The sequence below is a fragment of the Methyloversatilis sp. XJ19-49 genome, assembly GCF_024580145.1.
GTDB lineage: Bacteria > Pseudomonadota > Gammaproteobacteria > Burkholderiales > Rhodocyclaceae > Methyloversatilis.
The window spans coordinates 1-56,546 of the sequence record NZ_JANINI010000015.1 but is presented as its reverse complement, the minus strand read 5'-3'; the positions used below and the strand labels follow the sequence as shown (position 1 = coordinate 56,546).

Genomic DNA, 56,546 nt, shown 5'->3' with positions numbered 1-56,546 from the left:
TAGCGTGGCGGAATCGGCGATGCTGGCCGGACTGCCGAAGGCGCCTTCAAAATACAACCCGGTCGTCAATCCAAAGCGCGCCGCGCTGCGTCAGGCCTACGTGTTGCGCCGCATGAAGGACCTCGGCTACATCGACGACGCAACGCGGACGGCCGCGGTCGAACAGCAACTGCCGGTGCGCCGCGACGGTGCCCAGTCTGAACAGCGCGCGGACTTCGTGGCCGAGATGGCGCGCCAGATTGCGGTCGAAAAATTTGGCGAGAATGCCTACGGACTCGGACTGCGTGTCGTCACGACGATACGCCGCTCCGATCAGGCAGCGGCAATCGAGGCGGTGCGCAAGGGCGTGCTCGATTACGACCGCCGGCACGGCTATCGGGGCGCCGAGGCCTTCATCGACCTGAAGGACGTCGTCGCCGATGACGATGAAATGCTGGATGACCTGCTGCAGGACGTGCCGGACGCCGCCGGCCTGCACGCGGGCGTCGTTCTTGAAGCCAGCCCGACAGCGATCAAGGTCTACAAACGCGGCGGCGAGGTGCTCATGCTCGGCGCCGACGCCATCCGCTTCGCCCGCTCGATGCTCGACGACAAGGCCCCGCCGGCAAGACGGCTGCGTCGCGGTGCCCTGGTGCGCGTGATGCCGGATGTCAAGCTGGGCTGGGTGATCGCCCAGATGCCGGAGGTCGAGGCGGCGCTGCTGTCGATCGACAGCGCCGATGGTGCCGTGCGTGCGCTGGTCGGTGGCTTCGACTTCAATCGCAGCAAGTTCAACCACGTGACCCAGGGCTGGCGTCAGCCGGGGTCGAGCTTCAAGCCCTTCATCTATTCGGCCGCACTCGAAAAGGGCTACTCGCCTTCGACGGTCGAGGAAGACACGCCGCTCGTCGTCTCGGCGGGAGAAACGGGCAGCCAGAGCTGGCAGCCCAAGAACTATGATGGCAAGTACGACGGACCGATTTCGCTGAGAACCGCGCTGGCCAAGTCGAAGAACATGGTGTCGATCCGCGTGCTGCGTTCGATCGGGCCGCGCTATGCGCAGGACTACATCACGCGCTTCGGGTTCGATGCGGCGCGTCACCCGCCGTATCTGACGATGGCACTCGGTGCCGGGTCGGTGACGCCGTGGCAGATGGCGTCCGGCTACGCGGTATTCGCCAACGGCGGCTTCCGGGTCGAGCCGTACGTGGTGCGCGAGATACAGGACGGAAGCGGCAAAGTGCTCGCGCGTTTCACGCCGACCTCGCCGCATGACGAATCACAGCGCGTGATCGACGCGCGCAATGCTTACCTGATGGACAGCCTGATGCAGGACGTGGTGCGCCGTGGCACCGCAACGCGCGCATTGCAGCTCAAGCGCAGCGATCTTGCCGGCAAGACGGGCACAACGAACGAATACCTCGATGCGTGGTTCTGCGGTTATCAGCCGTCGCATGTCACGGTTGCATGGATAGGCTTCGACACACCGCGTTCGCTCGGCCGTGGCGAGACCGGTGGTTCTGCCGCGCTGCCGATGTGGGTGGACTACATGCGCCACGCACTGAAAGACATTCCGGAGGAGCGCCTGCCGTTGCCCGACGGCCTCATCAGCATCAATGCCGGCGAGGACGCGCAGGGCAATCCGCGCACCGATCTGATGTACGAGGAACACATGCCGCCCGCGCCGGAATCGATTCCGGACGAGCCCGAGGGCCCGGCGTCGGAAGGAGAAATCCTGCCTGAGGCACCACCTGTGCCTGTGTCGCCGTCCGGACCATCGCCCTCGGGTCACATCGTTCCCGGGTCTGCAGGGCTCGGCGGCGCAGTCGACTTCAGGGCATCAGGCGCACCGGTTCGCCGGCCTGCTGGCTGAGCAGGGTTTCCAGTGCCTGCATCAACTCGGCGCCGTCGCGCGTACCGATCCAGCGACCGTCTTGCGGCCGGAAATGAAAGCCGCCCGAGCGCGCCGCCACCCAGATTTCCTGGGCGACGCCATGCCTGTTGATCACCATTTTCGAGCCGTTGGCGAATTCGAGCTCAAGAACGCCGCCGGCCTGCAGTTCATAGTCGATGTCGGCGCCGCTGCGTTCCACGGCCTGCTCGATCCCGGCCAGCGTCGCATCGGCCAATTTGTTAAATTCGTTCTCATCCATTACCGGCTACCTGACATGTTTTCCAGCACGCTCGTGCGCATTGCCGCACTGACCCTGATACTCGCAGGTTGCGGCACCAAGGGACCCCTGACTCTGCCGCCCAAGGACACGATGCGGCCACCTGCGGCCGCAGTCCCTGATACACCGGCGCCCGCTTCGGTAGCGCCATCAAAGAATGATAGCAAGGTGCCTGCGCAATGAAGCACTTCGAAACCCGCGATGGCAGCCTGTTTGCCGAAGGTATTTCGCTCGAACGCATTGCCGCTGAGTTCGGCACCCCGACCTTCGTCTATTCCCGCGCAGCGCTGACCGACGCCCATGCAGCCTACGCCAAGGCGCTGACCGGGCGCGACGCCATGCTGTGCTACGCGGTAAAGTCGAATTCGAACCTCGCCATCCTGAATCTGTTCGCGCGCCTTGGCACCGGCTTCGACATCGTATCCGGCGGCGAACTGGCACGCGTCATCGCGGCAGGCGGCGATCCGGCGAAGGTCGTCTTTTCCGGTGTCGGCAAGACGCGCGATGAAATGCGCGCGGCGCTCGAACACGGCATCTACTGTTTCAACGTCGAATCCGAACCCGAGCTGCACCGCCTCGCCGAAGTCGCCGGCCGTCTCGGCAAGCGCGCCCCGATTGCGCTGCGCGTGAATCCGGATGTCGATCCGAAAACGCACCCTTACATTTCCACCGGCCTGAAGTGCAACAAGTTCGGCGTGCCGATCACCGACGCACACGCGCTCTATCTGGCCGCGGCGAAGCTGCCGCAGCTGGACATCCGCGGCATCGCCTGTCACATCGGCTCGCAGTTGCTCGATCCGGCGCCGGTCGCCGAAGCAGCCGCCAAGGTGGTCGCACTGGCCGAAGCACTGAACCGTGACGGCATCGAACTGCGCCATCTCGATCTGGGCGGCGGTCTCGGCATCCGCTATGACGACGAGGCGGTACCCGCTACCCGCGACTATCTCGCGCCCCTGCTGTCCGTGCTGGCCGGTCGCAAGGAAAGGCTGCTGCTCGAACCCGGTCGTTCGCTTGTCGGCAACGCCGGTGTGCTGCTGTCGAAAGTCGAGTACCTCAAGCGCGGAGAGGACCGCAACTTCGCCATCATCGACGCGGCGATGAATGACCTCGCCCGCCCGGCGCTGTACGACGCATTCCACCGCATCGCCGAAGTGCGCCCGCACGGCACGCCCGACACCTACGACGTGGTCGGCCCGGTGTGCGAAAGCGGCGACTTCCTCGGCCGCGCACGCCAACTGGCGGTCGAGCCGGAAGACCTGGTGGCGATCTTTTCCGCCGGCGCCTACGGCATGACCATGAGTTCGAACTACAACACGCGCGCCCGCGCGGCCGAAGTCATGGTGGATGGCGACACCTGTCACCTGATCCGCGCCCGCGAGCGCATCGAAGACCTGTACGCGGGCGAGCGCCTGCTGCCGTGATGCGATGAGCGGGCCGAACGATGACACGCGCGAGCGGCTGCGGCTGGACAAGTGGCTGTGGGCGGCCCGTTTCTTCAAGACACGCACGCTGGCGGCCGACGCGATCGACGCCGGCCGCATCCAGCTCAATGAGGCGCGCGCCAAACCGTCACGGGAAGTGCGCATCGGCGACCGTCTGGACATCCAGACCGGCGAGGTGCGCTACACGGTGATCGTGCAGGCACTGTCGGGCAAGCGCGGCCCGGCCGAGGTCGCACGCACGCTGTACGAAGAGACGCCCGAAAGCGTGGCGGCGCGCGAGGCAGCACGCGAGCAGCGCCGGTTGCAGCCGGAACCTTCGGTCGGCCTGCACGGCCGGCCGACCAAGACACAGCGCCGCGAAATCGACCGCCTGCGCGCTAGAATTCGCGGCGAATGAGCTGCAGCCCGACCGGGTTTTGCGGAGACCGGATTTTTGATCTGTTGAAAAGGAAACGAAATGTCCGAACGTATCGTGATGAAGATCGGTGAAGCCACCGTCTTCGCCAAGGAAGGTCAGTTCACTGACGCCATGCCGGAAATCGTCATCGGTTCGATCGACGGCCCGGTCGGCCAGGCCTTCGCCCAGATGATGGGTCAGACGGCCGGCCACACCCGCATGCTGGCCGTGCGCGACTGCAACCAGATGGCCAAGCCGGCGACGATGATGGTGCCCAAGGTGACGATCAAGAATTCGCGCACTGTGGAGCTGCTGGGCGGCGTGGTGCAGTCGGCCACCGCCGATGCAGTCGTCGACAGCGTCGCAGAAGGCGTCATTCCGAAGGAGCTGGTGGATGAACTTGTCATCATCGATCTGGTGTGGCTGGATCCGAACGCGGTCAAGGACCCCAACCTCGATATGAAGGACCTGTACCGCACCAACTACGAAGCGATGAAGCTGGCCATCCAGCGTGCGATGACCGGCAAGCCGACGATGGAAGAGCTGATCGCCAACCGCCACAAGATCAAGCACTGCATGTACGACCCGGACGCCTGAACGCGACGCGTCCATCAAGCGAGAGCCCCTGCAGCGTGCAGGGGCTTTTTTTTGCGGCCTGAACGCTTTCACGCCAACCTTGTTTTGAGCTCCACCGGCATCCAGAATGAATGAAGCCTGGCCGTTGGTCAGGCAGGGAGGACTGCCGATGGACATTCGGGCCGACACCACACCCGGGCGCGAGAATGCGGCAATGCCGCAAATGAGTGACGACGCATTCCGGCGCGTCGTCGAGTACGCCCCGAGCGCCATGGTACTGGTCGATGACCACGGCATGATGGTACTGGTCAATGAACAGACGGAAAGGCTGTTCGGCTATCCGCGCGCTGAACTGATCGGTCGCTCTGTTGACATGCTGGTGCCCTTCGCCACGCGTGCGCATCACGCCGACTTCCGCCACAGTTTCCTTTCGTCACCCAGCCCACGACCGATGGGTGGTGGCCGTGACCTGTTCGCCTGCCGCGCCGACGGCAGCGAATTCCCGGTCGAGATCGGCCTCAATCCGATGGACACCGGCAACGGTGTCATGGTGCTGGCCTCGATCGTCGACATCACCGAACGACGCCGCGCGCAGCAGGTGCTGGAACAAGCCCTGCTCGAGAAGACGGTGCTGCTCAACGAGGTTCATCACCGGGTCAAGAACAATCTCCAGGTCATCACCAGCCTGCTGAACCTGCAGGCCAACAATGCAGACGATCCGCGCGTGCGCGACATCCTGAACGAAAGCCAGAACCGCGTTCGCGCAATGGCGCTGACCCACCAGCTGCTGTACGAGCGCAAGGATTTCTCGCGCATGGATCTCGGCGACTACCTCGACCGCCTGGCCCAGCTGTTGCGCGGTACCTATCGCAGCGGCTCGAATGGTGTCGAACTGCAGCTCGAACGACCGGCACAGCCGGTGTACCTGGATCTGGAACGCGCGATCCCCTGCGGGCTGATGGTCAACGAACTGGTCACCAATGCCTTCAAGCACGCCTTTCCGGAGCAACGCCGCGGCGACATCACCATCACTTTGTCCGGCAACGACCAGCGGCTGACACTCGCCGTGCGCGACGACGGAATCGGCCTGCCGGCGGATTTCGATTTCGACGCGGTCAAGTCGCTTGGGCTTCAGCTGGTCCCCCTGCTGATAGACCAGTTGCACGGCGAACTGCAGATACTGCCCGGGAGCGGTGCCCATTACCGCATCACCTTCCCGGCAGCCCTGCCCAATCGAGGCACGCCATGAACGCTCCGCTCCCGATCAATCTGATGCTGGTCGAGGACGAACGGGTCATCGCCTTCGATCTGAAAAACCAGCTGCAGTCATTCGGATACCGGGTCGGCGCCGTGCTCGCCAGCGGCGAACAGGCCGTCGACCGGGTCGTCGACGTAGCCCCCGATCTGGTGCTGATGGACATCCATCTTGACGGTGCGCTCGACGGCATCGATGCCGCATTGCAGATGCAGGCTCGACTCAAGGTACCGGTGGTGTTCCTGACTGCCTACGCCGAGGACGACACGCTAAAGCGGGCGATGGACTGCCGGCCTTTCGGCTATCTGGTCAAGCCATGCGAGGCGCGTGAGCTGCACGCAACGATACAGATGGCGCTGGTGCGTCGTGAAGTCGAGGCGAACGTCGAACGCAGCGAACAGCTGTTCAAGCTTGCGCTGGACGCCGCCTCGCTTGGCGTGCTGGAGTGGCAGGGCGACTCGATGCGACTGCACGGCGATGGCCACCTGCGCGGCCTGTTCGGCGACCGGCCTGTGCCGCTGGACGAAAACTGGGACATCTTTCTGTCGCGGGTCGATCCGGACGACCGGACGCGCATTACTGAAACGCTGAACTCGGCACTGGAACGCGGCGACGCCGTGCGCATCGGGTTCCGCACCGCCGGCAATGGGGAATCTCGCAGCCTCGAGGCGCATGCCCGCGCGTACGGCGAGTCGCACAGCGAACGGCGCATCGTCGGCATCCTGCAGGATGTGACCCAGCGACGTCTCGACGAAGCAGCGCTGCGCCAGTCCAGCGTGGTGTTCCACAACTCCGCGGAGGCCATCGCCATCTGCGACCTGCAGCGGCGCATCGCTGCGGTGAATTCGGCCTTCACCCGCATTACCGGCCACGCGGAATGTGACGCGATCGCGCTCAACCTCGAGCGGGTACTGGGCACCGGCCATGACGACGCCTTCTACGGCGCACTGGTTGCCTCCGCCGGCAGCGGCTACTGGCAAGGCGAGGTGCAGTGCCGCCGCGCCTCCGGCGACAGCTTTCCAGCGTGGGAGAGCATCAGTGCGGTACGCAGTGAGAGCGGCGAAGTCACCCACTTCGTCACGGCGTTATCGGACTTCACGGCCATCCACCAGATCGAAGCCAAGCTGAACCATCTGGCACATCACGACGCGCTGACCAATCTGCCCAACCGGCTGCTGTTCGACGACCGTTTCGAACAGGCGATCGAACAGGCACGTCGGCTGCAGCAGCGCTGCATTCTGCTGTTTCTCGATCTGGACAGCTTCAAGGTGGTGAATGACACGCTGGGCCATGCCGTCGGTGATCAGCTTCTGCGCACCGTGGCACAGCGCCTGCGCACTGCATTGCGCCGCAGCGATACGCTGGCCCGTCTCGGCGGGGACGAGTTCGTCGTGCTGGCCGGAAGCGCCCTGCCGGACGAGGCATCCCGCCTCGCGCTCAAACTGCTCAACGCGCTGAGTGCTCCGTTCGACCTCGGAGAGGAGCAGATCCGCATTTCGGCCAGCATAGGCATCGCGATATTTCCTGACCACGGGAGTGACCGCAACGTACTGATGCGCGCAGCCGACATCGCGATGTATTCGGCCAAGTCACAGGGTCGCAATCGCTTCCAGTTCTTTTCCGAAGACATGTCGGAGCGCACGCACGAGCGCATGCAGATGGAGCAGGGCTTGCGACGCGCAATCGATGCCGATGCGCTGCAGGTGCACTACCAGCCGCAGCTGCGTCTGAGCGACCGTCACATCGTCGGAGTCGAAGCGCTGGTGCGCTGGCCGCATCCGGAATGGGGCATGGTGTCGCCGTCACGCTTCGTGCCGGTGGCGGAGGAAAGCGGCATCATCGAGGCGATGGGGCTGTGGGTGCTGCGCCGCGCCTGCCACGACATCGTCGGACTCGCGGACAGCGAGGGCCAGCAGATGCGGCTGGCGGTGAATGTGTCGGTACGCCAGTTCCTGCGCGACGACTTCGTCGGCCAGGTACTCAAAGTCCTGGTCGAAACCGGCTTCCCCGCCGCATCGCTGGAGCTGGAAATCACCGAATCCACGCTGCAGGTCATTGAACGCAGTGCCGGCATACTCGATGCTCTGAAGCGGCTTGGCGTATCCATCAGCATCGACGATTTCGGCACCGGCTATTCGTCGCTCAGCGTGCTGCGCGGCTTGCCGATCGACCGCATAAAGATAGACCGTTCCTTCATCATCGACCTCACCGAAAGCGACGATGCACGCGCCATGATCGATGCCATGCTCACGCTGGGCAGATCGCTGCGCATGATCACCATTGCCGAAGGAATAGAGCTGGATGCCCAGGCCGAACTGCTAGGCAGTCTCGGCTGCGCCGAAGGACAGGGCTTCCTGTTTGCGCGGCCGATGCCGCTCGACTCACTGCGCCGGTTGCTCGCCGGACGGCACTGAGCGCAGCTTCACCTTATGCCGGCTCGACTGCCTCGACCGGCAGCGTATCAAGGTGGCGTCGCAGGATTCGGTAGTGGTCGTAGTCGAAACGCGCGACGACACCTGCGGGCAAGGCATTCGCTTCTTCAGCTGCGCTGCCCAGGTAGCACCAGTGGGACAGCCAGTGGCGATCGCCACGCAGTGCGCTGGGCCGTCGTTCGCGTACCACCACCCGGCCCGGCCAGGGCCAGTCCGGCACCCGCAGCCCGTCCAGTGCACTCATCATCCGCAGATCGTGCTGCCGCACATCCTCGCGCCCGCAGCAGACGCCGCGGCAGCGCTTGATCTGCACGTTCACACAGGCGGCAGTGCGTCTTTCGTGCCCCTGCAGGCCGATGCGCTTCGGGCACAGCTGCCACGCTGTCGCCATTTCGCGCAACGCCGCCATGCAGTCGCGGCGCGAGCGGAACGGACCATACAGACCGCTCAGCTGCTGCGGCGCGACGCGGTCAAGATCGACCACGACCAGCGCCGCCTCTCCGGCGGCGACCGCGTTGCCCGGCCCCCCGCGCACGTGCAGCGCAACAGCCGGACCGGCCGCGCGCGGCGGCTTGTTGTAAGGTGGCTGCAACTGTTTCACGAGCTTCGCTTCGAGCAGCAATGCGCCCAGCTCGCCGGCTGTCTCGGTCCATTCGACGCGCTGCGTCTCGCGCGCAAGCCGTGCCGCCTGACCCGCCTTCTGCGGACCGCTGAAGTGGGACAGCACACGCGCACGCAGATTGCGGCTGCGCCCGACAAAAAGCGGGGTTTCAGCGGCTGCCGGCAACAGGTCTGCAGCATCGCCAGGCGCTGCAGGTGCGCCATAAAACAGATACACACCCGGCGCCTCCGGCGGGTCTCCCACGGCGCCTGGTGCGACGCCGGGCACCGGCGAGGCGGCGAGCCCGGCCTTGCGGATTGCCGTATCGATCTGCACGACCGGAAAGTCGCGCTTCACGATGTCGAGCACGTCACACACCACCCGGGCATCGCCCAGTGCGCGGTGACGCGCATCGCAGTGCAGCCCGAGTCGCTCCATCACGGCATCCAGCCCATGACGCGGATGCCCGGGGTACAGCGCGCGCGACAGCTTGACCGAACACAGCACGCGCGGCGCGAAGGACAGCGACAGACGGGCGAACTCGTTGCGCAGGAAGCCGTGGTCGAAGCGTGCGTTGTGGGCCACGAACAGACGGTCACGCAGCAGCGCTGACACCTGCTGCGCGATGTCGGCAAAGCTCGGGGCGCGGCGCACCATGTCGTCGGTGATGCCGGTGAAATTCTGGATGTTGCCTGGAATCGGGATGCCCGGATTGACCAGGCTGGACCATTCGACGCGACGGTCCCCGTCCACCAGCACGATGCCGACCTCGGTGATGCGATCAAGCGCCGGATCGCCGCCTGTCGTTTCCAGATCGACGACGGCCAGTGGCGTATCGAGCAGGCTCATCGTACGAACGCGACCTTGTGCTGCGACTGATCCGGCGCCGGATTCAGTGTGAATCGCCCGGCGTCAGGTCGGCCTGATACGGGTAGGCCTTCTGCGGCACCCCGGCTTCGTTGAAGCGGCGCTGGCTTTCGAGGTCCTGCGGCTTGTCCCACCACAGCGCGCGCCCCTTGCGCTGCTCTTCAACCTGCTCCGGATTCTTTTCCAGGTATTCACGCATGAAACGCGTGTGATCCGATTCGTAATCAGCCACTTCAGACTCCATACAGAAAATTCGATGACTACTGCTGCGCACCCCTGCGGCCTTCGTCAGCCTTTTCACTGCCGGCACGCACCCTGTTGATGCGCACCACTTCCGGTACGCGTCGCAAACCCTTCATGATGCGCGCCAGATGCACGCGATCGCTCACCTGCAGCGTGAAATGAATCTGCGTGTAAAGGCTGCCGTCTTCTTCCATTCCGACATTCTGGATGTTAGCGCCGCATTCCGCGATCTCGAACGCCACCTTGGCCAGCACGCCCGGACGATTCGCCGACACGACGCGGATGCCGACTTCGAACACCCGACTGGTGTCGCGCTCCCACTCCACATCGACCCACTGGTCGCCTTCCTTGCGGTTGCGCCGAAGCGTCGGGCAGTCGTGCGCATGGATCATCAGGCCGGATCCCTTGCGCATCTGGCCGACGATGGGGTCGCCCGGTATCGGCTGACAGCAGCGCGCAATCTGCACCGCCATGCCTTCCGAACCGCGGATCAGCAACGCGCTCTCGGGCACCTCGATCCCACTGCCGGCCTCGCGCGCCGTCTGCAACTCGAGCAGGCTGCGGGCGACGAAGGTGGCCGAGCTCTTGCCCTGGCCGATGTCGGCGAGTGCGTCCTTGCGGTTGCGGATGTCCGCCGTTTCAAGCCAGTGTGACCACGACACATCGCTGATTTCGTCCGGCGTGACGCCGAACTGGCGCAGCGCCTGGGTCAGCAGCCGCTCGCCGAGCTGGGCCGATTCCTCGACCTGCATGTTCTTCAGGAAGTGGCGGATCTGCGCACGTGCCTTGCCGGTCTTCACATACCCCAGCCAGGCCGGATTCGGATTGGGGTGTGTCGCCGTGATGATGTCCACCTGATCGCCACTGTTCAGTTCGCTCCGCAGCGGCATCAGCTCGTGATTGATGCGACAGGCCACGCAGCAGTGGCCGACATCGGTATGCACCGCGTAGGCGAAGTCGACCGCCGTCGCACCGCGCGGCAGCGACATGATCTTGCCCTTGGGTGTGAACACGTAGACCTCGCCCGGAAACAGGTCGATCTTGACGTGCTCGAGGAATTCGGCCGAATCCGGTGCCGAACTCTGCAGTTCGAGCAGTGACTGCAGCCAGCGGTGCGTATTGGCCTGCAGGTCATCCAGCGACTGTTCGCTGTCCTTGTACAGCCAGTGCGACGCGACGCCGTTCTGCGCGATCTGGTGCATTTCGGAGGTGCGGATCTGAACTTCGACCGGCGTGCCGAACGGGCCGATCAGCGTCGTGTGCAGCGACTGGTAGCCGTTGGCCTTCGGGATCGCGATGTAGTCCTTGAACTTGCCCGGCACCGGCTTGTACAGCGCGTGCAGCGCGCCCAGCGTCAGATAACAGGCAGCCACGTCCGGCACAACCACGCGAAAGCCGTAGATGTCGAGCACCTGCGAAAACGTCAGATGTTTGTCGCGCATCTTGCGGAAGATCGAATAAAGGCTCTTCTCGCGACCGAACACGTCGGCTTCCAGCCCGCGCTCGGGCAGGCGGGTACGGATCGCATCGGTGATCTTGCCGACCACTTCGCGTCGGTTGCCGCGCGCCGCCTTCATCGCTCGGTCCAGCACCCGGTAGCGCAGCGGGTACATGGCCCGGAAGGCCAGATCCTGCAGTTCGCGATACACCGCATGCAGGCCGAGGCGGTTGGCGATCGGGGCGTGAATTTCGAGCGTTTCGCGCGCGATGCGCCGCTGCTTGTCCTGCCGCACGCTGCCGAGCGTGCGCATGTTGTGCGTACGGTCCGCCAGCTTGATCAGGATGACGCGCACGTCGCGCGCCATCGCCATCAACATCTTGCGGAAGTTTTCCGCCTGCGCGTCTTCCTTCGACTGGAACTCGATCTTGTCGAGTTTCGACACGCCATCGACCAGTTCGGCGACCACCTTGCCGAAACGTTCGGCGATCTCTTCCTTCGTGATGTCGGTATCTTCCATCACGTCGTGCAGCAGCGCCGCACACAGCGCCTGGCTGTCGAGTTGCCAGCCGGCGAGGATTTCCGCCACTGCGACCGGATGCGACACGTAAGGCTCGCCGCTCATCCGGAACTGGCCTGCGTGAGCGCTTGCGGACAGCGCGTAGGCATCGCGCACGCGCTGCACGTCCTCGTCCCGCAGATAGGCGGAAACCGACACGATCAGGCGATCGAAGTCGCCGCCGTGGGGACCGGCGGGATTGCCCGCATGGGGATCGTTGTCAGCCAGACCGAGCGCGACAACGGGTGCTTCAGGCGAAGGCTGCTTGACCGGGGTGGGCATGAGTATGTCGTCCACCGGCCGCATGGTTCAGTTCAGTGCCTGAGGCCCGGTCGCATCAGACCTGACCCCGGTTCAGGATTTCGACGCCGTACTTGCCGGCGGCGATCTCGCGCAGCGCCACCACGGTGGGTTTGTCGTTCTCGGCTTCGACCTGCGGCGTGCTGCCGGCAGCGAGCTGACGCGCACGTACGGTCGCCGCCAGCGTCAGCTGGAATCGGTTGGGGATGCGCTTGAGACAGTCTTCAACAGTGATGCGTGCCATGTTCAGTCGATGCCCAGTGATTTGAATGTTTCAGGATGCCGCGCCATCTGGCTGGTCGTCAGCAGGCGCGCGGCCTGCACGACAGTCGCCAACTCAGCTTGAGCTTGACTCAGTATGTCATTGATTATAACGAAATCGAATTCGTGAAGATGACGTATCTCGTCGCGCGCCGCGGCCAGTCGCCGCTCGATGACGTCGGCGGCGTCCTGCCCGCGTCCGTTCAGCCGCGCGGACAGCGCGTCCAGCGACGGCGGCAGGATGAAGATGCCGACCGCGTCGGGAAACAGCGTGCGCACCTGCTGCGCGCCCTGCCAGTCGATTTCCAGCAGTACGTCACGGCCTGCCGACAGCTGTTCGTCGAGCCAGCGGCGCGACGTTCCATAGCAATTGCCGTGAACCTGGGCCCACTCGAGAAAGTCGCCCGCCGTGCGCATGGCGTCGAAAACAGCCGCGGACACGAAATGATAGGCCACGCCGTCGACCTCACCCGCGCGCGCAGCGCGCGTCGTGTGCGAGATCGACAGCTGTATCCGGGGGTCGCGTTCAAGCAGACCGCGCACCAGGGTGGTCTTGCCGGCGCCCGAAGGCGCACTGACGATGAAAAGCAGGCCGCGTGTTGCCATATTCAGTGATGTTTGGTGTACGGGGTCTTCGGGATGGTGCCGTGGGCGTGCTGATGAGACAAGAAGCGTCAATGGAATGTTACGGATTCTACTTGCGACCGCAGGCCTGACGTCCTGAAAGGGCCCCGGAACAGCGATCAGGCAGGATAGGCATGGCCCGCCGATGCGGAATGAAGCGTGGATGGCCGTCGCAGGCCGTGCGGAGTGGGGACTTTTTCAGCCGGCCGGCCGGGACCAGCCGCCGCCCAGCGCAAGGTAAAGCTGCACGACAGCCTGATGGGTCGCCCGCAGCGCCTGCGACAGCGCCAGTTCGCTGTCGAACGACTGACGTTCGGCGTCGAGCACCTCGAAGTAGCTGGTGATACCCGACAGATAGCGCACATTGGCCACCCGCAGTCGTTCGCGGTCAGCCAGCACGACGCGCTGCGTCGCCTCCTGCTGCAGTTTCCGCTGTTCGAAGGCGACCAGCGCGTCGCTGACTTCGCGGAAGGCCTGGCGCACGGTGGCCTTGTATTGCTCGACCAGAATGCGTTGCTGGGCCTCAGCCTGGTCTACACCGGCCTGCAGCCCGCCCGCCGTGAACAGCGGCAAGCCGACGGCGGGCTGAATCGACCACGCAAAGCGGCCGCTGTCGAACAACTGCCCGAGCTCGGGACTGGCAAAGCCGAGCATCGTGGTCAATGACAGGCTGGGCAGGAACGCCTTGCGCGCGGCGTCAACGCTGGCGCTGGCGCTGCGCAGGCTTTCTTCGGCCGCCAGGATGTCGGGGCGGCGCACGAGCAGTTCGGACGGCAGGCCCGCCGTGACATCGACGGGCAACATCAGGTGCTCGAGCCGCACGCTGCGCGCGACCGGCCCCGGATTGCGTCCGATCAGCACGGAAAGTGCATTCTCCGACTGGGCGCGGCGTCTGTGCTGATCGGCAATCGCCTCCTCGGACACCGCAAGCAGGGACTCGGCCTGACGCACGTCGATGATGGACGAAATGCCCTCGTCGAAACGTGCGCGGGTCAGGCGCAGCGCGTGGCGCCGCGTGTCCAGCGTGCGCCGACTGATTTCGAGCTGATTATCGAGATCCAGCAGGTCAAGGTAGAGCGCCGATACCTGTGCCACCAGGCTGATGCGCACGACCTGCGACGCCGCGTCAGTGGCCAGCAGCTGGCGCCGCGCAGCTTCGCTGCGGTCGGCAAGCTTGCCCCACAGGTCGATTTCCCACGCCGGCATCGTCAGTGACAAGGCCCCGTACTCACCGATCCGATTGTTGCGCGGATGCACGCCGGGCATCCGCTCGCGCACCGCTGACGCACCGATGCCGATCGACGGAAACTGCGCCGAACGCTGCAAGCCGAACTGGGCCCGCGCCAGATCGATGCGTTCGACCGCAATGCGCAGGTCGCTGCTGCCCGCGAGCGCTTCATCGACCAGCGCGCTCAATTCCGGCACCGGGAACACCTGCGCCCACGGCTGGGCGGCGAGGCTGACGGCGCCGCCTGATGAAGGTTGCGCAATGCCCGGGTGCTGCGGCCAGTGCGCGGGAACCACCGGCTCGGGCCGCACATGGGACGCCGGTTGGCAGGCCGCCAGCACCAGCGTCCACGCGACGAGCCCGAGAACCCGTGCGGCGCCCGCCCTCATGCTTCGTGCCCGCCTTCGTCGGCGTGTATGCCGAAGAACGCGGCGTACAGCAGCGGTACCACCACGAGGGTCAGCAGCGTCGCGAAGATCAGGCCGAACATGATGGTCACGGCCATGCTGCGGAAGAAGGGGTCGACCAGCAGTGGCGCCACGCCCAGCACGGTGGTCGCCGCACCGAGGAAGACCGGTCTGGCGCGGCTTGCGGACGCATCGAGCACGGCCTGATGGCGCGGCTTGCCGTCCCGGATTTCGGTATCGATCTGATCCACGAGCACGATGGCGTTCTTGATCAGCATCCCGGTGAGACTCAGGAAACCGAGGATGGCCATGAATTCGAACGGCGCCTGGAACAGCAGCAGCCCGACCGCCACGCCAAGCACAGCCAGCGGCACGGTGAGCCAGATGACCGCCGTCTGGCGGAACGCATTGAACATGACGATGACGGCCAGCACCATGGCGACGAAACCATAGGGCGCCGCCGTGGCAAGGCCCTCGTTCGCTTCGGTCGAAGCCTTGTGCTCGCCGTGCCACTCGAGCGCATAGCCAGGCGGCAGAGCAATCGCCTCGATCTGCGGCCGCAGGCGCTCGAACAGCGGCGCCGACAACTGCCCCGCCGGCGGATCGCACTGCGCCTTGATCATCGGGAAACGGTTCTCGCGCCGGATGATGGCGTTTTCCCAGCGCGTCTCCGTGCCTTCGATGAACTGTTCGACCGGTACGAAGCGCCCCGCCGTCGGGCTGAACACCTGCACGCTGCGCAGATCCTCCACGCCTTCGCGCTCCGCAGCCGGGGCGCGGGCGACGATCGGAATGAGTTTTTCGCGCTCGCGGTACACACCGATCTGCTGACCGACATAGTTGTGTTCCAGCGCGCCGGCGATGTCGGACGGCAGCACGCCAGCGCGTTGCGCGGCTTCGACCGAAAAGCGCGGCGCCACCACCGGCACCTGCTGACGCCAGTCGTCCTGGATCGCCAGCGCTTCCGGGTCTTTCGCCATGACGGCCTTCGCCTCGTCGGCCAGACCACGCAGCACTTGCGGATCCGGGCCGCGGAAGGCGGCTTCGATCTTCTTGCCGCCGCCGCGGCCCAGCATGAACTTCCACACCTTGACGTCGACGTGGGGGAACGCCTGCCCCAGTTCCGGCTGAAGCGCCGCGATCAGTCCTGCGATGTCCTCGAAGCGTTCGACGTCGACCAGCACCTGGCCGTAAGCCGGATTGGGGTCTTCCGGGCTGTAGGTGAGCATGAAGCGCAGCCCGCCCCGCCCGATGAAACTGGTCACCCGACTCACCCCCGGCCTTGCCTTCACCTTCCGCTCGACCTCGGCGACCACGCGTGCCGTGGCGTCGATATCGGTGCCCTGGGGCAGGTAGAGGTCAACGACGAACTGCGGCCGGGCGGAGTCCGGCATGAAGCCCGGCGGCACGAACCCGAAGGCGACGACACCAGCCGCCAGCAGTGCGACAAGCAGCGCACCGCTGGTGCGCCGGTACGCGAGCGCCGTGCGCAGCAGCCGCCGATAGGCCGTCATGACGCGACCGTCACGAACCGGGACGGGCTGATCGGTCACCTTGAGCAGGGCGACGCAGAACAGCGGAGTCAGCGTGATGGCGAACAACCACGACAGCATCATCGAGTACAGGATCACCCAGAACAGCGAACCGGCGTATTCGCCCATGTCGGTCGGCGACAGGCCGATGGCGCTGAAGGCGAGGATGCCGACCACGGTGCCGCCGAGCAGCGGCCAGACGGTCGCCTTCACGACGGCCGTCGCGGCCGGACGCGCAGCTTCGCCCCGCTGCATGCGCACCAGGATGCCGTCGGTGACCACGATGGCGTTGTCGACCAGCATGCCGAGCGCGATGATCAGCGCACCGAGCGAAATCCGCTGCATCGCGATCCCGTCCAGCAGCATGGCGATCAGCGTGCCAGCCACGGTCAGAACCAGTATCGCGCCGATGATCAGACCGCTGCGCACACCCATGAAGAACAGCAGTACGACAACGACGATGGCCACGGCAGCAACCAGATTCGCAACGAAGCCATCCACCGCGGCGCGCACCGAGTCCGACTGGATCGATATCGCGCTGAGCTCCATGCCGACCGGACGCTGATTTTCCAGCCCGGCCAGCCGACGTTTCACCGCGTCACCCATCTCGACCACGTTGCCGCCCAGGACGTTGGATACACCCAGCCCGATGGCTGGCTGACCTTCATGGCGCACGAGCGCCGCGGGGGGCGTGAGGTACTCGCGCCGTATGTCGGCGATGTCCAGCAGGCGCACGAGGCCGCTCGACGAATCACCGGCGACCACCAGATTCTTCAGCGCGTCCACCGACTCGACCGTCGCATCGGGATTGATCTGCAGCCGCAGATCGCCGGCGAGCACGTTGCCCGCCGGATTGATCACGTTCTGCGCCCGCAGCGTCGCGTGCACTTTTTCAAGCGGCACGCCGAGCTGTGCGGCGCGAGCGCGGGATATCTCGACGAAGATCGCCTCCGGGCGTTCGCCCAGCAGCGCGACTTTCGCAACGCCCGGCACCAGCACCAGTTCGCGACGCAGGAAGTCGGCGTAGTCATAAAGCTGGCGAGGCGTGTAGCCGTCCCCGGTCACGGCATAGAAGAGCGCGAAAACGTCACCGAAGTCGCCATTCACCACCGGTTGGGCTGCGCCCGGCGGCAGGGAACGGGACACCGAGGAAATCTTGCTGCGCAGCTTGTCCCACACCTGGTCGAGTTCGGCCTGCGAATGCGAAAAGGCCAGCTTCGCTTCGACCTTGACCAGCGATTCGCCGGCACGGGACACCGAAATGACCTCCTCCACCTCCTGCATCTGCTGCACGGCGCCCTCGATCAGATCAGTGACCTCTTCGGCCACCTGCGCCGGCGAGGCGCCCGGATAAGCGGTGACGACGACGGCCTGACGGATCACGAACTCCGGATCCTCGAAGCGGCCAAGGCGCTCATAGGACAGGTAGCCACCGATCAGCACCAGGACCGTCACGACCCATGCGATGACCGCATTGCGCAGCGTGTACTCGGCGGGATTCATCGCGCGCCCGACTCAGCGTTCATCGAGCGGGCGCACCTTCATGTCCTCGCGCAGCGCGCTCACGCCGGCGACCACGATGCGCTCGCCGGGTTCGAGACCGGACGTGATCACGATATCGCTGCCGCGAATGTCTGCGGTCCGCACGGCACGACGCGCGACCTGTCCGCCGGCGCCGACGATCCAGACGAACCGGTCGGCCGTCGCGTCGGTGGCGATGGCCGTGAGCGGCACGACCAGCGGTACGTCGGCCGACTTCACGTTACCGGCAAAGGGCACCACGGTCGCCGACATGCCCGGCAGCAGTTTCAGTCCGGCCGGCGGCGAACCGAGGGCGAGCACGATTTCGTAGGTCTGCGTCTGGGGGTCCGCCTCGGCCGCATAGGACTTCAGGCGGAGCGGCACCGAAAGTGCGCCCTGCCCCTCGAACACTGCCTGACCGACATCCTGGGCGTATTCGTTGCGCACGATGCGTTCCGGCACATTGATCACGATCTCCAGCGCGCGCAGGTCCTGCAGATCGGCGATCGGCTGATTGGCCTGCACATTGGCGAACGTTTCCAGCCGCCTGCGCGTGACCACACCGTCGAACGGTGCCCTGATCACCGCGTCGTCCAGATTCTGCTGCGCGGTGGCGAGCTGGGTACGCGCCACTTCGAGCCGGGCGCGCCGGTCGTCCACTTCCGAGCGGGCGACGGCGAGCTCGGATTCCCACAGCCGCTGGTAGCGTTCGAGATCGGTCTTCGCGCGCTCGAACTCGGACTGCGCGGCATTCAGCTGGGCCTTGAACACCCCGTCGTCCAGACGCGCGACGATCTGCCCCGCCTTGACCCGGCTACCCTCGTTCAATGCGAATTCGGTCACGAAGCCGGGCACGCTGAACGACAGCTCGGCACGTCGCTCCGCGCGCACCCGGCCGGGAAAGCGCAGCTTCGCGCCGTTGTCTGCCGTACCCACCTCGCGAATGAGCGCCGGACGCACGATGTCCGCCGCGACCGGCGACGTTTCAGGCTTTGCGCAACCGGTCAGCAACAGCACCGCAAATGACAATACGCCCGGCAACAGGCTGACTTCGACGCGCGCCGCAACAGCTTCCGGGCAACGGCGATCAGCCATGAAACATGACGCGCGCGTGCAGGAAGCGGTCGTTGTAGTAGATGCCGTCGATGCGCCGTGCGACCTTGGTCGCTTCCGCAACATCGACGTCCATGTTGACGATGAACCAGGGCTTGTCGGGATCACCGTCGCGGACGGCCTGAATATCGATCACCGGACCGAAATGCGACATGCGCTCGCGCAGCTTCTCCATGTCGGCGTCCTCGTGGAGGCCGGTCAATATGATCTTCATGAAAACCTCCGGTACACAGCCGTGACGTGTGTGGGGCAACCACCCGATCACCCGATCCTAGCGAATCGGCATCGCCGCACAATAGAAGTCGGCCCAAAATGGGCCGACTGCACCGGGGCCACGTGCCACCCGGTGAGCGCGCAACGTGAGCCGCCCGAAATGGGCCGGTCGCCGCGCCGCCGACTGTCTGCATGAGTATGCTGAAGGCGTTCTGGCAGCGGCTTCACGCGCTGCCGCAGTCGGGCCTGCAGCGGCTCATTCCGGAGTCTTCACATGAACACCTCCCTGCCAAAGCGAATGCGTTCGATAGTCCTGCCGCTGCTATCGGGCGTACTGATCTGCCTGTCCGGCACCGTCATTGCGACGGAAGATGGCTATTCGCCGCGCCGACTGGGTGCCTTTTCGGGCGCCATGAAGTACTGCGAAGAGAAGCATGACGAGAAGGGGTCGCGCTACCAGCGGGTTCGCATGCGGATCGCGCGCGAAGTCGACGGCATGTCGAGGCGCGAGAAGGAAAGAGCGCTGGATGCGCGGGACAAGGCCTACGAACGTGGCCGCTTCCTGGGCAAGCGGCTGGACCGGGACGAATGCCGTTCGCTGCTGCGGCAAAGTGAATGGCAGCGTTATCGTGATGATTGAGGAGTGGCGCATGAGCTGCACCAAAGCACTGTTGATGGCCTGCGCGCTGATGTGCTGCGCGCCTCTCGCCTCTGCCGATGACACTCGGGCGGAGCCCACGCTGGATGACGTCCGGCGTTCGTTCACCGAGGTCGACCGGAACCGCATCGACCACATCAGCCGGGAGCTGGCCCTGCCACTGCCGGTTGCACGCAAGTTCTGGCCTGCCTACAACACATACCTGAGGAACCGGGTTGCGCTGCGGGACAAACAGCTCGCAGCGCTCGTCGATTATGCCGATGCACTCAATGCGGACAGGCTTGACGACGCCACGGCAACCCGGTTGCTGAACGACGGCATGGCGGATGAAACGCTGCGGGTCGGTAACCGTCAGCAGTTCATCCGCAGCCTCGGTGAATTCCTCGCGCCGCAGCAGCAGATGCGTCTGTACCAGATCGAAGTGCTGCTCGATGCGCAGGTCAGAGCCGGTCTGCTGCAGCAGATTCCGCTCGCCGAGTGATGCCCGGCAAGGCCGGCGGTCGGCTCACTTGCCGTTGGACCCGACCTCGACCCGTTCCAGTATCCGCTGCAGACTTTCCGCCGTCTGCAGCAGCAGCAGGACGGTCTGTCGGGTGAACTCGCGTTCCGCTTCGCCGATGGCCGAACGCATGAAAATCCATTTCCCGTCCGGCGTCCGATCGACCTTTCCCGCGGTACGCAAGCGTTCGAGCTTGCGCCTGACCGTCTCTTTCGGCAGCCCGGTGATCATGGTCAGTTCGGCCAGCCGCAGCGGCACCAGATCCCCGTTGGATTTCATGCCGATCTCGTTGAGCACCTTCATCGGATCGGCATTCATCGGCAGATACGGAAGGTTGTTCATGTGCGCCAGAATCCCCCAGATCATGGCCGACTCCAGGTCGATGTCCAGCTCGATGCCGATCCGGCGCATGTGATTGAGCACGAACCTGTTGCAGACGAATGCGAGCAGTCCGAAACCGCGCTCGTAACGCTGGTCGAAATCCGCCGGGATCAGTGGTGATGGGGTGCGGTTCACGTCGTGACTCCTGTGCACGATGGGGCGACTTGAGGTCAGGATATCTCGCTCGCCCGCACGGCGGCGCCGAAGGACGTCATCACGGCGCGTCGTCGAGGATCCGGCGTCGGCACGAGACGCCCGCAAGACTAATCCGAATCGGCCGACACGCGTCGCGTGCGTTTCACCTGACATGGACATGCCGTCTTGCGTGGCCCGCTGCTTCAGCCCGCCTTTCCGGACAGTACCGCTGCCCCGGGTGAAGACGCATCCGGCGCAAGCGATGCGCCTTCGCAACGCACGACCACCCGCGCGTCGGCAAGCCGCCCTGCAAGTCGCCGCCAGTAGCGTTCCGGCCAGTGTGCATAGAGCCACAGCTCGGCCGGTTTCCACATGGCAACCCAGGCGAAGATGGTCAGGCTTTCGCGAATGCTCGACAGCACGCTGCCCGCGCCGTCCGGAATGGCCTGAGCACACCCGAGCATTATGACGACACACAGAAGCCCCATCAGGCTGCTGAACCGGGCGTACTGGAAATTGTTGGCAATGCGCCGGGTGTGCCCATCCGCCATGTTTCGGAAGTGACGCTTCATGGCGGACGCAGCGGCATCGACAACGGCGCGGAGATCACTATCGCAGACCGGCGATGGCAACGCATCGACGACCAGTTCGATGACGAACGCCTGTGATCGACTTGCCGTTCTCGCGAGTTCGACCAGCCGGTCGGACACCTCGGCCGTGATGCCCGGTTCGGCCAGGGCCGACGCCCGGTCGATGCAGGCATCGGGAGATTTCACGCGAAGCGACAGGACTGCTGCGTTCCCCTTCATTTCGGCCTTCCATTCGCAGACACGTTCGTGATGATCGGCGATCGGTCGGCACGCGGATTGCCACGATTGCCTCGGTTTCAGACAGCGCCGCCAAACCAGGCTGCCGCCTGCGTCCGATTGCTCGCGGAAATCTATCAACAAGCTCGCCCGGCTTCTGCCCGCGCCGCCCAAAATGGGCCGCAGGCGCTGTGAAACTGGCCCACCTTTTGTATAAGTGATGGTGGAAATGCACTGCGGGTGACGATGCGACCGCAGCGCACGGCAACGGCTGCTGCGTAACCGGCGACGCACCCGGCGCTCAGTCGTCAAACCCGGCTTCCGCCGTCGACCGCACCTTGAACCGGAGCGCGGAAACGGCGCCGGCCTGCATCCGCATCGCCTTTCCGAAGGGATACGCAGATGACTGAATTTGTGCAGCGAGCCGAACAGATCCGCGAGACCAGCCGGAAGATTTCTGCCTTGCTGGCCAGGCGTATCGACAGTGCAGGCGGGCGTTTCCGGCAATGCATGCATGACGCGCCCCCCCGTGAGGCGCCGGACTGGACCTCTCTGGCCGAAGGCTGGATGGCGTATGTGACCGACGTGATGCAGCGCTCGGTGCTGTTCTGGGACACCCTGCACCAGCGCGGCAACCAGTTCGTCGCGCATCAGAAAGCCGGCCTGCCTCCGGTATTGGGCTTCGAGTACGAAACGGTACTCGACGCGCGGACGTTCGGCCGGCCGGTGAATTACGCACTGCTCCGCATCGTGCCTCCGGCGGGGGTGACGGTACATCCGGAACGTCGCCCCTACGTGATCATCGATCCGCGCGCCGGTCATGGTCCCGGCATCGGCGGCTTCAAGGACGATTCGCAGGTGGGTGTCGCGCTGCGTGCGGGTCATCCGGTCTATTTCGTCACTTTCTTCCAGCAGCCGGAGCCGGGCCAGACCCTGCTCGATGTCACCGAGGCCGAAGCCGCCTTCGTCAGGAAGGTGCGCGAACTTCATCCGGCAAGCGGCAAACCCGTGATCGTCGGCAATTGCCAGGGTGGCTGGGCGGCGATGATGGTGGCGGCAACACACCCGGAAGAAATCGGTCCGGTGGTCATCAACGGCGCACCGATGTCCTACTGGGGCGGTGCATGGGAAGACGGCGACAACGACAATCCGATGCGCTATGGCGGCGGGCTGCTGGGCGGAACGTGGCTGTCGTCGATGATATCCGACCTTTCGGACGGGATTTTCGACGGCGCCTGGCTGGTCCAGAATTTCGAAAATCTGAATCCAGCCAATACGTACTGGAAGAAGTATCACCACCTGTTCGCCAACATCGATACCGAGCCCGCCCGCTTTCTGGAGTTCGAACGCTGGTGGGGCGGCTTCTATCTGATGAACCGCGAAGAGATCGAGTGGATCACGCAGAATCTTTTCGTCGGCAATTCGCTTTGGGACGGCGGCGTCAAGACCCGCTCGGGCAGCCAGATGGATCTGCGGGACATCAGTTCGCCCATCGTGCTTTTCGCATCGATGGGCGACAACATCACACCGCCCGGACAGGCCTTCAACTGGGTGGCCGACATCTACGGCTCGACCGAAGAGATCAAGGCGCGCGGTCAGGTGATCGTCGGTCTGCTGCACGCGGATGTCGGTCACCTGGGCATCTTCGTGTCGGGTGCGGTGGCGCGCAAGGAGCACACCCAGATCGTTTCGGTGATGAAATCCATCGAGTCGCTGCCGCCCGGGTTGTACGGGATGAACATCCTGACCGTCCGGTCCGACGGTGGCGAAGAACGATACGAGGTGGAATTCGTCGAGCAGCGACTCGAAGACGTGAGTCGTCGGCTCAACCGCTACGCCCGGCAGGACGAGAAGCCCTTCGAGACGGTGGCCGCAATTTCCGCTTTCAACCAACGCGCCTACGAACTGTTTGCCCGGCCGCTGGTGCAGGCGACGGCCAATGAAATGACGGCGAAACTGGCGCGCGATTTCCATCCCCTGCGATTCCAGCGCTGGGCGATCTCCGACATCAACCCCTGGCTCGGCTGGCTGGCCCCGGCGGCGCAGGCCGTCAGGGCACAACGCACGCCGCTGGGTGGCGATCACCCGTGGCGGGTCATCGAAGCCGCCGCCTCGGACATCATTTCGGGTTCGCTGGATTTCCAGCGTGACATCGGCAATGCGTTGAACGAATGGCTTTTCTTCCAAACCTACGGAAATCTCTTCGCGCTGACTGCGAACAACACAGGCGGCAGCGCGCCGGACGCCGCCATCGAGCCGAGGAATCTGCCCATGGTCAAGGCTGCGCTGGGCAGACTGAATGACGGCGGTTACGCCGAAGCGGCTGCGCGCGTCGGCTTCCTGCTGCACCGACACGGCGCGCCGATGCCGCTTTCACGACTGGAGCTGCGCTCCGATCTGGCCAGAGACTTTGCCCACCTGATGCCTTCCGGCACACCGGACGAACTGCGGCGTTTGCGCGGCGAACAGGAAATCATCGTCTGCTTCGAACCGGACAAGGCGATGGCCAGTCTGCCGATGCTTCTGCAGCAAGACGAGGACCGTGCGCGAATGCTGGAGTTGCTCGACGCGCTGACCCATGACCCGCGTGTGCAGGCCATGGGGCTGACGCAGGATCAGGAGCAGATGATCGGCAGGATTCGCGAAGTCGTCGCTACGCTGCCATCAGCGCGCAAGATACGCGTGCGAGCATCGACACGCAGATCGGGCCGTCGGGTCAAAACCGACCCGACATCGGCCACAGAATTCTCATCACGTATCGAGGGCTGAAGATGACCAACGGCAACAAGGGCGTGCTCAGCGGCAAACGGGCGCTGATCATCGGCGTCGCCAATGAGAATTCGATCGCATGGGGCTGCGCGCGCGCGCTGCACGCGGCAGGTGCTGAACTGGCGATCACCTATCTCAACGACAAGGCGAAACCCTTTGTCGAACCGCTGGCGCAGGAACTCGGCGCCGAACTGCTGCTGCCGCTCGACGTGTCGGTGGCGGGTCAGATGGAAGACGTGTTTGCGGCGATCCACGCCACCTGGCGTCGCCTGGACATTGCGCTGCACTCGATCGCGTTTGCGCCCAGGGAGGCGCTGGCAGGCGGTCTGATCGATTGCCCGGCCGATGCATTCGCCAAGGCCATGGACGTGTCGTGTCATTCCTTCATCCGCATGGCCCGCCTGGCGGCGCCGCTGATGACCGACGGCGGCTCGCTGTTCGCGATGAGCTACATGGGTGCCAACAAGGTGGTGCCCAACTACAACGTGATGGGCCCGTGCAAGGCGGCGCTCGAGGCATCCGTGCGCTATCTGGCGTTCGAACTTGGCGCGAAGGGCATCCGCGTGCATGCCATCTCGCCGGGGCCGCTGCGCACCCGGGCGGCGTCCGGACTCAAGGAATTCGATGAACTGCTGTACGAAGCAGTCCAGAAGTCGCCGATCGGCGAGCTGGTCGACATCGACGATGTGGGCGTCGCCCTGACCTATCTCGCCACCGATTACGCGCGCCGCCTGACCGGCTCGACTTTCTACGTGGACGGCGGTCACAACATCATGGCTTGATGCGGATGCAGAACCCGGCCCCGGCCAATCAGCCGTGCCACGTACTTTCCCGACATTACCGATACACCCCGAACGCGGACAGCTCATGAACCACGTCACCGATCCCGATTCGCTCTGGATAGAAAACCGCACGTACGACGAAATCGCCGTGGGCGACACGGCCACCCTGCTGCGCACGCTGCGCCACGAAGACATCCATATGTTCGCCATCATGTCCGGCGACATCAACCCGGCCCACGTCGATGCCGAGTACGCGCGTTCGTCCATCTTCACCGAAGTCATCGCCCATGGCATGTGGGGCGGCGCCCTGATCTCCACCCTGCTGGGCACCCAGTTCCCCGGTCCCGGCACGATCTACGTCGACCAGACCCTGCACTTCAGCCGCCCGGTTCGGGTCGGTGACACCGTCACCGTGACCGTGCGCTGCGATCGCAAGTTCGATCACAACCGGCACATGATCCTCGACTGCATCTGCATCAACCAGCATGGCGAGAAGGTGATTCACGGCACGGCGGAAGTACTTGCGCCGAGCGACAAGGTCCGGCTGGTCAAGACGGAGTTGCCGGAATTCCGGCTGTCCGACACGAGGAAGACGCGTTTCGAACGCCTGATGCAGATCACGCACGGCCTGACGCCGATTTCGATGGCGGTGGCGCATCCCTGCGACGCGGAATCGCTGCGCGGCGCCCTGCTGGCGCGTGACCGTGGCCTGATCGTTCCGACGCTGGTCGGCCCCGAGCCGAAGATCCGCCGGATCGCCGAGGAGTTCGGCATGGATCTCGGCGATTGCCGGATCGTCGACACCCTGCACAGCCATGCTTCGGCCGAGCGCGCAGTGGCACTGTGCCGTAACGGCGAGTGCGAAGCCCTGATGAAGGGCAGCCTGCACACCGATGAACTGGTCAGCGAGGTGATCCGCAAGGACACCGGCCTGCGGACGGCACGCCGCATGAGCCATGTGTTCGTGATGGACGTGCCGACCTATCCGCGACTGATGCTGATCACCGATGCAGCGATCAATGTGGCACCCACGCTGCTGGAAAAGGCCGACATCGTGCAGAACGCGATCGACCTTGCGCACATCCTGCACATCCCGGAGCCCAAGGTCGCCTTGCTTGCCGCGGTGGAAACGGTCAACCCGGCGATGCCGTCGACCCTCGATGCCGCCGCACTGTGCAAGATGGCGGATCGTGGTCAGATCAGGGGCGGACTGCTCGACGGCCCGCTGGCCTTCGACAATGCGATTTCGGCGGCGGCGGCGCTCACCAAGGGCATCCGGTCGGTGGTGGCGGGACAGGCCGACATCCTGGTGGTGCCCGATATCGAGTCGGGCAACATGCTCGCCAAACAGATGGAGTACCTTGCCGAGGCGCTCGCTGCAGGCATCGTGCTGGGCGCCCGCGTACCGTTCGTACTGACCAGCCGAGCCGACTCTGCCGAGACGCGGACGACCTCGACCGCCATCGCCGTCGTCATGGCACATGCAAAGCGCAACCCAGTGACGAGGGGCGATGCGTGAGCGATGCCGTGCTGACGCTCAATGCCGGCTCCAGTTCGGTGAAGTTCGCGCTGTTCGCGCTGCCGGCGAACCCGCGCGACGTGCCGCAGCAAGCCCGCATGACCGGCCGCATCGATGGCATCGGAGCGGCCGGACGGCCGCTCCGCCTGACGGCTGAGGATGCGGCGGGCAACCCGCTGGAAGATGTCGAGCTGCCCATCGAGGGGTCGGCGGAACTGCAGCACCGCGAGGCGCTGCGCCGTCTGGCGCACTGGTTTCATGACTGCGATGCCGGATTGCGCATCACGGCGGTCGGTCATCGCGTGGTGCACGGCGGGCGGCAATTCTCGGCACCTGTCCTGCTCGATCCGCAGGTGATCGCCGCCTTGCGCGATCTGGTTCCCCTGGCACCCCTGCACCAGCCGCACAACCTGGCCGGCATCGATGCGATGGCCGGTGCCTTGCCGGGTGTGCCGCAGGTCGCCTGCTTCGATACGGCGTTCCACCGCACGCAGCCGGACCTTGCCCAGATGTTCGCACTGCCGCGCCGGATCACCGACGAAGGCGTGCTGCGCTATGGCTTCCACGGCCTGTCGTACGAATTCATCGCCGAGGTGCTGCCGCAGCATCTGCCCACCGCGCAGGCCGACGGGCGGGTGATCGTCGCGCACCTCGGCAACGGTGCATCGATGTGCGGCATGGTCGCGCGCAGAAGCCAGGCCACCAGCATGGGATTCACGGCGGTCGACGGACTGATGATGGGCACCCGCACCGGCAGCCTCGACCCCGGCGTGCTGCTCTACCTGATGGAACAACACGGCATGGACGCGAAGGCGCTGACCCGCCTGCTGTACAGCGAATCCGGCCTGCTCGGCGTGTCGGGGCTGTCTTCGGACATGCGCACGTTGCTCGAATCGGATACCGCGGAGGCGGCGCAGGCGGTCGAGCTGTTCTGCTATCGGGCAGTACGGGAGATCGGCTCGCTGGCTGCCGCCCTCGAAGGCATCGACGCCCTGGTGTTCACCGGCGGCATCGGCGAGCACGCGGCTGCTGTACGCGAGCGGATCTGCCAGCCGCTCGGCTGGACCGGCCTCGAATTCGACCCAACCGCCAACTCCGCCACCACCGGCGCCGCCCCCTGCATCAGCACACCCGACAGCCGCGTGGCCGTCTGCGTCATTCCAACCAACGAAGAGTGGATGATCGCGCGGCATACCATTGCGTTGCTGTCTTGACCCACAGCGGAGACATTCGGTGCCACCTGGTGCCGCAGCGTCAGGCGGGCCGGCACATCCGCACCACCACCGTCGCGCCCAAGGCAAGCAGCATCAGAGTCAGCGTCCGCGGCTCCGGTACATCGCCGGCGCGCACCGCCACGGCATTGAGCGGAACACTCCGGGCGTCCCAGTCCTGACTGCCGATTCTGGTGTCGAAAAACCAAGCGGCGTCAAGGAACAGGCCAGGCAAATACACCGTACTGGACCAGTAGCCCTTGTTCAGCAGGTTTTTGAAGAGGGCCAGATTGGCTTTCTGCTCGTCCGAGTCGTCACTCGTGATCCGTGCGGTTCCGTCCCTGTTGAAGCCCAATTCAGTGACGAACAGGCCGCTCAATTCACCGCCGGTGCAGTTGGCACCACCGTACTGCCGCGGAGCGCCGTCAAAAGGAACATAGTTGACGCTGCAATTCGTGTCCTGCGGGTTGAGTGTGGGCAGCCGCCAGTCGCTGTAGCCGCCGAAGACCAGATTGTCCGCCCAAGCGTTGGCCGCGTCCCAGGTCATCTGGCCATTGGAGGCATTCACCCCGGGGCCGGTGTGCCTGCTGGTGCCGGCGTAGTTCATGTCCGCCAGCCAGGTGAGGTTGCGCGTCGAGTCAAAGACCAGGCCACCGCCGCGGTCAACAAGCGCGGCCTGCGCCGCGCCCGACAAGGCCAGCAGGGCCGCTGCGAGTGCGAATGTTGCTGCGGCCGCCCGGGTTCTTAGAGCATTCATTCGTTGCGTCCTCTGGTCAGGGTTCGAGTGCCACAACACGATCAGCACTTTTCGAGCCAGGCTCGAATCCGGAAAAAGAGCGAGCGCAAACAACTGTCAAGGACCGAGGCCGCGAGAACCGCCTGGCGAAGTGTCAAGAATTCCGACAAAACCGCACGGTGTTCCCGCACAACGGGTCCGGCCAGACAGTGCAAGGCATCGGCAGCAGGGACGGTCAACTGATCCGGGACCTTCGGCCAGTTGACTTTACCCGCCTGTTGTCAGGGCCAGCTGTCGGGCCGGGCTGAAGCCAGGGGTGGACATTCGTCGCGAGCGTGGTTTGCCGACCTGGTGCCATCGCCGGACGGCCCGGGACTTCGACCGGTTATTCGATGTTCTGCACCTGCTCGCGCATCTGTTCGATCAGCAGCTTGAGTTCCATCGCGACGTTGCCGACGTCCTGCGCGACCGATTTGGACGCCAGCGTATTGGCTTCGCGGTTCAGTTCCTGCATCAGGAAGTCGAGCCGCTTGCCGGCGGAGCCACCCTTCGAGAGGATGCGCTCCACTTCCTCGAGGTGCGCGCTCAGGCGGTTCAGTTCCTCGGCCACGTCGATGCGCACCGCGAACAGGCCGACTTCGGTGCGGATGCGCTCGTCGTCTGCGCTGCCGATGGCTTCCTGCAGCCGCAGGGTGAGCTTCGCCTGATATTCCTGCACCACTTCCGGTACGCGCGGCGTGACCTGGGCGACCAGTTCGCGCATGCGCGTGACGCGTTCCATCAGCATCGCGGCGAGGCGCACACCCTCTCGCTGGCGCGATGCGGTGAGTTCGCCCAGCGCCTGCCGCACGGCGCGACCGGCCGCCTCGAGCAGTGCCTCGGCAGACACCGCTTCGTCACCGAGCATGCCGGGCCAGCGCAGCACTTCGGCCACCGACAGCGGCGCAGCGTCAGGCAGGGCGTCGCGCACGCTGGCATCGAGCGCCACCAGCCGGGCCAGCAGCGGCGCGCTCAGCGCCAGTTCGCGCGCGCTGTCGCCGCCTGCCTGCAGGCCGCCACGGCAATCCACCTTGCCGCGCGACAGCGCACCGGTGATCTGCTCGCGCAGCAGCGGCTCGGCGACGCGCAACTCGTCGGGCAGGCGGAAGTGCAGGTCGAGGAAACGAGAATTCACCGTCCGCAGCTCAAGGTTCAGCGTTGTCTGGCCGACAGCCACTGCAGCTGTCGCAAAACCCGTCATGCTGTGAATGCTTCCCACGCGATGTTCCCTCAATGATTGTCAGGCATGATCCGCGTGGTAACCGATGGTCTGCACGATCGCCTGAGTGGCTGTCGGGCAGCTTTACAGCGTGTTACCAAACGCCCAGAATCGCGCCAAAACCAGGATCATAGCGGCCCGCAGAATGCCCCCACAAGTCAATTGCGCCCTGCCGCCGGGCTTTGAACTCGATCAGTACCGCATCCATAGCCAATTGAGCCTGGGCGGATTTTCGATCGTCTATCTGGCGCACGACCGCGACGAGACCCCGGTTGCCATCAAGGAATACCTGCCGAACGCGCTGGCGCTGCGCGAAGACGGCCAGATCACGCCGAACATTCCGGAAGAGTTCCTGCCCGCATTCCGCTACGGCATGAAGTGCTTTTTCGAGGAAGGCCGGGCGCTGGCCGGTCTGAATCATCCGAACGTGGTGCGCGTGCTCAATTTCTTTCGCGCCAACGAAACCGTATACATGGTGATGCGCTACGAGCGCGGCCGCACGCTGCAGGAGTACATCACGCGCCGACGCGGCGAAATTCGAGAAAGCTTCATCCGCTATGTGTTCACGCGGCTGCTGAACGGCCTGCGCGAAGTGCATGCGCACAAGTTGCTGCACCTCGATCTGAAGCCGTCGAACATCTATCTGCGCAACAACGGCTCGCCGGTGCTGCTCGACTTCGGCGCGGCGCGCACCACGCTGATGGCCGACACGCCGATGCTCAAACCGATGTACACGCCCGGCTTCGCAGCGCCCGAGCACTATCGCAACCGCGATCTGCTCGGTCCGTGGAGCGACATCTACAGCGTGGGTGCCAGCATGTACGCCTGCCTGTCGGGGGGGCCGCCGCAGGCCGCCGACCAGCGGCTGGACAGCGACAGCGTGATCCTCGCGTCGCAGCGCTGGATCGGTCAGTACTCGCCGCAACTGCTCGAAACCATAGACTGGTGCATGGATCTGAACCATCTGAAGCGGCCGCAAAGCGTGTTTGCGCTGCAGAAGGCGCTGGCGACCTGGGAGCGCGATCAGGTCGAGCCCGTGGCGCCGGTCGACAGCACCGAAGACAACTGGCTGGACCGCGTACGCGCCCGGCTGAGCGCGCTGGTGGGCAAATGAGATTCACGATCTTTCAGGAAAGCCGGGTCGGCAAGCGCAAGTCCAATCAGGATCGCATGGCCTATTCGTATTCGCGCGATGCGCTGTTGATGGTGATCGCCGACGGCATGGGCGGCCACCTGCAGGGTGAGGTCGCGGCGCAGATCGCCGTGCAGTACATGGTCGAATCCTTCCAGCGCGAAGCCAAGCCGCGCCTGGCCGATCCCTTCCTGTTCCTGTCGCGCGGCCTGACCAATGCGCACTGCGCCATTCTCGACTACGCCGACGAGCGCGACATCGAGGACGGCCCGCGCACCACGTGCGTCGCCTGCGTCATCCAGGATTCGGTCGCCTACTGGGCGCACGCCGGCGACTCACGGCTGTACGTGCTGCGTGCCGGCCATGTGATGACGCAGACGCGCGACCACTCGCGCGTGCAGCGCATGATCGATCGCGGCCTGCTGGACGAGGACGGCGCAATGACCCATCCGCACCGCAACCGCATCTACAGTTGCTTGGGTGGCCCGATCGCGCCACAGATCGAGTATTCGCGCAAGACGCCGCTGCTCGCCGGCGATACGGTGTTCCTGTGCAGCGACGGTGTGTGGGGGCCGCTGGGCAATGACCAGCTGCTCAGGTTGTTCACCGAAATCGACGTAATGCAGGCCGTGCCGCGCGTGATGGACAGCGCCGAGGCCGCCGGTGGCGAAACCTGCGACAACCTGACCATGGTCGCGCTGAACTGGCACGACAGCTATGCAGAGGAACCTCGCGGCTCGGTCACGACCAAAACATTACCGCTGGACCGCCACACCACGGTGCTCGAAGGCTTCGGTGACCGCGTGCCGATCCGCGAGGACTGGGACGAATCGGCCATCGAAGCGGCCATTTCCGAAATCAATTCCGCCATCAACAAGTACTCCTCCAAAGGACAGTGACAGTGACCCGACCCAGTGGCCGCCGGCCCGACGAAGCGCGCACGCTGCGCATCACCCGCAATTTCACGCAGCATGCGGAGGGTTCGGTCCTGATCGAAGTCGGTGACACGCGCGTGCTGTGCACCGCCAGCGTCGAGGAAAGCCTGCCGCCCTTCCTGCGCGGCAAGGGCCAGGGCTGGGTGACCGCCGAGTACGGCATGCTGCCGCGCTCGACGCACACGCGCAGCGCGCGTGAAGCCGCCAAGGGCAAGCAGAGCGGACGCACGCAGGAAATCCAGCGACTGATCGGCCGCAGCCTGCGCTCGGTCACCGATCTGGTCGCGCTGGGCGAGCGCCAGATCACGCTCGACTGCGACGTGCTGCAGGCCGATGGCGGCACGCGCTGCGCGTCCATCACCGGTGCCTGCGTGGCACTGCACGATGCGCTGAGTGGTCTGGTGAGCCAGGGCCTGATCGAACGCAACCCGCTGCGCGAACTGGTGGCGGCGGTGTCGGTCGGCATTCATGAAGGCACGCCGGTACTCGATCTGGACTATCCGGAAGATTCCGCCTGCGACACCGACATGAATGTCGTCATGACCGCCAGCGGCGGCCTGTGCGAAGTGCAGGGCACGGCGGAAGGCAAGACGTTCTCGCGCGCCGAGCTGGGCACGCTGATGGATCTCGCGCAAGCCGGCATCGAAGGGCTGATCGCCGCGCAACGGCGTGCGCTCGGACTGTCATGAAAATCGAAAAACTCGTGCTGGCCAGCAACAACGCCGGCAAGTTGCGCGAACTGTCGGCGATGCTGGCGCCGCTCGGCATCGAAGTGGTCACGCAGGCCTCGCTCGGTGTCGCCGAAGCGGACGAGCCTCACATCACCTTCGTCGAGAACGCGCTGGCCAAGGCCCGTCATGCCTCGCGCGAAACCGGTCTGCCCGCGCTGGCCGATGACTCGGGCCTGTGCGTGCGTGCGCTCGGCGGGCGGCCCGGCGTGCTGTCGGCGCGCTATGCCGGCGAGCCGAAGTCCGATATCGCCAACAACGCGAAGGTGGTGGCCGAACTGCATGGCATCGAGGATCGCCGGGCACATTTCTATTCGGTCATCGTGCTGGTATGCGACGCCGACGACCCGCGGCCGCTGATCGCCGACGGCGAGTGGCACGGCGAAATCATCGAGTCGCCGCGGGGCGATGCCGGCTTCGGCTACGACCCGCACTTCTGGGTGCCGTCGCTCGAACAGACCGCCGCCGAGCTGGCGCCCGAACTGAAGAACACGCTGTCGCATCGCGCCTCGGCCATGCGTCACCTGCTGACGCGGCTGCAGGCGCTCAACGGCGGATGAGCCGGGTCATTCCGCTGGTCCCGGCGCGCTCGCTCAGCTCGGGGCACGCGCCGGCCGATCAGCCGGCCGCACTTGAATTCACCGTACCGCCACCGCTCGCGCTGTACATCCACTTTCCGTGGTGTGTGCGCAAGTGCCCGTATTGCGATTTCAACTCGCACACCGTGCGCGACGGCATACCGGAAGACGCCTACCTCACGGCGCTGGTCGCAGACCTCGAAGCGTCGCTGCCCGACATCTGGGGCCGGCGCATTCAAAGCATCTTCTTCGGCGGCGGCACACCCAGCCTGATGTCGCCCGCCGGGCTGGACCGCCTGCTGACGGCGGTACGCGCCCGCGTGAATCTGTCGCCGGGTGCGGAAATCACGCTCGAAGCCAACCCGGGCACGGTGGAAGCCGAACGCTTCGCCGGCTTTCGCGATGCGGGCGTGAACCGGCTGTCGATCGGCGTGCAGAGCTTCAATGACCGTCACCTCGCCGCACTCGGCCGCATCCACGACGCCACGGAGGCACAGCGCGCGATCGAACTGGCGCAGCGCACCTTCGAGCGGGTGAACATTGACCTGATGTATGCCCTGCCGCAGCAGACGATGCGCGAAGCGCTGCGTGACGTCGATACCGCGCTGGCCACCGGGGTGACGCATCTGTCCTGCTACCACCTGACGCTGGAACCCAATACCCCGTTCGCGGCGCATCCGCCCGAGCTGCCGGATGACGACGTCTCGGCCGACATGCAGGAGGCCATCGAGGCGCGACTTGCGGGCGCCGGATTCGTGCACTACGAAACATCGGCCTTCGCGCAACCAGGCAGACAGTGCCTGCACAACCTGAACTACTGGCAGTTCGGCGACTATCTGGGCATCGGTGCCGGTGCGCACGGCAAGCTGAGCTTTCACGACCGGGTGCGGCGCGACATGCGGCACAAGCATCCGAACGCCTACCTTGAAGCTGCTGCGCGCGGCGAATTCGTGCAGGAATCACGCGAAGTCGGCGCGGCCGAGCTGCCGTTCGAATTCATGATGAATGCCGCTCGCCTGAACGACGGCTTCGCGCTCGACCTGTTCGAGCGCCACACCGCCCTGCCGCTCGACGTGCTCATGCCGCGGCTTCTCGCGGCGCGCGAAGACGGGCTGCTCGAACTGGAGGCCGGCCGCGTGACCCCCACGCTGCGCGGAAGGCGCTTCCTGAACGAACTGCTGCAGCGCTTTCTGGACTGAATCGTCGAGCCGACGGCGCGACGGTTGGCTCGGGTGTGGAGCGTTGGGCATCGCTGCGCTNTGCTCGAGAACACCGCCGATGGATTCGCACCGCGTCCGGATTACCGTCCGCTGACCAAGTTCGAAGCGCGCGGCCTGCGTCTCGGGCACGGCGTGTGGGACGTCATCTTCCGGCGCGTCGCCTGAGCTCGGGCCGGTGTTGGGCATCGCTGCGCTCACCCCAACCTACGAGTGAGGCGAGGTTGCGAATCCAGCCCGGCGTGTAGGTTGGGGTGAGCGCAGCGATGCCCAACACAGGCCCGAGCTCAGGCGACGCGCCGGAAGATGACGTCCCACACGCCGTGCCCGAGACGCAGGCCGCGCGCTTCGAACTTGGTCAGCGGACGGTAATCCGGACGCGGTGCGAATCCATCGGCGGTGTTCTCGAGCAAGGGTTCGGCGGACAGCACGTCCAGCATCTGCTGGCCGTAATCCTCGATGTCGGTCGCACAGTGCAGATAGCCGCCGGGCGCCAGTTTCGACGCCAGCTGGGACACCAGCAGCGGTTGGATCAGCCGTCGCTTCAGGTGGCGCTTCTTCGGCCACGGGTCGGGGAAATACACGTGGATGCCGGCCAGCGAGGCGGCGGGAATCATGTCGCGCAGCACCTCGACAGCATCGTGCTGGATCACCCGCACATTGCTCAGCCCCTGTTCGGCGATCAGCTTGAACATCGACCCCACGCCCGGGCCGTGCACTTCGATGCCGATGAAGTCGGTGTCCGGTCGCGCAGCTGCGATTTCGGCGGTAGTGAAGCCCATGCCGAAACCGATTTCCAGCACCACCGGCGCATTCCGCCCGAACACGGCCGCGCAGTCGATCGCCTGCGCGGCATACGGGATGCCCCAGCGCGGCATGCCTTCTTCGATGGATCGCGTCTGCGCCGACGACATGCGGCCCTGACGCAGTACATAGCTGCGGATGTGACGGTGTTCTGAGCTGTCCGGGGTATCGGTCATGAAAGGCAATCAGGCGGGCGGCCCGCTCGGGCCGCGGTGTCAGACGAAAGCAACAGGCAAGGGCGACTCAGCGGCCCGGTGTGATCAGGCCCGAGGTGGGCGAGCTGGGCGCAGCGCTGTACAACTTGCGCGGCATGCGGCCGGCGAGGAAAGCTTCGCGACCCGCTTCGACCGCTTTCCTCATCGCGCTGGCCATCAGCACCGGCTGCTGTGCCTTGGCGATCGCGGTATTCATCAGCACACCGTCACAACCCAGTTCCATCGCGATGGCAGCATCGGAAGCCGTACCGACGCCGGCGTCGACAATGACCGGTACGCGCGCATTGTCGATGATCAGCCGCAGGTTCCACGGATTCAGGATGCCCATGCCGGAGCCGATCAGGCTGGCCAGCGGCATCACCGCCACGCAGCCGATCTCTTCCAGCCGCTTGGCCTGTATCGGATCGTCCGAGCAATACACCATGACGTCAAAGCCGTCCTTCACCAGCGTTTCGGCGGCGGCCAGCGTCTGCGGCATATCGGGGAACAGCGTGTCGGCGTCGCCCAGCACTTCGAGCTTCACCAGATTGTGGCCGTCGAGCAGTTCGCGCGCCAGACGCAGGGTGCGTACCGCGTCGTCGGCGGTGTAACAGCCGGCGGTGTTGGGCAGCAGCGTGTAGCGATCCGGCGGCAGCACGTCGAGCAGGCTGGGCTGGCCGGGTTCCTGTCCGATATTGGTACGGCGGATCGCCACCGTGATGATCTCGGCGCCCGACGCTTCGATCGCGTCGCGTGTTTCGTCGAAATCACGGTATTTGCCCGTGCCCACCAGCAGCCGCGACGAAAACGTGCGGCGGCCGACCTGCCATGTATCGCTGCTCATCTGTCTATGTCCGGATCAGCCTCCACCCACCGCGACGACGATTTCGACCCGGTCGCCATCGACCAGGCGCGTATCGGCATGCAGCGCACGCGGCACGATGCAGCCATTGCGCTCGACCGCGACCCGCTTGCCGGCCAGTTCGAGTGCCGCAAGCAGCGCGCCGATCGTGGTATCCGGCGCCAGCGCCCGCGTTTCGCCATTCAGGGTGATGGAGGACATGTGGGAAGTCACACGCGAAGTCTACAGCGAATGGCTGACCTCGTCCGCCGCACCCGTCAAACAAAAAAAGGCCACTCAGGGGAGTGGCCCTCGCACCGTGAATGACGCGCTCAGAAGGCGTAACGGATGCCGGCGATCACCTGACGTTCGCGGCCGGCGAACTTGCCGTCGACACGGCTGACCAGATATTCGCGGTCGGTCAGGTTGTAGGCGCTCAGGAAATAACTGGTTTTCGAGCCTTGCGGGCGGAAATTCATCGTCGCGTTGAACACGGTGTAGGACGGGATGGTGCCTTCCTGACCGCTGTCCACTTCCACCGTCGTGTTTTCGCCGTCCGCGAACTGCTCGCTGACACGGTCGGCACCGAGGCGGGCATCAAAGCCGAGCGGATTCTGATAGCCGACCGCCACCGACAGCAGATGCTTCGGCGCATAGGGCAGTCGGTTGCCGCTGGAAATGTTCTCCGACGCGACGTCCTTCTTGAACTTGGCCGTGAACAGATTGGTCCAGGATGCGGTTACGTAGACGTTGTGCGTCGTGTTGTAGATCTGGCCGAAATCGATGCGGCCCGCCATTTCGAGACCGGTCTGCTGCGACTCGCCGCCGTTGAAGAAGCGGCCGTTGTCCTGGATGACGATTTCATCGAAATCGGTATGGAACAGCGTCGACTCCAGACCGACGCCCTTGAAGTACTTCGAGCGCACGCCCAGTTCCCAGTTGGTGCTTTCTTCCGGCCGAGTCCGGCTGACCACGGCGGTGTTGGCGCCGCCGGGCGCTTCGATGTCGCGGTCCGGGCGCGGCGGTGCGAAGCCCTTGTGCACGCCAGCGAAAACCGTGGTGTTGTCGATGCCGTTCCAGGCCACACCGAAACCCGGGATGACTTTGGATTGGTTGTTGGTCAGGTTGGATTCCGGATTGTCCTGCGGCTGACCCTCGGCGCGACGCACGTCCGTCCTGATCCGGATGTCTTCGTAACGCACGCCCGGCGTTATCGCAAAATCACCTGCGTAGAAGGTGTTCTGGAAGTAATAGGACTTGGCTTCGACCCGGATGTCGATCTGTTCGCGATGGCCGGTCCCGCCATTCACGCCGACGAATGATTCGGCGAAGCTCTGGCTCTGGAAGCGTGGGTCCGCGCCACGGAACTGGGCGCGGTTGATGTCTTCTTCGTGGTAGCGGAAGCCGACCACGGCATCGCTGGCAAGGCCGAAGGTGTTGTGCTTGAAATCGAGCCGCGGCTCGACACCCCAGTACTCGTAGCTGCGCGGACGCCAGCGGCCCCCGCACAGGCGCGAATTCGCTTCGGTCGCGACGACGCCGGAGCAACGGTCCATCTCCGAACGGCCATTCAAGCCGCCCGGATCATTGATCTGGCGGAACGAGGCACGGTCCGAGTCGACGTAATAGGCTTGAGTGCTCAGCTTGGCGGCGTCGTTGATCTGATAGATGTGCTGCAGCTGGAAGCTGTTGCGCTCGTGCTGGAAGCGGTCCTGCTTGCCGGTCGGCGCCTGGAACTTGTCTTCCGCGTATTCGACCGAGCCGAGACCGGTTTCGGTGATGTGCGAGTCTTCCTTGTAGTAGCCGATCTTGCCGATCAGCGTCTGGTTCTTCGTCAGGTTGAGCTGGCCCTTGATGGCGACTTCGAACACGTCGAAGTCGTGATTCTTGCGCACGCCGTCGCCCTTCTTTTCGGTGACGTCGAGCATGACGCCGCCGCGCTCACCCCCGACACCCACATTGGCCTGCAGGCCCTGGTAGTCGTTGTTGCCCCAGGTCGCGCTGACGCTGCCGGCCACGCCCTGCTTCGGAATCGGCCTGGTGACGAAATTGATCATGCCGCCGATGGTCTGCGGGCCGTACTGCACCTGGCCCGAGCCTTTCACCACCTCGATGCGCTCCACCCGGTCGATCGGCGTGGAATAGTGCGCCGACGGATCACCATAGGGCGCGAGGAACAGCGGCATCCCGTCTTCGAGCAACAGCGTACGTGAAGTCCGGCGCGGGTCGAGGCCGCGGATGCCGATGTTCAGGCCCAGACCGAAGGAGTCTTCATCGACCACATGCACGCCTGGCACGGTGCGCAGCGCTTCCTTGATCGAGAACGGACGCTGGGCTTCCAGCTGTTCGGTGTCGAGCACCGAGGTGGAACCCGGGATGTGTTCGAGTTTGTAGGGCAGGATGCTGCCACGAACGTTGATCGTATCGACCTCGACGGTTTTCGGTGCAGTCGACTGCGCGAAGGCCGCCGACGGAAGGATGAAACAGCCGGCGATGGCTGCGGCGAGCAGCGTGGGCTTGTGCATGGGAGCTCCTCGGTTGGACAATTAACTATTCGTGCTCTAATGAATTTGACGCCGGGCGCAATATAGAGAGACACGCCGCGTGGTCGTAGGGAGAGATTCCCGATCGGCGTGAAGTGCGGCTTTTACGCAACAAACCCCGTACGGCGCGGTCGCATGCGCCTGTACAGACACTCGGGAGACTTGTGGTGAACAGCATCCATCGCTTCATTCGCATTGCCTTGACGGCAGCCCTTGCCGCTTCGCTGCACGCACAGGCCGCCGACCTGACCAAACAGGAACCGGTCACCGTCACGCTCAAGCTGGGCACCGTCGACGGCCAGCATCGCTTCACGCCCGACTCGCTGACGCTGGAGGCCGGCAAGCTGTACAAGCTGCGGCTGGAGAACACGGGCAGCCAGCCCTACTACTTCGGTTCGGCGGGCCTGGCCGACATGGTTTACACGCGCAAGGTCGTGGCACTGGATGCCGCCGGCAAGGTGGTAGCCGAAATCTACGGTCCGATCCGCCGCCTCGAGATTTCCGCCGGGCACACGACCGAGTGGTGGTTCCTGCCGGTACGCACCGGCGTGTTCGACGACGTGATATCGACGAAAAAGCTCGCCGACGGCGGCATGCGCGCGACGATAGAAGTGAAGTAGCGCCCCCGGCTGCGCACCCCGGCGACGGGATACGCAGCCGTTTTGGTCGCTGCCGGTTCAGGCGTACAATCCGCCGCGTTGCGGGTGTAGTTCAATGGCAGAACGGCAGCTTCCCAAGCTGCATACGTGGGTTCGATTCCCATCACCCGCTCCAGGCAATTCGTTCCACGACCCGCACCCGCCTCCCGCCTTCGGTAAAGCCGCTCCCCGCGGTCGCCGTGACCCCGCACTTCCTCTTGTCCTACAGCCAGCGACGGTCAGTACCTCTAGACTGGAGGCCGTTTTTTCCTCCGTTTCACGGCAGTCCCGGGTGTCCTCAGCGTCCGGTCTGCACATCGGGTCCAGGACCCGCTCTCCAGGCCGACGAACCGTCGGTCCGCACGTCACACAATCCGGGAGATTTCCATGCGCCTGCGACGCCTGCCGCCATTGCTTGCCCTTTTTTTTCCTGCATTCATGCTGAGTGCGCCCGGTCATGCCGACGAGATCGAACTGACCAACGGTGATCGCATCACCGGGCGCATCGTGTCCAAGGCCGGCAACGAGCTGGTCGTGCGCACCGAATACGCGGGCGATCTGCGCTTGCGCTGGGACCTCGTGAAAAGCCTGCGCACTTCAGAACCGGTCACCGTGATGACTGCAGGCGGGGATCTGCTCAACAGCGCGCAGCTGGCCGCCAGCGAAGCCGACAAGGTGGCGCTGTCGAATCCGAGTACCGAAGGCAATGTGAAGCGGGAGGACATCGCCTTCATCAATCCGACGCCGGAACAGTCCGGCAATGGCGTGAGCTACAGCGGCCGGGTCAATATGTCGGCCGCACTGGTGCGTGGCAACGCCGAGAACGACCGCATCTATGGTGATGGTGCCCTGGACGCGCGCGCCAAAGGCTATGCCTGGGGGCTCGGCATGAAGGTGGACCGGCGCAAGGACCGCGGAGTGAAGACGGCGCAGCAATGGCTGCTCAACGGCAACTACGACCACTTCGTCAATGAGCGTCAGTTCATCTACGCACGCACCTCGTTCGAGCAGGACAAGATCAAGGACATCCAGCTGCGCACGACGGTCGGTGCCGGTTACGGCTGGCAGATCTTCGAGGACGAACAGACGCGGCTGTCGCTGCGTACGGGTCTCGATTACGTCAATGTGGACCGCATCGTCAGCCGGGACGACGACTATCCGGCGCTGGGCTGGGGCGTACGCGCGTCGCACTGGCTGCTGGACCGACGCGCCGAACTGTTCCACGACCAGGACGGATTCTGGAGCATCGCCGATACCGAGCAGCTGACCATCCGCTCGAAAACGGGAGTGCGCCTGCCGATCGCCGCCGGCATGACGGCGTCGGCACAGCTCAATGCCGACTGGGAACGCACGCCGGCCCCCGGTCGCAAGGCCGTCGATTCGACGCTGCTGCTCGGCCTGGGCTACGCCTGGTGATCAGGGCTTGGCTTCGGGCTTGCCGATGCCGCGATATCCGCCCCCGAAATACAGCAGCGGATCGCCGGCGCTGCGCTCGAAGCGTTCCACCCGGCCGACGAAGATCAGGTGATCGCCACCGGCGTACTGGATGTCGTTGCGACATTCGAAGCGCGCAAGGCAGCCTTCGAGCAGCGGCGCGTCGCCCAGTCCCTGACCGGTGGCAAGCCCGGCGAAACGCTGTTCGCGACTGCCGGCGAAACGGCTCGACAGCGACTGCTGGTGAGCCCCCAGCACATGGATGGCGTAGTGGGAGCAGGTGCGGAAAGCCTCTTCGCTCGGCGAACCGCACATCAGGCTCCACAGCACCAGCGGCGGATCGAGCGACACCGAATTGAAGGAATTCACGGTCAGGCCGACCGGGTCTCCGTTGGGCGCGCGGGTGGTCACGATGGTGATGCCGGTGGCGAACAGCCCCAACGCATCGCGAAAGGCACGGCTGTCGCGGGCAGGGTTGTTCATCGCGGCGCGCGGAACCGCGTGGTCGCGTCCGGAGGGCAGATCGGACATGGCACTGCCTGCGCGGCGGTGCGCGCGGGTCGGGCGGGCGGGTAGGTCATCAGGCGAGCGAACGTTTGTGAGCGCAGATTATCGCCGCTTTTGCGCAGCCGGCCAGCGCCCGGCGCCTACAATCCGCTGCCGAACCACGCCTCACGACACGACATGGCGCCGCAAACCGACGAATCCCCCCTCGTACAGAACGATGATTTCGCCCCGACGCTGGTGCGCTGGCAGCGTCTGAACGGCCGCCATGACCTGCCCTGGCAGCACGGCGACGCCTACGGAGTGTGGGTGTCGGAAATCATGCTGCAGCAGACCCAGGTGCAGACGGTAATCGGCTACTACGCCCGCTTCATGGCGCGCTTTCCGACGCTGGCTGCACTCGCGGCGGCCGACGAAGGCAGCGTGATGGAGTCATGGAGCGGCCTGGGCTACTACGCCCGCGCACGCAATCTGCACCGGGCGGCGCGCGAGGTCATGCAACGCTTCGACGGACGCTTCCCGGCGACCGCGGGCGACATCGCCAGCCTGCCTGGCATCGGCCGCTCGACCGCCGCTGCCATTGCCACGTTCTGCTTTGGCGCGCACGAACCGATACTCGACGGCAACGTGAAGCGCGTGTTCGCCCGTGTATTCGGCATCGAGGGCTTTCCGGGCGCGCGTGCGGTCGAGCAGCAGATGTGGGCGCTTGCGCATGAGTTGATGCCGAAGCGCGACGGCGCCGCCTACACCCAGGCCTTGATGGATCTGGGTGCCACGGTATGCACGCGCGCCCGTCCGCGCTGCGCCGACTGCCCGCTGCGCGCGCGCTGCGTGGCTGAGCGCGCCGGTCGCCAGCGCGAACTGCCGGCGCCGCGGCCGGCAAAGGTCAGGCCGCAGCGTCTGCGCTTTGCGCTGCTAATCGAATGCGCGGGCCGCGTACTGCTGGAACGCCGCCCGGGCCAGGGCATCTGGGGCGGGCTGCTGAGCCTGCCGGAACTGACTGCGCAAACCCGGCCCGATGCGCTGGCCGAAGCAGGACGCTGGCTGGCGACCCACGGTCTGCCGGACCACGCCGCCGAGGCGATGGCGCCGGTCGTCCATGGCTTCACGCATTTCGAATTGCATCTGGTGCCGCTGCATATATGCATCGCTGCCAGCGCAGCGCCTGTGCTGGCAGCGGAAACCGCGCTGCACTGGCAGCCGCTGGACAGCGCCACCGAGGCGGCGCTGCCGGCGCCGGTACGCAAGCTGCTTGCCCAGCATGATGCATGCCGCCGCACGTCGCTACGCCTGCCATGAAGTGCCGCGACGGCTGCGGCGCCTGCTGCATCGCACCTTCCATTTCCAGCCCGATTCCGGGCATGCCTCATGGCAAGCCGGCCGGTGTGCGCTGCGTGCAACTCGACGAGCACGAGCGCTGCCGCATTTTCGGCTTGCCCGAGCGCCCTGCCTGCTGCGGCGGCCTGCAGCCATCGGCCGACATGTGCGGCGACGGCCGCGCGCATGCGCTGGTGTGGCTGGCAGAGCTGGAACACGCGACCCGCACTGGCTAGGCGCTGTTCTCATTTGATTCGTGGACCGCGTTGCACCGCCCGGCCTGACGGCAATTCAGGCGGCGTCACTGCGCCCTGCCCTGCGACGCGCTGACCTGCAGGCAAGGAGCGCGCCCGCCTTAATTGCGGGAATACGGCATTTTGTCTGCGCTTATCGGCGCCTGTGACGGGCGTCACACGGATTAACATTGTGGTATTGCGTTCCGTGGGCCATCCCCATGCACCTGTTCCGTGCCCTCACCGTGCAGTTCATCGCGTGGGCCGTTGCCGTGTTTGCCCTGCTTTACACGGTCACGCCTCCCGCCGGGCTGACCGCTGTAGTGATCATGCAGGGCGGCATTGCAGCTGCGCTGGCGCTTGCCATGGGCGCTCCGCGCTGGTGGGTCATCATCCATCTGCTTTTTTCGCCGCTGGTGGTCGCTGCGCGTGCGCTCGACATTGCACCCGCCTGGTATCTGTTCGCGTTCCTCGCACTGTCGGCCATTTTCTGGTCGACGTTCCGCACGCGCGTGCCGCTGTTCCTGACCAATCAGGCGACCGCACGCGCGCTGCTCCTGACGCTGCCGCAGGACAGACCGGTCCATCTGGTCGATCTCGGTTGCGGCACCGGCAGCCTGTTGCGCCGGCTGGCCATGTCGCGACCGGACTGCCGCTTCACCGGCATCGAAAACGCACCGCTGCCCTGGCTGATCGCCCGCCTGCGCAACCGCCATCTGCCGAACGTGACCATCCGCCGCGATGATCTGTGGTCCGCCCACCTCGGTCACTTCGACGTGGTGTATGCCTTCCTGTCACCGGTTCCGATGCCGAAGCTGGGGCGCAAGGCAGCGCTGGAAATGCGCCCTGGTGCGCTGCTCATCGCCAACAGCTTCGAAATACCGGGGCTGAGCACGGACCGCATCGTCGAGGGCGAGCCCGGAGCGCGTGAGCTGTATGTCTACAGTTTCGCCTGCCGACGCAGCAAGAACGAACCTGCAGCAAGTGGCGCGAACGCGGAATTGGCGCCCGTTACGGCCGCAGTTCCGGGCGATGCCGACGGGCTCGTCGCGTAACAATCACTCATCGAATTGCACTCGGTACGACGGGGAACATCACCATGGCTGAAATCATCTGTGTCATCGGCAACAAGGGCGGCACCGGCAAGACCACGCTGTCGCACATGCTCTGTCAGGGGCTGGGGCTGCTGAACCAGCGTTCGGTATGTGTGCTGACCGACATCGGCCGCGAGCCGCTGGATCCGGAAGGCCGGCGCTACCTGACAGCGGACGCACGTTCGCGCGATGCGCTCGCCAAGGTGGTGGAGAAGATCCGCGGGCTGAACAAGTGGATCGGCGTCATCGACGGCGGTGCCAACCGCAGCGACATGGATCGCCACCTGTACAGCCTCGCACACCTCGTTCTGTTGCCGTTCCGTGATTCGCACGAGGACATGCGCACCGTGCAGCAGGATCTGGAAGCCTTCCCGCGCGCGCTGGCGTTGCCGATGCAGTGGCCGACCAACAGCTGGGCGCGCGAAGCGGCCGACCGTACGGTCGAAGCCCAGTTGGGCGCCTACCGCAACCGCATTCTGGAGCCGGTGTTCGCAATTTCGTCGTCGAAGCAACTGCTGCAGAAACGCATCCCGGAAACGCTGCCGTCGCCGCTGGCAAATGCCTGCCGCAGGGTTGCCGCACCGGTGCTCGACATCCTGCGCATCGAGCATGAGGAAGTGGACATCGACGCCGAAGACACGATGGACGAACATGCACGGACGCAGTCCCGGCACGAGGTGGACGCCGCGATCGGCGCTCACTGACCGACCGCGCGAATCGGGCTGCCGGTCAGTGCGAGCGCCGGCGAGCCTGCTCTCGCGCCAGTGCGATCAGCAACTGGGCGCGCGAAGCCACCTTGTAGGCACTCAGGATGCGGCTCACGTGAACCTTCACCGTACCTTCGGCCAATCCGAGCGATTCGGCGATTTCACGATTGCTGCACCCCTCGGCCAGCAGCAGCAGCACGCGCTGCTGCGCACGTGTCAGGCCATGGGTCGCTGGCGGATCGACAACTTTCGACCGCGCGGGCGGCGTGTAGAGATTGCCATCGAGCACTTCGCGCACGGCCTCAACCAGTTGCGCGCCCGAATCGCCCTTTGACACGAAACCTGAGGCCCCGTGACGCATGGCCCGGTTAACTGTCGGCTTGTCACTGAGTGCCGACACCACCAGAACCGGTAGCGAAGGGTCACGCTCGCGCAACGTCGCGAGCAGGGAAAACCCGTTCATGCCCGGCATGATCAGGTCGGTGATCACCAGATCGATGTCATCGCGTTCGTCGATCAGAGTGAGCGCATGCGCCGCGTCGGTCGCCTCGATGACACTGAGGGTGCCTCCCAGCCGGGAAAGTGTCTGCGCCAGCCCCTCGCGCACCAGCGCGTGGTCGTCTATGACCAATATGCAACCCAACGGAAGCTCCTTTGCTCGGCTGATCGCAGCGTGACTGCTCTGGCTCACATGATGCGGGCCCACCAAGCATGCCGAATGTGCTGCACGTTGATTCTAATCGCGCAGAAACCCAGCCCGATTCATCCATAGAGACTACGTCTTAAGTTATATCTTTCAGAGCGGTATCGTGTCGTTTCCGCCATCATGAGTGTCTTTGAAAAGGTAAGCTGGCAGCCGACATCCCTGCGCAAGCACAATGAAGATACTGATCGTTGATGACCATCCGTTGATCCGCGAGGCACTGCGCCACGTGTTGCCCGGCCTCGCCGCAGACATCCGGCTCTATGACGCGTCGGACCTGGAGAGCGGACTGGCGCTGGCCGAACAGCATCCGGATCTCGACCTTGCGCTGCTCGATCTGACGCTGCCGGGCTGCAGCGGAATGAGTGCGTTGCGTACCTTCCGCTCGGCGCAGCCGGCATTGCCCATCGTTGTGCTGTCGGGCTTCGACGACACGGACACCGTCATTTCGTCACTCGACGAAGGCGCCATGGGCTTCATTCCGAAGTCCAGCAGCAATGAAGTGCTGCTGGGCGCGCTGCGCCTCGTGTTGTCCGGCGGCGTCTACGTGCCACGCCAGGCGATCGCGGGCGAATATGGCCTTGGCGCACCGCGGCGCGATGACGCACCGCGCAAGCCGCAGACCGCATCGGACATCGGCTTGACCGAACGCCAGTCCGAGGTGCTGACGCTGATGGTTCAGGGCATGCCGAACAAGGAAATCTGCCGCGAGCTGAATCTGGCCGAAGGTACGGTAAAGGTGCACATCACGGCGATCCTGAAGGCGCTCGGCGCCACCAACCGCACCCAGGCCGTCGTCGCGGCAAGCCGCATCGGCCTCAAGCTCGGTCCGTCGGGCGGCTCGCAATGACGGTGCAGACGGGCATTGCGGTGCCCGAAAAGACGACGATCGAATCGCTCACCCGCGAACGCGGGGATGCAGCGGCACGGCTCGACGCGCTTGAACAGGCTTTGCTTGACAAGCAGGTGCGCGCGACCCAGATTGACATGCTGTATGCGAACCTTCGTACCGCCTTCGGCGGTCAGGTGCTTGGCACGGTGCTGGTGGCCATCACCATGTACACCGCCTTCCCGCTGATGACGGTCGCGCTCTGGTTTGCCGCGTCGGTCGCCAACCAGATTTCGCGTCTGGTGCTGCTGCGCATGTACAACCGCGCTGCCCCGAATGCCGACGACGCCCCGCGCTGGGGCAACTACTGGCTGGTCGGCGCTGTGGTTTCGGGTGTGCTGTGGAGTTCCACACTGTGGCTGTTCTTCAGTCCGGATGCGCCGCAGCAACAGATCGTGCTGATGTCGCTGCTGGTGTCGGTGTGCGGCGTGGCGGTGGCCATCACGTCGATGCATCTTCCGAGCTACTACGCCTTCCTGTTTACGACGCTGTTGCCGGTGATCGCGCGCTACATCTGGGAAGGCGGTCGTTATGACCTGCTGATCGCGTTCATCGTGACCGTGCTGATGATCGCGTTGTGGAAGGTGGGCCGGAATTTCAACGCACTGATCGAACGCGCGCTGCGCAGTCGCTACGCCAATGAGGTGCTGAGCAAACGACTGGAGGCACAGAATGTCGAACTGTCGCAGGCACGCGATCGCGCCGATCAGGCCAGCCGCGCGAAAAGCCAGTTCTTCGCTGCAGCCAGCCATGACCTGCGCCAGCCGCTGCATGCCATGGGCCTTTTCGCTGCCGCGCTGTCGGCCAAGGCACGTGAACCCGACGTCGCCAATCTGGTGACAAGCATCAGCAGTTCGGTCGAAGCGCTGGAAGGTCTTTTCAACGAATTGCTCGACATTTCGAAGATCGACTCCGGCAAGGTAAAGCCCGAAATCACCGACGTTTCGGTCACGGCACTGTTCGACCGACTGCGCATGGACTTCGAGCCGGAAGCGTTCGACCGCGGCCTGTCGTTCCGCATGCCATCGCGCAGCGCATGGGTACGCAGTGATCCGGTGCTGCTCGAACGCATCCTGCGCAACCTGATTTCCAACGCGATGCGCTACACGCGAACCGGTGGCGTGCTGGTCAGCACCCGGCTGCGCAAGGGCAAACTTCGATTCGAGGTCTGGGATACCGGCATGGGCATTGCGCCGGACGATCAGGCGCGCATCTTCGAAGAGTTCGTGCAGCTCGCGAACGCGGAGCGCGACCGACGCAAGGGACTCGGGCTCGGCTTGTCCATCGTGCAGCGGCTGGCAGCATTGCTCGACCATCCGGTCAGCCTGTCATCACGGCTGGGTCGCGGAACAGTTTTCCGCGTTGACGTTCCGATGGGCCGCGCGCCGGTCGTACGTGTCGCAGCGGCCCGCGTCGAACGCAGCCAGGCCGATCTGGGCGGCCGCTGCATTCTGGTGATCGACGACGAGGCAAGCATCGTCGACGGCATGAGCGCGCTACTCGGCAGTTGGGGGGCGGAAGCGCTGATTGCCGGGACCGCGGCCGAGGCTATGGCGCAGGTCACTGCACGCGACGCGCCACCCGACCTGATCATCGCCGACTATCAGTTGCGCGACGGAGAAATCGGGCCGGAAGTGGTGACCGCGGTTCGCCGGCATTTCGGCACCGAAATCCCGGCCATTCTTGTGACTGGCAGCGCGACGCCGGAGCGGCTGGAAGAAGCGCGCGATCTCGGCCACCACCTGCTGCTCAAGCCGGTCATGCCGGCCAAGCTGCGCACGCTGATCCAGTTCAAGCTGAAGGAAGCAGTGAAAGCCTGAGGCACGCACAGGTCTAGACCGAAAGGACGATTGCTGCCCTACATCCCGTTTAACAGAATGAAGTTGTTGTGCACGTTGTGTCCCCTTGACGCGGTCTGCGAAGGCCGCGTTTTCTTTTCGCGCCGGCTCTGCGTGGCCGCTGAAACGGTCCGGGGACGGGAAGCGCGCTCACCTCGCGCGCCGCTGCTATGCTCTGCCGACATTCCGCGACAGAGGTGACGACATGGCTGGCGATCCTTCCCAGTACGATCCAATGGAATTTCTCCGCTCGGTATGGGGGCAGATGCCCTTTCCGGTACCCGGTTTCGTGACGCCTACGCTCGACGTCGGCGAACTCGACAAGCGGATTGCCGATCTCAAGGCAGTCGAAGGCTGGCTGCGCATGAACATGGGCATGCTGCAGACCAGTATCCAGGGGCTGGAAGTCCAGCGCGCCACACTGGCCACGATGCAGGCAATGGCAGCGCACGCCGGCGGCACCGCACCGGCGCCCACCGCTGCCGCAAACCCGATGCAGGCCTTCGGCAATGCGGCCATGTGGCCATGGTCGGTGATGCAGAACAGCGCAGCGGCCACCCCGTCTGGCGCTGCACCGGAAGTTGATCCCGTCCCACCCAGTGATGGATAACCGCCGCAGGAACTAGTCCGTGAACACCTTTGCAGCGAGCACCGCCTTTCATGAAGACTGGCCGGTTGCGATGGACCGGGCTCTTGGCACGCTGGATATGCCCGGCGGCGCCAATCTCGGATTCGTTTATTTCACCGACCATTACGGCAACGACGTACAGGCCATGGTTGACCGGCTGACGCTGCTGACCGGCATCCCCAATTGGGTCGGCACCTGCTCGCTCGGCGTGATCGGCCGCAGCAGCGCTGCGCAGAACCACCCCGGTCTGGCGCTGCTGGTCGCCCGCCTGCCCGAGGGCAGCTTCCAGGTCTTTTCCGGGCGCGATCGCCTGCCCAACATGCTGGGCATCGATGCGGGGCGCGAGCAGCCTTACTTCGCCGTCGTGCACGCCGACCCGTCGACGCCGGACATGAGCGACCTGATCACCGACATGGCGACCAAGGTGTCGAGCGGTTTCATTACCGGCGGTCTGGCACTCTCGCGCGGCCGGGCGCCGATGATCGCCAACGGCGCACTTTACGGCGGCATCAGCGGCGTGGCCTTCAATGAGCAGGTGAGCATCACGACCCGGCTGACGCAGGGCTGTTGCGCCGTCGGTCAGGCACGTATCGTCACCGCCTGCGACCAGAATGTGGTGACCGAGATCGATGGTCGGCCGGCGCTCGATGCCTTCCTCGAAGCGGCTGGTACTTCGCTCGGCCAGGATCTGCGCCGTGCTGTGCGCTACATCCTTCCCGGACTGGGCATTCCGGGGCGTGACGACGCCGAGTTCCGGGTACGCAATGTGATCGCGCTCGACCCGGCGAGCGGCGTGTTCGCCATCAACGATGCCGTCGAGGTCGGGCAGCGCATCCGCTTCTACCGGCGCGATGGTGACTGCGCACGCGCCGACATGATGCGCATGCTGCACGAGCTGCACGACTCGCTCGACGCGCCGCCGAAAGCGGCGCTGTATGTGTCGTGCGCGGCACGCGGCGAGCACATGTTCGGCAACGACAATGCCGAACCGGACATGCTGGAAGCCGTGTTTCCAGGTCTGCCGGTGGCCGGATTCTTCGCAGGCGGCGAGATTTCGCATGATCAGCTGTACGGCTACACTGGTGTGCTGACCCTGTTTCTATAGCGGATGACATGGCACGAAACCCGAACGGCAATGCTGATCAGCCGCCCGTTGGCGCAGGCGAAGAGCGGCTCGACCGGCGTCGGTTCCTGAAGCAGGGCGCTGCGCTTGCAGGTGCCACTGCAGCGGCCGGCGCAACGGCGGCACAGTCCGGCGGCGACCTGCCGTGGCTGCATGTGCCGGGCCAGCCCTTTTCTGCGTACGGACAACCTTCGTCGCACGAGCGCTACACCGCGCGGCGCATCGGCGCCAACCGTGCGGTCGCCGGAAACGGCGTCTCGTTCACGCCGCTGGAAGACCTCGACGGCACGATCACGCCGAACGGCCTTCACTTCGAGCGCCACCACAACGGCGTTCCGCAGATCGATCCGGCGCAGCACCGCCTTGTGGTGCATGGCCGGGTACGCCAGGCGCTGAGTTTCGATGTGAAGTCGCTGCTGCGCTACCCGATGCGTTCGCAGATGCTGTTCATCGAATGCGGCGGCAACAGCAACGCCGGCTGGCACGCCGAACCGATACAGCGCCCGGCCGGATCGGTGCATGGTCTGGTGTCATGCGCCGAATGGACTGGAGTGCCGCTGTCCTTCCTGCTCGACGAGGCGGGCGTGGATCAGGAGGCCTCGTGGGTGATCGCCGAAGGGGCGGATGCCGGGGCGATGAACATGAGCATACCGCTCGGCAAGATGCGCGAAGACTGTCTGATCGGGCTTTACCAGAACGGCGAACGGCTGCGCCCGGAAAACGGTTATCCGATGCGGCTCATCGTGCCCGGCTGGGAAGGCGTGCTGCATGTGAAGTGGCTGCAGCGGCTTGAAGTCGCCGACCAACCGGTGATGTCGCGCAACGAAACGTCGAAGTACACCGAGTTGCTACCTTCGGGCAAGGCTCGCCAGTTTACCTTCACGATGGACTGCAAGTCGTTGATTACCTCGCCGTCGCACGGCCAGACACTGCGCCAGCCGGATGTGTATCAGATCAGCGGTCTCGCCTGGAGTGGTCACGGACGCATCACGCGGGTCGAAGTGTCGGTCGACAATGGCAGGCAATGGACCGATGCCGTCCTGCAATCACCTGCACTGCCGCGTTGCTTCACGCGCTTTCGCCTGCCGTGGCGCTGGGACGGCAAACCGGCGGTACTGAAAAGCCGGGCTACCGACGAGGCCGGCAACATGCAGCCGGAACGCGCGGCACTGATCGCGGAACGCGGCCGGGCCGGTTATTTCCACTACCATGCGATCGTGGCCTGGGCGGTCGAGGACGATGGACTGGTTTCGCATACTTATTAGCGCTGCTGTGGCGACCACGCTGCTCAACGGCTGCGCCGCGCCGCTGGCCCAGCGCGTCGAGGCGCCGAAGCTGGGCGTTCCAGTCGCCGCCGATGGACTGGCGGCGCAGACGCTCAATGTATTTCCGGACGGTCGCGGTCTGCCGCCCGGACAAGGCTCGGTAAAGGAAGGGGCACCGTTGTTCCTCCGTCACTGCGCCGCCTGCCATGGCAGGGATGGACGCGGCGGTACAGCCGAGGAGCTGACCGGCGCCAGCCGTCCGCTCGACCATCCCGCGGCCGACAAGACCATCGGCAGCTACTGGCCGTTTGCCACCACGCTGTTCGATTTCATTCGTCGCGCCAAGCCGATGACGGCACCCGGTACCCTGAATGCCGACGAGGTGTATGCGCTGAGCGCCTGGTTACTGCACGCCAACGGCTTGATCGCTGCCGACGCGGTCATGGACGCCGCGCGGCTGGCCGCTGTGCGAATGCCGAACCGTGAAGGCTTCATCCGCGTCGAAGCTCCCTGAAGAAGGCATACAGGCCCGTTGAGGCACCGTACCCTTCACCCCGCCTGGCCGTCAGCGCAGCCCGACCCTCAGCGCGAGAGCGCCGATCATGAAGGCGGCAAAGGCCAGGCCGAGCCCTGATTCCGATTGCTCGTCCAGCAATCCGGCGAGCGGGTAGTTCTGACGGGCGTTCGTCACGGATGCTTCGCGGCAGTCTGCACGGCTCTCGACTGTCCGCGAGGAGGTGACACATGAAGCCGGTACGTCAAGCGCATCTGCATGCGCAGGCATCGCTGTACCCAGAGCGGCGCACAGGGTGATGCACGGTAGAAGAGATCGGATGTTGCAACGCATGCTGCCCTCCTTCTTCAAAAGTGATGTCAGGAGGGGTGTACGCAACATCGGTGCCAGCCGACGGAATTCTTAACCGACTGTTTTCATTAGGCGTTGAACGGGCAACCAGAAGGTACCTGGCACCACGATCGGCCATCGCCGCGCTGCTGCACTATTGCAGTGCAACAAATCAGCCGCCGAAGCTGGCGATCAGCCTGACCAGCGTGTCGCCGTAACGCTCGATCTTGCGGCTGCCGAAGCCGGCGATGTCGGCCAGCTCGTCGCAGTCCGCGGGCCGGTTGCGCGCCAGTTCGATCAACGTGCTGTCGTGCAGGATGACGTAGGCGGGGACGGACTGGGTACGCGCCTCGTCGAGACGCCAGGCTTTCAGTGCAGCAAGCAGGTCTGCATCGACGCCTTCCGTCGAGATCGGAGCGGCCGCACGACTGCGCCGTGCGCCGGATTCCTTGATGCGCTCGACGATGCGCCGCATCGTCACCCTCTGTTCGCCGCGCAGAACCGGGCGTGCAGCGTCGGTGAGCACCAGGGCGCCGAAGGATTCCTGATCGACGCGCGCAAATCCGAGCGCCACAAGCTGACGGAACACGCTGCGCCATAGATTCTCGTCTTCCGCCTTGCCGATCCCATGTACCGAAAGCTTGTCGTGTCCCCATTGGCGGATGCGCTCGGTGTCCTTGCCGCGCAGTACGTCGATCAGATGGGTGGCGCCGAAGCGGTTGCCCGTGCGATAGATGGCAGACAGCGCTTTTTGCGACGCCACCGTGGCGTCCCAGGTTTCCGGCGGATTCAGGCAGTTGTCGCAGTTGCCGCACGGAGCGCCCTGCTCGCCGAAATAGGCGAGCAGATGCACGCGCCGGCAGTGCGCGGTTTCGCACAGGCCGAGCAGCGCGTCGAGCTTGCCGCTGGAAATGCGCCGGAAGGCTTCGTTGCCTTCCGACTGGTCGATGAAGCGACGCTGCTGCACCACGTCGGCGAGACCATAGGCCATCCAGGCGTCCGCCGCCGTGCCGTCGCGACCGGCCCGACCGGTTTCCTGGTAGTAACCTTCGATCGAACGCGGCAGGTCGAGATGGGCGACAAAGCGCACGTCCGGCTTGTCGATGCCCATGCCGAAAGCGATCGTGGCCACGACAACGATGCCCTCCTCGCGCTGGAAGCGCGCCTGATTGACGGCACGTGCCTGGGTGTCCATGCCGGCATGGTAGGGCAGCGCCTTCACACCCTGCGCAACCAGCCATTCGGCGGTTTCGTCCACTTTCTTGCGCGATAGGCAGTACACGATGCCGGCATCGTCAGCATGCTCGGTGCGGATGAATCGCAGCAGTTGCTTGCGCGCATCATCCTTGTCCACGATGGTGTAACGGATGTTCGGGCGATCGAAGCTGGACACGAACACGCGCGAATCCTGCAGCGCGAGCCGTTCGATGATTTCCGCGCGGGTCGCCGGATCGGCAGTCGCGGTCAGCGCAATGCGCGGCACGTCCGGGAAGCGTTCGTGCAGCACCGACAGTTGCAGATATTCTGGACGGAAATCATGCCCCCACTGCGCGACGCAATGGGCTTCGTCAATGGCGAAAAGGGCCGGTCGGATGTGGCTCAGCAGGTCGAGGCAGCGCGGCGTGTTCAATCGCTCGGGCGCGACATACAGCAGGTCGAGCTTGCCGTCGAGCAGACGTCGCTCGACGTCGCGTACCTGATCGAGGTCGAGCGTGGAGTTGAGGAAGGCGGCGCGCACACCGAGCAGCGTCAGCGCCGCCACCTGATCCTGCATCAATGCGATCAGCGGCGACACCACAACCGCAGTGCCGGGTCTCAGCAACGCCGGTACCTGATAGCAAAGCGATTTGCCGCCGCCGGTGGGCATCAGCACCAGCGCGTCCCCACCGCCGGCGACATGTTCGACGATGTCACCCTGGGCACCGCGGAAACCGGGATGACCGAACACGTCCTTCAGGACGCGCAGCGCGTTTTCACGCATCACGTTGCGCCCGGTCAACGTCGGTTCGCAGCCGCACCATCAACATCGCACTAATGCGAGTTTCAGCGCGAACCCGAACGATTGCGCGGCGAAAAGAGTGCCGGCGCCTGCGGACGGCGAGCGTCGCCACGACGGGCATCGCCCGCACGCGGCATCACATTGCCATTCACTTCGCGCGGCGCGGCGGCAGCCGGCTGGATGCGGTTGCCGCGATTGTCATCGTCGTCATCGTGCGCACGCGCGGGTGCGCGGTTACCGCCACCGCCGTTGCCAGCTCCCGACGCACGACCTGCAGCATTGCCGTTGCGCGGTGCGCCACCGCCCGGACCGCGACCGGCTCCACGTGGCGCCGGTGCTCCGCCGGCAGCCTTGGGCTGCGCAGCACGCGCAGGACGATCACCACCGGCGCGCGGCGCCGTGCCTGCGGCCGGCTTGCGACGCGGCGCGTCATTGTTGCGCGCACCGCGGCCCGGCGGACGAGGGCCGCGATCCGGTTCCTCGACCACGATGCCAGGCACGAAGCCTTCTGCGGTCGCCTTCGGGATGGCCTGGCGGGTGACCTTCTCGATCGCACTCAGCAGTTTGACCTCTTCACGATCCACCAAAGACACGGCGGAGCCGCTGGCGCCGGCACGGCCGGTGCGGCCAATGCGGTGCACATAATCTTCCGGCACGCTGGGCAGTTCGAAATTGACAACGTGTGGCAACTGGTCAATGTCCAGTCCGCGCGCAGCGATGTCCGTCGCGACGAGCACGCGCAGCGAATTGCTCTTGAAATCGGCCAGCGCACGGGTACGCGCGTTCTGACTTTTGTTGCCGTGGATCGCCAACGCACTGATGCCCTGCTTGTCGAGCTGTTCGGCCAACCGGTTGGCACCATGCTTGGTACGCGTGAACACCAGCACCTGTGTCCATTCGCCCGTATTGATCAAATGCGCAAGCAAATGGCGCTTCTGCTTCTGTTCCACCATGTAGACGCTCTGATCGACACGCTCGGCGGTCGTGTTTCGGGGTGCGACCTCGACCTCGGCGGCGTTGTTCAGCAGGCCATGCGCCAGTTCGCGTATTTCCGGCGAGAACGTGGCCGAGAAAAGCAGTGTCTGGCGGGTCTTCGGCAATGCCGCGATCACCTTGCGAATATCGCGGATGAAACCCATGTCCAGCATGCGGTCCGCTTCGTCGAGCACGAAGATTTCAACGCCCGACAGATCCAGCGTCTTTTCGCCGAGGTGATCAAGCAGACGGCCGGGCGTGGCGACCAGAATGTCGACGCGCTGCTTGAGTCCCTGCAGCTGCGGGTTCATGCCGACACCACCAAAGATGACCATCGAACGCATGCCGGCGTGCACGCCGTAGGTGCGTACCGATTCCTCGACCTGTGCCGCCAGTTCGCGCGTCGGTGTAAGCACCAGAACGCGCGGGCGGCCCGGCGGAATCTTGGCCGGGCGGTTGATCAGCGTGTGCAGGATGGGCAGCGTGAATCCTGCGGTCTTGCCGGTACCCGTCTGCGCAGCAGCCAGCAGGTCGCGTCCGGCCATGACGAGCGGAATGGCCTTTTGTTGAATGGGGGTGGGTTGCGTGTAGCCCTCTTCCGAAATGGCGCGCAACAGCGGTTCAGCCAGGCCGAGCCCGGCGAAATCGACTTCAGTGTTCAAACAGATCTCCAGCGACGGCCCGTCGCTCAAGCTGAGTGACACCAATACAGGCAGACAAATGAGTGACTTCCAGTGGGGAGGCGGGTGCCTCCTGTCGTCAGTGTGACGACGGAAGGTGCCTATTGGTTAGGCACACGCGGAGTGTACAGGGCTTCCGGGCGGAAGTCTTGCATTGCTGCACATCGAGTCGCGTTCATCCTGCAGATCGGAGACGGAGCAAATGATCGATCGCCGCCGCGGCAAGTGCGAAACCGAATGCGCCGGTTACGCAAACGGAGGAGCCGTACCCGGCACAGCTCAGTCCTTGTGGCGTGCTCCGGGCATCGCAGTTGTCTGCGTTCGGGCGACGCAACGTCTCCGATGAGAACACCACGTCGATGCCGAATGGCGCCTTCTCGGGAAGGGGCATTTGCCCACTCTTGCGCAGCAGCTGACGTACGCGTGCCAACAGCGCGTCACCCTGTGCTGCCGCAAGATCGGCACAACGTATGCGCGTCGGATCGATGCGGCCGCCTGCTGCCCCCGCCATCAGCAACCGCATGCCCTTTGCGTGGCAATGCACCGCCATGGCGACCTTGGCCGAAACCTGATCGGTGCAGTCGATCACGATGTTGTAGTGCGTGCCAAGCACCTCGGCGACATTCTCCGGCGTCACGAAATCTTCGAAGGGCGTCACGACGCAAGCCGGATTGATGACGGCGATGCGTTGCGCCATTGCTTCGGTCTTGGGCATGCCGAGTGTGGGCACGAGCGCCTGAATCTGTCGGTTGATGTTCGACTCGGCAACGTGGTCGAGATCGGCAATTGC

54 protein-coding genes, 1 tRNA gene and 1 pseudogene (1 of these 56 running past the window's edge) are annotated in these 56,546 nt (G+C 64.8%); 32 read left to right on the top strand and 24 right to left on the bottom strand.

The features are described 5' to 3' along the window. Positions 1-1,852, top strand: partial view of a penicillin-binding protein 1A gene (locus NMQ16_RS16605; RefSeq protein WP_257082034.1) — the 3' portion only. It extends 584 nt beyond the left edge of the window; 1,852 of the gene's 2,436 nt are visible here — the last part of the coding sequence; its start codon lies off the left edge, out of view; the stop codon is at positions 1,850-1,852. On the opposite strand, the gene cyaY is transcribed toward NMQ16_RS16605, so the two are convergent. Further along, a complete protein-coding gene (gene cyaY / locus NMQ16_RS16600) occupies positions 1,812-2,132 on the bottom strand; it encodes an iron donor protein CyaY (protein ID WP_257082032.1) in 321 nt (106 codons plus the stop codon). The genes NMQ16_RS16605 and cyaY overlap by 41 nt on opposite strands. A gap of 15 nt (positions 2,133-2,147) precedes the next feature. Here cyaY and NMQ16_RS16595 point away from each other — a divergent pair, with 15 nt between their 5' ends. The 6 genes from NMQ16_RS16595 (at position 2,148) to NMQ16_RS16570 (ending at position 8,234) form a co-directional block, all read left to right on the top strand. Continuing rightward, a complete protein-coding gene (locus tag NMQ16_RS16595) occupies positions 2,148-2,333 on the top strand; it encodes a lipoprotein (RefSeq protein WP_257082031.1) in 186 nt (61 codons plus the stop codon). Next, positions 2,330-3,571 (top strand): diaminopimelate decarboxylase, encoded by a 1,242-nt coding sequence (gene lysA, locus NMQ16_RS16590; RefSeq protein ID WP_257082030.1) that lies wholly within the window; start codon positions 2,330-2,332, stop codon positions 3,569-3,571. The genes NMQ16_RS16595 and lysA overlap by 4 nt, the downstream gene beginning before the upstream one ends. Before the next feature lie 4 nt (positions 3,572-3,575). Continuing rightward, the gene (locus NMQ16_RS16585; protein ID WP_257082029.1) at positions 3,576-3,989 is read left to right on the top strand and encodes an RNA-binding S4 domain-containing protein; all 414 of its coding nucleotides are present in this window, start codon (positions 3,576-3,578) and stop codon (positions 3,987-3,989) included. A gap of 60 nt (positions 3,990-4,049) precedes the next feature. Further along, positions 4,050-4,586, top strand: a complete 537-nt coding sequence (gene fae, locus NMQ16_RS16580) for a formaldehyde-activating enzyme (protein ID WP_069038461.1) — start codon at positions 4,050-4,052, stop codon at positions 4,584-4,586. 202 nt (positions 4,587-4,788) lie between these two features. After that, entirely contained in the window at positions 4,789-5,814 is a 1,026-nt protein-coding gene (locus NMQ16_RS16575) for a sensor histidine kinase (RefSeq protein WP_257082028.1), read from the top strand. After that, the gene (locus NMQ16_RS16570) at positions 5,811-8,234 is read left to right on the top strand and encodes an EAL domain-containing protein (RefSeq protein ID WP_257082027.1); all 2,424 of its coding nucleotides are present in this window, start codon (positions 5,811-5,813) and stop codon (positions 8,232-8,234) included. Before NMQ16_RS16575 ends, NMQ16_RS16570 begins: the two co-directional genes overlap by 4 nt. 13 nt (positions 8,235-8,247) lie before the next feature. On the opposite strand, the gene NMQ16_RS16565 is transcribed toward NMQ16_RS16570, so the two are convergent. From NMQ16_RS16565 to NMQ16_RS16525, 9 genes are all read right to left on the bottom strand, one after another. Further along, entirely contained in the window at positions 8,248-9,702 is a 1,455-nt protein-coding gene (locus NMQ16_RS16565) for an exonuclease domain-containing protein (protein WP_257082026.1), read from the bottom strand. Between the two features lie 43 nt (positions 9,703-9,745). Beyond that, positions 9,746-9,952, bottom strand: a complete 207-nt coding sequence (locus NMQ16_RS16560) for a DUF3460 family protein (RefSeq protein WP_257082025.1) — start codon at positions 9,950-9,952, stop codon at positions 9,746-9,748. Between the two features lie 28 nt (positions 9,953-9,980). Next, entirely contained in the window at positions 9,981-12,242 is a 2,262-nt protein-coding gene (locus NMQ16_RS16555) for a bifunctional (p)ppGpp synthetase/guanosine-3',5'-bis(diphosphate) 3'-pyrophosphohydrolase (RefSeq protein WP_257082020.1), read from the bottom strand. 55 nt (positions 12,243-12,297) lie between these two features. Beyond that, entirely contained in the window at positions 12,298-12,504 is a 207-nt protein-coding gene (rpoZ, locus tag NMQ16_RS16550; protein WP_257082018.1) for a DNA-directed RNA polymerase subunit omega, read from the bottom strand. A 2-nt stretch (positions 12,505-12,506) separates the two neighbouring features. Next, positions 12,507-13,127: a guanylate kinase gene (gene gmk, locus NMQ16_RS16545; protein WP_257082015.1), complete on the bottom strand. Its 621-nt coding sequence runs from the start codon at positions 13,125-13,127 to the stop codon at positions 12,507-12,509. A 216-nt stretch (positions 13,128-13,343) separates the two neighbouring features. Next, on the bottom strand, positions 13,344-14,762 hold the full coding sequence (locus tag NMQ16_RS16540; RefSeq protein ID WP_257082013.1) for an efflux transporter outer membrane subunit: 1,419 nt from the start codon (positions 14,760-14,762) through the stop codon (positions 13,344-13,346). Next, positions 14,759-17,815 carry an efflux RND transporter permease subunit gene (locus NMQ16_RS16535; protein ID WP_257082011.1) on the bottom strand — a complete coding sequence of 1,019 codons (3,057 nt, stop codon included), beginning with the start codon at positions 17,813-17,815 and terminating at the stop codon, positions 14,759-14,761. The genes NMQ16_RS16540 and NMQ16_RS16535 overlap by 4 nt, the downstream gene beginning before the upstream one ends. Positions 17,816-17,827: 12 nt before the next feature. After that, positions 17,828-18,928 carry an efflux RND transporter periplasmic adaptor subunit gene (locus NMQ16_RS16530; protein ID WP_257082009.1) on the bottom strand — a complete coding sequence of 367 codons (1,101 nt, stop codon included), beginning with the start codon at positions 18,926-18,928 and terminating at the stop codon, positions 17,828-17,830. Next, entirely contained in the window at positions 18,921-19,160 is a 240-nt protein-coding gene (locus tag NMQ16_RS16525; RefSeq protein ID WP_257082007.1) for a hypothetical protein, read from the bottom strand. Before NMQ16_RS16525 ends, NMQ16_RS16530 begins: the two co-directional genes overlap by 8 nt. A 273-nt stretch (positions 19,161-19,433) precedes the next feature. Here NMQ16_RS16525 and NMQ16_RS16520 point away from each other — a divergent pair, with 273 nt between their 5' ends. Together NMQ16_RS16520 and NMQ16_RS16515 are read left to right on the top strand one after the other, a co-directional pair. Beyond that, positions 19,434-19,799: a hypothetical protein gene (locus tag NMQ16_RS16520; protein ID WP_257082006.1), complete on the top strand. Its 366-nt coding sequence runs from the start codon at positions 19,434-19,436 to the stop codon at positions 19,797-19,799. 10 nt (positions 19,800-19,809) lie between these two features. Continuing rightward, positions 19,810-20,298 (top strand): hypothetical protein, encoded by a 489-nt coding sequence (locus NMQ16_RS16515; protein WP_257082005.1) that lies wholly within the window; start codon positions 19,810-19,812, stop codon positions 20,296-20,298. A gap of 24 nt (positions 20,299-20,322) precedes the next feature. Here NMQ16_RS16515 and NMQ16_RS16510 read toward each other — a convergent pair whose 3' ends face one another. Then, positions 20,323-21,006 (bottom strand): hypothetical protein, encoded by a 684-nt coding sequence (locus NMQ16_RS16510; RefSeq protein WP_257082004.1) that lies wholly within the window; start codon positions 21,004-21,006, stop codon positions 20,323-20,325. Positions 21,007-21,035: 29 nt separating this feature from the next. Then, the gene (locus tag NMQ16_RS16505; RefSeq protein WP_257082003.1) at positions 21,036-21,950 is read right to left on the bottom strand and encodes a hypothetical protein; all 915 of its coding nucleotides are present in this window, start codon (positions 21,948-21,950) and stop codon (positions 21,036-21,038) included. Positions 21,951-22,040: 90 nt separating this feature from the next. Between NMQ16_RS16505 and NMQ16_RS16500 the strand changes: the two genes are divergently transcribed. The 4 genes from NMQ16_RS16500 to NMQ16_RS16485 all read left to right on the top strand — a co-directional run bounded on the left by NMQ16_RS16500 (position 22,041) and on the right by NMQ16_RS16485 (position 27,922). After that, positions 22,041-24,407 carry a DUF3141 domain-containing protein gene (locus NMQ16_RS16500; protein ID WP_257082001.1) on the top strand — a complete coding sequence of 789 codons (2,367 nt, stop codon included), beginning with the start codon at positions 22,041-22,043 and terminating at the stop codon, positions 24,405-24,407. A 2-nt stretch (positions 24,408-24,409) separates the two neighbouring features. Then, entirely contained in the window at positions 24,410-25,189 is a 780-nt protein-coding gene (gene fabI / locus NMQ16_RS16495) for an enoyl-ACP reductase FabI (RefSeq protein ID WP_257082000.1), read from the top strand. 85 nt (positions 25,190-25,274) lie between these two features. Then, positions 25,275-26,708 (top strand): bifunctional enoyl-CoA hydratase/phosphate acetyltransferase, encoded by a 1,434-nt coding sequence (locus NMQ16_RS16490; protein WP_257081999.1) that lies wholly within the window; start codon positions 25,275-25,277, stop codon positions 26,706-26,708. Then, positions 26,705-27,922, top strand: a complete 1,218-nt coding sequence (locus tag NMQ16_RS16485; protein WP_257081997.1) for an acetate/propionate family kinase — start codon at positions 26,705-26,707, stop codon at positions 27,920-27,922. Before NMQ16_RS16490 ends, NMQ16_RS16485 begins: the two co-directional genes overlap by 4 nt. A 40-nt stretch (positions 27,923-27,962) precedes the next feature. On the opposite strand, the gene NMQ16_RS16480 is transcribed toward NMQ16_RS16485, so the two are convergent. After that, positions 27,963-28,676 carry a DUF1566 domain-containing protein gene (locus NMQ16_RS16480; protein ID WP_257081995.1) on the bottom strand — a complete coding sequence of 238 codons (714 nt, stop codon included), beginning with the start codon at positions 28,674-28,676 and terminating at the stop codon, positions 27,963-27,965. A 364-nt stretch (positions 28,677-29,040) separates the two neighbouring features. Next, positions 29,041-29,895, bottom strand: a complete 855-nt coding sequence (locus NMQ16_RS16475) for a YicC/YloC family endoribonuclease (RefSeq protein ID WP_257081993.1) — start codon at positions 29,893-29,895, stop codon at positions 29,041-29,043. A gap of 163 nt (positions 29,896-30,058) precedes the next feature. Between NMQ16_RS16475 and NMQ16_RS16470 the strand changes: the two genes are divergently transcribed. The 6 genes and pseudogenes from NMQ16_RS16470 to NMQ16_RS16445 all read left to right on the top strand — a co-directional run. After that, positions 30,059-31,027: a serine/threonine-protein kinase gene (locus NMQ16_RS16470; RefSeq protein WP_257081991.1), complete on the top strand. Its 969-nt coding sequence runs from the start codon at positions 30,059-30,061 to the stop codon at positions 31,025-31,027. After that, positions 31,024-31,944 (top strand): PP2C family serine/threonine-protein phosphatase, encoded by a 921-nt coding sequence (locus tag NMQ16_RS16465; protein WP_257081989.1) that lies wholly within the window; start codon positions 31,024-31,026, stop codon positions 31,942-31,944. Before NMQ16_RS16470 ends, NMQ16_RS16465 begins: the two co-directional genes overlap by 4 nt. Before the next feature lie 2 nt (positions 31,945-31,946). Continuing rightward, on the top strand, positions 31,947-32,669 hold the full coding sequence (gene rph / locus NMQ16_RS16460) for a ribonuclease PH (protein WP_257081988.1): 723 nt from the start codon (positions 31,947-31,949) through the stop codon (positions 32,667-32,669). Beyond that, a complete protein-coding gene (rdgB, locus tag NMQ16_RS16455) occupies positions 32,666-33,268 on the top strand; it encodes an RdgB/HAM1 family non-canonical purine NTP pyrophosphatase (protein WP_257081987.1) in 603 nt (200 codons plus the stop codon). The genes rph and rdgB overlap by 4 nt, the downstream gene beginning before the upstream one ends. After that, positions 33,265-34,485 carry a radical SAM family heme chaperone HemW gene (gene hemW, locus NMQ16_RS16450; protein ID WP_257081986.1) on the top strand — a complete coding sequence of 407 codons (1,221 nt, stop codon included), beginning with the start codon at positions 33,265-33,267 and terminating at the stop codon, positions 34,483-34,485. The genes rdgB and hemW overlap by 4 nt, the downstream gene beginning before the upstream one ends. A gap of 63 nt (positions 34,486-34,548) precedes the next feature. Then, a pseudogene (locus tag NMQ16_RS16445) lies at positions 34,549-34,671 on the top strand (tRNA (guanosine(46)-N7)-methyltransferase TrmB); the annotation flags it as partial. A gap of 119 nt (positions 34,672-34,790) precedes the next feature. On the opposite strand, the gene trmB reads toward NMQ16_RS16445, so the two are convergent. The 4 genes from trmB to NMQ16_RS16425 all read right to left on the bottom strand — a co-directional run bounded on the left by trmB (position 34,791) and on the right by NMQ16_RS16425 (position 38,867). Next, the gene (trmB, locus tag NMQ16_RS16440; RefSeq protein WP_257081985.1) at positions 34,791-35,483 is read right to left on the bottom strand and encodes a tRNA (guanosine(46)-N7)-methyltransferase TrmB; all 693 of its coding nucleotides are present in this window, start codon (positions 35,481-35,483) and stop codon (positions 34,791-34,793) included. A gap of 67 nt (positions 35,484-35,550) precedes the next feature. Beyond that, entirely contained in the window at positions 35,551-36,345 is a 795-nt protein-coding gene (locus tag NMQ16_RS16435) for a thiazole synthase (protein WP_257081984.1), read from the bottom strand. 15 nt (positions 36,346-36,360) lie between these two features. Continuing rightward, positions 36,361-36,564 (bottom strand): sulfur carrier protein ThiS, encoded by a 204-nt coding sequence (gene thiS, locus NMQ16_RS16430; protein ID WP_257081983.1) that lies wholly within the window; start codon positions 36,562-36,564, stop codon positions 36,361-36,363. 110 nt (positions 36,565-36,674) lie between these two features. After that, on the bottom strand, positions 36,675-38,867 hold the full coding sequence (locus tag NMQ16_RS16425; RefSeq protein ID WP_257081982.1) for a TonB-dependent receptor domain-containing protein: 2,193 nt from the start codon (positions 38,865-38,867) through the stop codon (positions 36,675-36,677). Positions 38,868-39,052: 185 nt separating this feature from the next. On the opposite strand from NMQ16_RS16425, the gene NMQ16_RS16420 reads away from it, so the two are divergent. From NMQ16_RS16420 to NMQ16_RS16410, 3 genes are all read left to right on the top strand, one after another. Further along, complete coding sequence (locus NMQ16_RS16420; RefSeq protein WP_257081981.1) at positions 39,053-39,505, top strand: hypothetical protein; 453 nt, start codon at positions 39,053-39,055, stop codon at positions 39,503-39,505. Between the two features lie 80 nt (positions 39,506-39,585). Continuing rightward, a tRNA-Gly gene (locus NMQ16_RS16415) sits at positions 39,586-39,659 on the top strand. A gap of 251 nt (positions 39,660-39,910) precedes the next feature. Then, positions 39,911-40,939: a YdiY family protein gene (locus NMQ16_RS16410; protein WP_257081980.1), complete on the top strand. Its 1,029-nt coding sequence runs from the start codon at positions 39,911-39,913 to the stop codon at positions 40,937-40,939. On the opposite strand, the gene NMQ16_RS16405 is transcribed toward NMQ16_RS16410, so the two are convergent. After that, complete coding sequence (locus NMQ16_RS16405; protein ID WP_257081979.1) at positions 40,940-41,488, bottom strand: flavin reductase family protein; 549 nt, start codon at positions 41,486-41,488, stop codon at positions 40,940-40,942. A 153-nt stretch (positions 41,489-41,641) separates the two neighbouring features. Between NMQ16_RS16405 and mutY the strand changes: the two genes are divergently transcribed. The 4 genes from mutY (at position 41,642) to NMQ16_RS16385 (ending at position 44,809) form a co-directional block, all read left to right on the top strand. Further along, complete coding sequence (gene mutY / locus NMQ16_RS16400) at positions 41,642-42,760, top strand: A/G-specific adenine glycosylase (RefSeq protein ID WP_257081978.1); 1,119 nt, start codon at positions 41,642-41,644, stop codon at positions 42,758-42,760. Next, positions 42,757-43,014 (top strand): YkgJ family cysteine cluster protein, encoded by a 258-nt coding sequence (locus NMQ16_RS16395; protein WP_257081977.1) that lies wholly within the window; start codon positions 42,757-42,759, stop codon positions 43,012-43,014. Before mutY ends, NMQ16_RS16395 begins: the two co-directional genes overlap by 4 nt. A 218-nt stretch (positions 43,015-43,232) precedes the next feature. Next, positions 43,233-44,066, top strand: a complete 834-nt coding sequence (locus NMQ16_RS16390) for a trans-aconitate 2-methyltransferase (protein WP_257081976.1) — start codon at positions 43,233-43,235, stop codon at positions 44,064-44,066. A gap of 44 nt (positions 44,067-44,110) precedes the next feature. Beyond that, positions 44,111-44,809 (top strand): hypothetical protein, encoded by a 699-nt coding sequence (locus NMQ16_RS16385; RefSeq protein ID WP_257081973.1) that lies wholly within the window; start codon positions 44,111-44,113, stop codon positions 44,807-44,809. A gap of 25 nt (positions 44,810-44,834) precedes the next feature. Here the strand turns inward: NMQ16_RS16385 and NMQ16_RS16380 are convergent, their stop codons facing one another. Further along, positions 44,835-45,455, bottom strand: a complete 621-nt coding sequence (locus NMQ16_RS16380; RefSeq protein ID WP_257081971.1) for a response regulator transcription factor — start codon at positions 45,453-45,455, stop codon at positions 44,835-44,837. Positions 45,456-45,690: 235 nt separating this feature from the next. On the opposite strand from NMQ16_RS16380, the gene NMQ16_RS16375 reads away from it, so the two are divergent. The 6 genes from NMQ16_RS16375 (at position 45,691) to NMQ16_RS16350 (ending at position 51,772) form a co-directional block, all read left to right on the top strand. Further along, complete coding sequence (locus tag NMQ16_RS16375) at positions 45,691-46,365, top strand: response regulator transcription factor (RefSeq protein ID WP_257081970.1); 675 nt, start codon at positions 45,691-45,693, stop codon at positions 46,363-46,365. Beyond that, entirely contained in the window at positions 46,362-48,224 is a 1,863-nt protein-coding gene (locus NMQ16_RS16370) for a hybrid sensor histidine kinase/response regulator (protein ID WP_257081969.1), read from the top strand. Before NMQ16_RS16375 ends, NMQ16_RS16370 begins: the two co-directional genes overlap by 4 nt. 253 nt (positions 48,225-48,477) lie before the next feature. Further along, positions 48,478-48,852 carry a PhaM family polyhydroxyalkanoate granule multifunctional regulatory protein gene (locus NMQ16_RS16365; RefSeq protein WP_257081968.1) on the top strand — a complete coding sequence of 125 codons (375 nt, stop codon included), beginning with the start codon at positions 48,478-48,480 and terminating at the stop codon, positions 48,850-48,852. A 19-nt stretch (positions 48,853-48,871) separates the two neighbouring features. After that, positions 48,872-49,975 (top strand): FIST N-terminal domain-containing protein, encoded by a 1,104-nt coding sequence (locus NMQ16_RS16360; protein WP_257081967.1) that lies wholly within the window; start codon positions 48,872-48,874, stop codon positions 49,973-49,975. A gap of 8 nt (positions 49,976-49,983) precedes the next feature. Beyond that, positions 49,984-51,258, top strand: coding sequence for a sulfite dehydrogenase (soxC, locus tag NMQ16_RS16355; protein WP_257081966.1), 1,275 nt, complete (start codon positions 49,984-49,986; stop codon positions 51,256-51,258). Next, the gene (locus tag NMQ16_RS16350) at positions 51,233-51,772 is read left to right on the top strand and encodes a c-type cytochrome (protein WP_257081965.1); all 540 of its coding nucleotides are present in this window, start codon (positions 51,233-51,235) and stop codon (positions 51,770-51,772) included. The genes soxC and NMQ16_RS16350 overlap by 26 nt, the downstream gene beginning before the upstream one ends. A 51-nt stretch (positions 51,773-51,823) precedes the next feature. On the opposite strand, the gene NMQ16_RS16345 is transcribed toward NMQ16_RS16350, so the two are convergent. The 4 genes from NMQ16_RS16345 to NMQ16_RS16330 all read right to left on the bottom strand — a co-directional run bounded on the left by NMQ16_RS16345 (position 51,824) and on the right by NMQ16_RS16330 (position 56,543). Beyond that, entirely contained in the window at positions 51,824-51,949 is a 126-nt protein-coding gene (locus NMQ16_RS16345; RefSeq protein WP_257081964.1) for a hypothetical protein, read from the bottom strand. A 325-nt stretch (positions 51,950-52,274) separates the two neighbouring features. After that, entirely contained in the window at positions 52,275-54,083 is a 1,809-nt protein-coding gene (gene recQ, locus NMQ16_RS16340) for a DNA helicase RecQ (protein ID WP_257081963.1), read from the bottom strand. A gap of 62 nt (positions 54,084-54,145) precedes the next feature. Next, complete coding sequence (locus NMQ16_RS16335) at positions 54,146-55,738, bottom strand: DEAD/DEAH box helicase (protein ID WP_257081962.1); 1,593 nt, start codon at positions 55,736-55,738, stop codon at positions 54,146-54,148. 193 nt (positions 55,739-55,931) lie between these two features. Further along, a complete protein-coding gene (locus NMQ16_RS16330; protein ID WP_257082066.1) occupies positions 55,932-56,543 on the bottom strand; it encodes a ThiF family adenylyltransferase in 612 nt (203 codons plus the stop codon). Positions 56,544-56,546 lie beyond the last annotated feature (3 nt).

What these genes read in the sequence shown, in the direction of transcription:
- recQ (WP_257081963.1), bottom strand. Translation starts at nt 54,083, where the DNA reads ATGCGTGAAAACGCGCTGCGCGTCCTGAAGGACGTGTTCGGTCATCCC.
- NMQ16_RS16530 (WP_257082009.1), bottom strand. Translation starts at nt 18,928, where the DNA reads ATGGCTGATCGCCGTTGCCCGGAAGCTGTTGCGGCGCGCGTCGAAGTC.
- NMQ16_RS16570 (WP_257082027.1), top strand. Translation starts at nt 5,811, where the DNA reads ATGAACGCTCCGCTCCCGATCAATCTGATGCTGGTCGAGGACGAACGG.
- NMQ16_RS16490 (WP_257081999.1), top strand. Translation starts at nt 25,275, where the DNA reads ATGAACCACGTCACCGATCCCGATTCGCTCTGGATAGAAAACCGCACG.
- NMQ16_RS16510 (WP_257082004.1), bottom strand. Translation starts at nt 21,006, where the DNA reads ATGTCAGGTGAAACGCACGCGACGCGTGTCGGCCGATTCGGATTAGTC.
- hemW (WP_257081986.1), top strand. Translation starts at nt 33,265, where the DNA reads ATGAGCCGGGTCATTCCGCTGGTCCCGGCGCGCTCGCTCAGCTCGGGG.
- NMQ16_RS16520 (WP_257082006.1), top strand. Translation starts at nt 19,434, where the DNA reads ATGAACACCTCCCTGCCAAAGCGAATGCGTTCGATAGTCCTGCCGCTG.
- NMQ16_RS16465 (WP_257081989.1), top strand. Translation starts at nt 31,024, where the DNA reads ATGAGATTCACGATCTTTCAGGAAAGCCGGGTCGGCAAGCGCAAGTCC.
- NMQ16_RS16575 (WP_257082028.1), top strand. Translation starts at nt 4,789, where the DNA reads ATGAGTGACGACGCATTCCGGCGCGTCGTCGAGTACGCCCCGAGCGCC.
- mutY (WP_257081978.1), top strand. Translation starts at nt 41,642, where the DNA reads ATGGCGCCGCAAACCGACGAATCCCCCCTCGTACAGAACGATGATTTC.
- NMQ16_RS16565 (WP_257082026.1), bottom strand. Translation starts at nt 9,702, where the DNA reads ATGAGCCTGCTCGATACGCCACTGGCCGTCGTCGATCTGGAAACGACA.
- thiS (WP_257081983.1), bottom strand. Translation starts at nt 36,564, where the DNA reads ATGTCCTCCATCACCCTGAATGGCGAAACGCGGGCGCTGGCGCCGGAT.
- NMQ16_RS16500 (WP_257082001.1), top strand. Translation starts at nt 22,041, where the DNA reads ATGACTGAATTTGTGCAGCGAGCCGAACAGATCCGCGAGACCAGCCGG.
- fae (WP_069038461.1), top strand. Translation starts at nt 4,050, where the DNA reads ATGTCCGAACGTATCGTGATGAAGATCGGTGAAGCCACCGTCTTCGCC.
- NMQ16_RS16525 (WP_257082007.1), bottom strand. Translation starts at nt 19,160, where the DNA reads ATGAAGATCATATTGACCGGCCTCCACGAGGACGCCGACATGGAGAAG.
- NMQ16_RS16390 (WP_257081976.1), top strand. Translation starts at nt 43,233, where the DNA reads ATGCACCTGTTCCGTGCCCTCACCGTGCAGTTCATCGCGTGGGCCGTT.
- NMQ16_RS16405 (WP_257081979.1), bottom strand. Translation starts at nt 41,488, where the DNA reads ATGTCCGATCTGCCCTCCGGACGCGACCACGCGGTTCCGCGCGCCGCG.
- NMQ16_RS16375 (WP_257081970.1), top strand. Translation starts at nt 45,691, where the DNA reads ATGAAGATACTGATCGTTGATGACCATCCGTTGATCCGCGAGGCACTG.
- rdgB (WP_257081987.1), top strand. Translation starts at nt 32,666, where the DNA reads ATGAAAATCGAAAAACTCGTGCTGGCCAGCAACAACGCCGGCAAGTTG.
- fabI (WP_257082000.1), top strand. Translation starts at nt 24,410, where the DNA reads ATGACCAACGGCAACAAGGGCGTGCTCAGCGGCAAACGGGCGCTGATC.
- NMQ16_RS16480 (WP_257081995.1), bottom strand. Translation starts at nt 28,676, where the DNA reads ATGAATGCTCTAAGAACCCGGGCGGCCGCAGCAACATTCGCACTCGCA.
- lysA (WP_257082030.1), top strand. Translation starts at nt 2,330, where the DNA reads ATGAAGCACTTCGAAACCCGCGATGGCAGCCTGTTTGCCGAAGGTATT.
- NMQ16_RS16515 (WP_257082005.1), top strand. Translation starts at nt 19,810, where the DNA reads ATGAGCTGCACCAAAGCACTGTTGATGGCCTGCGCGCTGATGTGCTGC.
- NMQ16_RS16475 (WP_257081993.1), bottom strand. Translation starts at nt 29,895, where the DNA reads ATGACGGGTTTTGCGACAGCTGCAGTGGCTGTCGGCCAGACAACGCTG.
- NMQ16_RS16470 (WP_257081991.1), top strand. Translation starts at nt 30,059, where the DNA reads ATGCCCCCACAAGTCAATTGCGCCCTGCCGCCGGGCTTTGAACTCGAT.
- NMQ16_RS16425 (WP_257081982.1), bottom strand. Translation starts at nt 38,867, where the DNA reads ATGCACAAGCCCACGCTGCTCGCCGCAGCCATCGCCGGCTGTTTCATC.
- NMQ16_RS16595 (WP_257082031.1), top strand. Translation starts at nt 2,148, where the DNA reads ATGTTTTCCAGCACGCTCGTGCGCATTGCCGCACTGACCCTGATACTC.
- NMQ16_RS16540 (WP_257082013.1), bottom strand. Translation starts at nt 14,762, where the DNA reads ATGAGGGCGGGCGCCGCACGGGTTCTCGGGCTCGTCGCGTGGACGCTG.
- NMQ16_RS16410 (WP_257081980.1), top strand. Translation starts at nt 39,911, where the DNA reads ATGCGCCTGCGACGCCTGCCGCCATTGCTTGCCCTTTTTTTTCCTGCA.
- NMQ16_RS16435 (WP_257081984.1), bottom strand. Translation starts at nt 36,345, where the DNA reads ATGAGCAGCGATACATGGCAGGTCGGCCGCCGCACGTTTTCGTCGCGG.
- soxC (WP_257081966.1), top strand. Translation starts at nt 49,984, where the DNA reads ATGGCACGAAACCCGAACGGCAATGCTGATCAGCCGCCCGTTGGCGCA.
- NMQ16_RS16555 (WP_257082020.1), bottom strand. Translation starts at nt 12,242, where the DNA reads ATGCCCACCCCGGTCAAGCAGCCTTCGCCTGAAGCACCCGTTGTCGCG.
- NMQ16_RS16385 (WP_257081973.1), top strand. Translation starts at nt 44,111, where the DNA reads ATGGCTGAAATCATCTGTGTCATCGGCAACAAGGGCGGCACCGGCAAG.
- NMQ16_RS16350 (WP_257081965.1), top strand. Translation starts at nt 51,233, where the DNA reads ATGGACTGGTTTCGCATACTTATTAGCGCTGCTGTGGCGACCACGCTG.
- NMQ16_RS16395 (WP_257081977.1), top strand. Translation starts at nt 42,757, where the DNA reads ATGAAGTGCCGCGACGGCTGCGGCGCCTGCTGCATCGCACCTTCCATT.
- NMQ16_RS16365 (WP_257081968.1), top strand. Translation starts at nt 48,478, where the DNA reads ATGGAATTTCTCCGCTCGGTATGGGGGCAGATGCCCTTTCCGGTACCC.
- NMQ16_RS16585 (WP_257082029.1), top strand. Translation starts at nt 3,576, where the DNA reads ATGAGCGGGCCGAACGATGACACGCGCGAGCGGCTGCGGCTGGACAAG.
- NMQ16_RS16370 (WP_257081969.1), top strand. Translation starts at nt 46,362, where the DNA reads ATGACGGTGCAGACGGGCATTGCGGTGCCCGAAAAGACGACGATCGAA.
- gmk (WP_257082015.1), bottom strand. Translation starts at nt 13,127, where the DNA reads ATGGCAACACGCGGCCTGCTTTTCATCGTCAGTGCGCCTTCGGGCGCC.
- rpoZ (WP_257082018.1), bottom strand. Translation starts at nt 12,504, where the DNA reads ATGGCACGCATCACTGTTGAAGACTGTCTCAAGCGCATCCCCAACCGA.
- trmB (WP_257081985.1), bottom strand. Translation starts at nt 35,483, where the DNA reads ATGACCGATACCCCGGACAGCTCAGAACACCGTCACATCCGCAGCTAT.
- cyaY (WP_257082032.1), bottom strand. Translation starts at nt 2,132, where the DNA reads ATGGATGAGAACGAATTTAACAAATTGGCCGATGCGACGCTGGCCGGG.
- NMQ16_RS16535 (WP_257082011.1), bottom strand. Translation starts at nt 17,815, where the DNA reads ATGAATCCCGCCGAGTACACGCTGCGCAATGCGGTCATCGCATGGGTC.